Raw genomic sequence first — 40,517 nt, forward strand, 5'->3', positions numbered from 1 at the left:
ATCCTTCCTGCGTCAGGACGACAATGGGGGTGTGAACCGAAGATTTAGGAACTGTTCGCCATTACAAACTATTGCAGATAGAAAAACTTTACGCCAATTCAATTATTCCCCAAATTAGGTTTGCCATTTTCCGAGATCCTTCCTGCGTCAGGACGACAATGGGGGTGTGAACCGAAGATTTAGGAACTGTACGCCAGTACAAACTATTGAATATAGAAGAACTGTACGCAAATGCATTTATTCACAAAATGGGTTTGCAAGACTTCGAGATACTTCCTGCGTCAGGACGACAATGGGGGTGTGAACCGAAGATTTAGGAACTGTACGCCAGTACAAACTATTGAATATAGAAGAACTGTACGCAAATGCATTTATTCACAAAATGGGTTTGCAAGACTTCGAGATACTTCGGATGAACCTCAGTATGACTAAAAAAAATAAATAATGACATTGCCCACTGGGACCCTATCGCTAAAATATTAAGGCAGTTTTTTCATTGCCCTTTCCTGTCATTAGTTTTCGATAAGTGTTATTCAAATTGTCAAAACATAGGTAAACAGCATGCCAGCACGAACAACCGTATAAAAAGAAAGTCCCTCGGCACAACCGAGGGACTTTTATAATTAATTGGAATTAATTTTTTGCTTAGAAGTTGTAAGTCAAACCTGTGTTCCAAGTTGTACCTAAACCGTAGAAATAACCGAAAGCATCTTTTCTAGAGAAGTAGTTCTCGTTGAAAAGGTTTTTCACATTACCTCTGAATTTAATGTTTTTACCGTTTTTCAAGTTGAAAGTATAGCTTAAACCAGCATCTACTACGTTATAAGCTTTTAATTCTTCAGGTTGGTAAACTTCATTGTTCAATGATGATTTGATTACGTCATCTACATTCACATTACCGTATAATCTAGCATAGTGGTTGTAATCAGCATCGATTGAGAATTGAGGAAGGATAAAGTATTTAACACCTAGACCGAAAGTTGTCTGTGCAGCATTACCTACTTTTACACCAGTTAAATCTTGTCCTGCTTTATCTTCGAAAACGATATCAAATGAGTTGTTATCTCTTACACGGTAAGGGGATGTACCATCATATTTCCAGTCACCGATTGATCCGTAACCTCTTAATTTAAGGTTAGAAAGAACATTTACATCAAATTCTAATTCTAAACCTTTGTGAAGCTGACCAACACCAGTGAATAAGTAAGTTACATCAGGGTATGTTGTTCCACCTACAGTATAATCTCTTGCTGTGTAATCAGTGAATCTGTTATCCCATTTTGTGTAGTAAGCGTTGAAGCTAACTGCAACGATTGGGTTTGAATATTTATAACCAGCTTCAACACCGAAGATTTTTTCATTATCCACTGAAGGATCTACAAAATCTACCGTATTAGAAACAAATACGTTATCTAAGAATGGTTGACGAGAGTATTGTCCAATATTAGCGAAGATTGTGTGTGCATCTTCGAAAGTATAGGAAGCACCTCCTTTAATGTTGTAACCGAATTTGTTATCGAATTTAGATTTCTTTTCGCCTTCAGCATAGTTCCAACGATCGATTTTTTGGTAAGATTGGTTAGAAAGGGAACCCTGAACGAAAGCTGTGAATCCATCTAAACTATACTCTACTTGACCAAAAACACCTTGGTAATTGATTTTCTCGGAGTTGTCATATCCTACTCTTTGACCTACACCTGCACTATTGAATAATGAAGACCAAGGGTTGGTAGAGAAAGTTTCAGAAACTACATAACCTTTTTCACGAGTTTTATTATCAGCGATACGACCTTCAGAACCTAATAGGTTAATCAATTGTTGGAAGTGATCACCTTTGTAGAAACGTAAATCAGCACCTAAGTTGAAAGAGAAGTTTTCGTTTGCTTCGAAGTTGTAGTTAGAAACCAAACCATACCAGAAGTGGTTGTTTACAGAAGCTCTTAATGCAGAACCATTGTTTCCGCTAGAGATTTTGTTAGGTTGAGCAGCATTAATCGCAGCTAGTGCATCCCAGTTTGTAGTACCATTTGTTGCGTTAAAACCATTAACGGTATAACCTGGACCATTACCTAAGATACCAGTACCACCACCTTTACCCATTGAAGCGTAAAGTACGGTAGAAAGAGATGATTTATCATCAATTTTCAAGTCCCAGTTTAAGTTCGTAACTGGTTTGTGGTAGAAGTTAGTTCTTTGAGAAAGACCTTCACCATTATACCAACCGTAGTTAGAGTTACCTCTTTCACCAGTGATATCATAACCTGGAGTAGCAATAACTTTAGTTTTATTTCCTGTAGGACCGATTTCTCTGTAGCTAGTCTCTAAAGGTTTAGAGAAGTTTTGGTCGTGCCATTGTGGAGCACCGAAGATCATGAAGTTGAAGGTGTTGTTATCATTTGGCTTGTAACCCACAGAAACAAAATAGTTTTGTCCAGCACCTGCAGTACCTAGAGCATATTTTTTATCAGCTCTCCATCCGTTCAACATAAATGATACCCCCCATTTTCCTTGCATACCAGTACTGTAAGAAATCATAGCTTTTGCTAATCCATCATTACCTGTTGACATACCTACGGAACCTCTTCTTACCATGTCAGTAGCTTTAGTTACAATGTTCACTGTACCACCCACTGAAGAAATAGCTAATTTAGAAGAACCTAGACCTCTTTGAATCTGGATCAGGTTAGCAACATCAGACATAGCTGACCAGTTAGACCAGTACATGTTACCATCTTCCATACCATTGATAGGTTGACCATTTAATAAGAATGCCGTATTCGATTGGTCGAAACCACGAACGAACATTTTAGAATCACCGAAACCACTTGCTTGGTCAGCAACGTAGATTGATGGGGTGTTCTTCATTAATTCTGGGAATTCAACGTTAGCACCACTTTTTTCTTGAATTTCTAAAGGTGTAATGGTTGATACAGCGATAGGTGTTTTTCTATCGGCGATATCAATAATACCTTTACCAATTACCACTACTTCACCAATTGCTTCACCATCTTCTTGAGCTTGTAAAACAATTGTTCCTAAATCAGATTGTCCTTCTGCGAATTTAATTTCGCTAGTGTTGAATCCTAGAACGCGGAAAATTAAAACACCTGATGTTTTTGGAGAGTTCAAGGTAAAAGCTCCATTTGCATCAGTCGATGTACCTGCCGATGTGCCCTGTACTAAGACAGATGCCCCCGCAACCGGATTGGTGCCATCAGTTACAACACCTCTTAGGACTGTCTGTGCCCAAGCGACGTTGCAAAGCAACAACATTGAGAATAATGTTACTAATTGAGTAGAGATTTTTTTCATACTTCTATTTTATTAAAATAAGTAGTGCAAAAGTATAAAGACATATTGATTTTCAATCTCGATTAACATAAACTTAATATACTCACTACCACGTTTTTGCATTTAATTGACTTATTCGAGTAAGCAAAAATTTAAAACTTAATTAGTTTTTTAAACAACTATTCATTTTGGTTGAAATTTTGGCAATGAAACCGATGGGAATTTGATATTTTAACAAATTTTAACATTCTTGAAATTGTTGAAAAGTTTTTTCCTATTTCTAATGATTTAGCAGTTATCGCAACAACTATTTTTATAAACGGACAAAAATCAGGCGATTAACATTGTCGATAAGAAGGAAAATAAAGCAACGTTTTTTTTGAATTTCGATAATCCCAAATTTGGAAAAGGAGTAATTAATGTTTTGGAACAAAAAAAAGGGAACCAAAAATTTAGTTCCCTTTCAAAATAAAGAATTTTCTTAGTCCAGGTAGGCGTAGGTAATGCCATCTCCACCTCTATCGGCATGTTCATCTTCAAACCGGCTGACCTGGTTATATTTCCTTAAATAGTCGCGAATGAATTTGCGCAAAATCCCGTCTCCTTTACCGTGTACAATCTTTAATGATGGGTATCCAATCATAACGGCACGGTCTAAAACCTGCTCTATTTTACCTAAGGCATCTTCAGTTCGCATGCCACGAACATCAACCTCGGGACTAAAGTCAGCAACACTATCCGAAGCAACGGATCTAAATCGCTTAGCGGCCTTAGCCTTCTCCTTTCCTCTCAGTTTTTCTACTTTATTCTTTTTGACAACCGTCCGGAGATCACCAAGGGCTAAGATCAGGATATTCTTCGCAATCTCAATCACTTGGGCTTCATTACCTGTATCAATAATTTTCACCCAGTCCCCTACCTCTACCGCTTCAGCAGTTTCGTTGACAACCTCCGGCTTTTTGATTTCCTTAACTGATTTTTCCTTCAGGCTATCGGAAGCATGTTGCAGTCCAGCTCTCAGTTTTTTGGTTTCTTCCTTATCGGCTTGTTTGGTCTTGATTTCAGCAATGGTATTTTCAACCAGTTTATTGGCACTCTTAATGATCTGCCTAGCTTCTTCCTTAGCATCTTTAAGTAACTGTCGCTTATTCTCTTCCAAATAGCTCTTTAATTCATTCAATTCAGCTTGCTGTCCTACGATCTCTTTTTCGCGCAGGTTGATGGCAACCTTAGTATCGTAGACCTCTTTCTTTTCGCGTTCCAAGTCGACCAATAGGGTATCTACTTTCTTTTGCTGAACACCGATTTTCTGTTTGGCTAGGTGAAGGACCTCTTTAGGCAAACCAATATTCTGTGCGATTTCAAAGGCATAGGAACTACCCGGTTTCCCAGTCTGTAGCACATATAAAGGCTTCATCGCTTCATTATCGAATAGCATGGATGCATTTTCGATACCTTCTGAATTGCTCGCAAAGACTTTCAGGTTTGAATAGTGGGTCGTGATCACTCCCCGGATTTGCTTTTTGTTCAGCACTTCCAGGACAGCTTCAGCAATAGGGCCACCGAACTGTGGATCTGTACCCGTTCCGAATTCATCGATGAGGACCATTGTCCTGGCATTTGAAAACTGGGTAAAGTGCTTCATCTTGGAAAGATGTGCCGAGTATGTACTTAAATCGCTGTCGATGGATTGATCATCCCCGATATCTGCAAAGAATTGCTTGAATACACCAAGTTTAGAATTGGTATCACAAGGAATCAGCAGGCCCGATTGAAACATCAACTGTAAGAGACCAACGGTTTTCATACATACGGATTTACCTCCGGCATTTGGTCCTGACACCAACAAAACACGATCCGTTCCATCGATCCTAAGGTTCAATGGCACGACCGAATGATGGCCTTCTTGTTTGGATGCCAAATAAAGAAGTGGATGTTTGGCATTTACCAAGAACACTTCGGCTTCTTTGGAAAGTTCAGGCATTTGTGCATCTATATCCAATGCGAACAATGCCTTGGCCCTTACAAAATCCAATTTGGTCAACAGCCCATGGTATGCAAACAATAAGGGAACATGAGGCCTGAGTTCAGAAGTCAGGGTGGTCAAGATCCTTACGATTTCCCTCCTTCTTTCAAATTCCAGATCCCTTACCTTATTATTCAGGTGGAATACTTCCTCCGGTTCAATATAAGCTGTTTGGCCGGAAGCCGATTCATCATGGATCAGACCTTTCAGCTTACGCTTATTTTCGGCCAGAATGGGTATACATAACCTACCGTCCCGGATGGTCAAACTACCATCTGCCGTCCAGCCATTCTGTTGCGCTTGCTTATAAACGGCATCAAGGCGTTTCCTTGCTTCCTGTTCAGCTTTGCTGATCTGGGAGGTAATTTCTAATAAGAGTTTGGATGCATTGTCCTTGATCTTTCCCCTATCGTCGATGATCTGTTCGATCTGACGAAGGATATTCTTTTCTATAGGAAGGTGCTCGAAAAGCAATTCCAGATTTGGGTATTGCTGAGCACGGTCATTGAAATAACGGATTACGGCATAGACCGTCCTTAGCGAAAGCAAAACACGGTGGAATTCTTCTTCCAGTAAGAAGGAGCCTTCAACTTTTGCTTTTTCAATAATGGCTTTTATGGGGTAAAAATGGTCTACAGGAAGAGGAGCATCATGAACAAGGAGTTCTTTGAACTCATTGGCCTGACGCAAGAAGCGATCGATTAAATCCAATTTCACTTGAGGTTGGATTTTATCTACCAATTCTTTCCCCGCCTCACTAAGGCATTTTGCCTTGATGAGCTCCTTAATTTCCGTAAATCCTAACTTTTCTACTGCGTTCTGTGGATATATCATTTGCTATTGTACAATAGGTCTTTCGCGTGGCCTAGTGACCGGCTTCAGTCTTTCGTTTCGATGTCTAAATGGAATAGTATCTAAATTATCCTGCGGCTTCAACTCAGTTGGTTTTTGTACTTCAGGTGAAGTTTCCGGAGTTGTATTTTCAGGGATTGGCAAAGTAGAGATATCGGGTGTTTCAGTTCCCATTGGTGCTTTCTTTTCCAAAATATTTTTTTCCCAAAAGCGCATCAATCCTACAGGTTCATAAAATCTTCTGGTCCTATCCGCAATGCTAAGTTCCGCAGAATCAGCTTCGGCATTTAGGATCATATTGTTTAATGTCTGTAATTTAACTTGCATTCTGGTTACTCTACTCATGCTGTCCTGCAAAATGAGGTTCTTCAATGAATCCTGGCTATAATAACCGCGTTCTCTTTTTTCCAGTGTTTTGACGACCTGGTCGTAAGTTTTTACGGTTAAGGATGGATTTCCGAAATAATAATTTACATTCTTGGTAAATTTTGCAGAATCTATTCCGAATTTGGCAAAAAGCTGCTCATACAGCGGGTCAATGACCTTTTTGGCACTGTCCACGGGTATATTAGAAATGTATCCGTCAAGGATATGCACCTCGGTCATGAGCTCCACCATGTCCTCTTGAGGCAAAATACCATCAGGAACCTGCTTTTTGCAGGAGAAAACGATAAAAAACAAAGGAAGTAAACCCAGTATTAAGCGTTGCATTTTGTAAATTTGTACAAAAATACGGAAAAGCTTGCAATAAGCTTTCCAATTTTCATCAATGCGAACCCTTTTTCATCATGAGTATAGCAAAGAATATTACAGAATTACAAAAAGAATTGTCCCCTATCGGTGTTACATTAGTTGCGATTTCGAAGACAAAGCCTAATGAAGATATAATGGAGGCCTATGAGGCTGGTCAACGGATTTTTGGTGAAAACCAAGTTCAGGACCTCGTTGCCAAATATGAAAGCTTGCCCAAAGACATTGAATGGCATTTGGTGGGCCACCTCCAGACCAATAAGGTTAAATACATAGCTCCTTTTGTAAGTTTGATCCATTCTGTTGACTCCTTGAAGGTATTGGCTGAGATCAATAAACATGCACTCAAGAACAACCGCATCATCGACTGCCTATTGCAGGTCTATATTGCTGATGAGGATACAAAATTCGGTTTGGACCATGCTGAGGCGATTGAACTATTACGTTCTGAGGAGTTTGATGGATTTAAAAACATCCGTATCCGTGGATTGATGGGCATTGCCAGCAATACGGAAAACGAAAAGATCATAAAAGAAGAGTTCTATGAGTTAAAAATGCTTTTTGACGGAATAAAGACCACTTATTTCCGCAAAGAAGAAAGTTTTGATATCTTGTCCATGGGTATGAGCTCTGATTATAAGATTGCTATCGAGCAAGGCAGCAATATGGTAAGATTAGGAAGCACCATATTTGGAAAGAGAGTCATCAAACACTATAAAGCACAATAATGAGTTTAACCATTCGCAATGCAGTAAAGGCAGACTGTCCAAGGTTATTGGAATTGATCAAGGAATTGGCCCTGTTTGAAAAAGCACCTGAAGAAGTGACGGTCAGCATGCAGGAATTTGAAGATTCTGGATTTGGAGAAAATCCGGTCTGGTGGGCGTTTGTTGGTGAATACGAGGGTGAAATTATTGGTATGTCCTTATATTATATAAGGTATTCGACATGGAAAGGGAGAAGATTGTATTTAGAGGACATTATCATCACGGAAAGCATGCGAGGCAAAGGTTTTGGAAAAGATCTGCTGGATCATACCATTGCTTATGCCAAAGAGCAGGGATATTCTGGGATGATGTGGCAGGTACTTGATTGGAATACTCCAGCAATAGATTTTTATAAAAAGTATAACAGCAAATTCGATGAAGAGTGGATCAATGTCAATATCAATTTTTAGACCCAGCCTATACCCTATCTTAGCTTCTGTATTCCTTTTGGCTTCAGCCAGTTCTTGTCAGAGCAACAAAACTGATGGATCAAAATCGCACAAAGTTGTAGTTACTGGATCTAAGGACACCCTTGTTTACAGCGACACCAGCATTAAAGAGATCAGTCCTTATTTTGCTGCGGATGGTGATCGGATTGACACGACCTATGTTGGATTGACCTATCCAATTTTTGAGGACAGTACGATGAACCGATATGTCAAGGAAAATATCCTTTTGGACAAGGAACAGACTTTGGAACAATATGTCCATAATTTCCTGGAGGGATATGCCAATTTTGTTGAAGAAAATGAGGTAAGACATCCTCTTGCTTGGCAAAAGGAAACCTTTATCGGTGTGATGATGAACAACCCCTATCTCATCATGATGGACAATATCACCTATGAATTTTCCGGAGGTGCCCATGGCAATAGCTATACCCTATGGAACGTGTATGATGTCCAAACAAAAGAAAAATTAAAGCTGAATACGTTTATTTCTGAGAATAAGATGAAAGAATTTACTAAAATTGCAGAAAGATTCTTTCGAAAAGAGGAAGGACTCTCGGATACCAGCAGCTATAAGGAAGATTATTTCTTCGAAAATGATACTTTTTCCTTGGCGGCAAACTATGGGGTTTCCAAAGAGGGCATCATATTTTTTTATAATCCCTACGAAATCAAACCCTATTCCGGAGGCACCACTTATCTCACCATTCCTTATGAAGAAATTCAGGATTGTATGACCCAGACCGGAAAGAATTACATAAAAAACATTACAGAGTATTACAATTCAATTCAGTAGCGTAAATGCAGGTATTTAAATTTGGCGGAGCCTCCGTTAAAAGTGCAGAAAATATTAAAAATGTAGTTTCGATTGTTGAGCGATATAAGGATTCTTCCCTTTTGATCGTGGTTTCGGCAATCGGTAAAACGACAGATAAGTTGGTGAAAGTGACAGAGAGTTACATCAAACGTGACGGTGCATGTTTTGAACACCTTGAAAGTTTGAAAAAAGAGCATTTTGATATCCTGCATGAATTGTTTCCTGATCATAACCATCCTGTTTATGATGATATCGCCAATACTTTCGTAGAAATTGAGTGGATCTTGGAAGAAGAACCACAAGATGACTATGACTATCTCTATGACCAGATCGTTTCGGTAGGAGAATTGCTTTCCACCAAAATAGTTGCTGCCTATTCTTCTTATCAAGGATTGGCAACCCAATGGGTGGATGCAAGGGGTTTTATCATGACCGATAACACTTACCGTGAGGGCAAAGTGGATTGGGAAAAGACAGAAGAAAAGATCCGCAAGGACCTGCCAAGCATATTAGATGAATATATCGTCGTTACACAAGGATTTATCGGATCAACTTCTGAAAACTTTACGACTACCCTTGGTCGAGAAGGTTCAGATTATTCTGCTGCCATCTTTGCTGCAAGCCTAAATGCAGAAAACATCACGATATGGAAGGATGTACCAGGAGTCCTGAATGCTGACCCTAAGTGGTTTGACCAAACAGAACTTATTCCTGAACTATCCTATACAGACGCTATTGAATTAACATATTATGGAGCAACGGTGATTCACCCTAAAACCATCAAACCGCTTCAAAATAAGAAAATCACGCTGAATGTCCGTTCTTTTATTAACCCAGAAGAACCTGGTACACAGATAAAAACAACGAATCAAACCCTTCCTGTGCCTTCTTTTATCTTTAAGGTCAATCAGGTCTTTATCAATATTCAACCACGCGATTTCTCCTTTATCGTAGAGGACAACTTAAGCCATATCTTTGATGCCTTCCACCAGAATCGGATCAAGATCAATATGATGCATAACTCTGCTATCAGTTTCTCGGTAAGCGTGGATGATACCGGAGAGAATGTGTTGAACCTTTTGGAACAGTTGAAAAAGAGATATAAGGTATCGGTAGCCACTGGATTAGAATTAATTACCATTCGATACTATAATCAACAAACAATAGATCGCGTTTTGGTAAATAAGGAAATTTTTCGCGAACTTAAGGATAGTTACACTTGCCAATTGCTGGTGAAAAACAAAGATGAATAAACACATTTTAGAGAAGGATGTACAACAATTCATTAAGGCTAACCGGGAGAAATCTCCCACAGAGGTAGCCTTGAAGAAAAGTCCTTTTCCCAATGTGAGCTCAGCAGAATTGGCTTCCCAGATCGATGGATGGCAACGTAGCGTTAAGAAATTACCTACCTGGGCTTTCAGCGAAGGCATTTATTATCCTGACAAGATCAATATCGAGCAGTGTTCCTCCGAACATACTGCACTCATTAAGCAAACTTTGATTGCCAAAGGTAGCCGTGTCATTGATTTGACAGGGGGCTTCTCTGTGGACAGTTGTTACTTAGCGCAAGAGGCAGAAGAGGTCATCCACTGTGAACTCAATGAAAAGCTTTCTGAGATCGTTGCCTATAATGCCAGCATCCTCCGGGTCAATAATCTGGTTTGCAAAGCTACTGATGGCATCGAAATACTCAGACAGAGTGAAGACCATGCCTTTGATTATATCTATGTAGACCCCTCAAGAAGGGTGAACCAAGGAAAGGTGTTCCTTTTGGAGGATTGTGAACCGAATATTGTTGCCAACCAGGACCTTTTCTTTAGCAAGAGCAAATACATCATCAGTAAAGTTTCTCCCCTTCTGGATATAAGTACTGCATTGACAAGCCTAAAACATGTCAAATATGTCTATGTCATCAGTTTGGATAATGATTGTAAGGAATTGTTGTTCATACAGGAGCGTGGTTTTGAAGGAGAGACCAAGATTAAGGCTATCCGATTATTTGCCGATCAACTGCAAACATTTGAATTTACTTATGATGCAGAAAGGGCAACAATGAACCGCTACGCTCAACCACAGCATTATCTCTATGATTCGGATGTCGCGCTTAGCAAGGCTGGTGCCTTTAAGAGTGTTGGGAAGTATTTTGGATTAGGAAAACTCCATCAACACTCGCATCTATACACTTCTGAGGTTTTTCAACCTGAGTTTCCAGGCAGGGTGTTTGAAATAAAACAGGTTCTTCCCTATTCAAGTCTAAAAAAGAACAATCCCTTTGTCCAGGCCAATATTGCCACTCGAAATTTTCCGGAGAAAGTCGAGGTGATTCGCAAGAAACATAAGATCAAAGATGGCGGAAAAACCTACCTATTCTTTACTACGGACAGTAACAATCAGTTCATTGTCATCGAATGCTTGAGGATTCGATAAAACAGTTATTAGGCTAAAGTACACAGTCAAGCCAAGTAATTGAAGGTGCTTCTTTCAAGTTTTTGTCCCTTTCTTCCTGGAATTTTAAGAAAATCGGATTGGATAGCAACTCTGTTTGGATCTCTTCATCCTTATATTCGGAAAGATGGATGAATCGCTTGCTTTCTCGGTCCTGAAATACGGAATACCTGAACCTCGAATTATCTAATTCCTCAAAGGCCTTTAAGAAATCCTGGATCCTATCTTTATTTTCTCCTTCATATTCGGGAAAAACTTCATATTCTACTTTTACGGCAAACATAATTTTTAAATTTAATTGTACAATTTATACCCATTCACCAGGTTTGTTCTGATCTATCCACCACGGAAATCCAGTAATTCCCTTCGCTTTCAAACGCTCAATAATCTGAGCGGTATGATGCTGAATATGCCTGATGGTATTTATATGCAATTCCAATCTGCTATATGGATACCACTCAAAACCGGAATCTGCCTCCAAGGGCAATAGCGTTAATGAGCTTTCCAAATTTTGTTCAACTTCTTGGATAAATTCCAATACCTCTTGCTTAGAATTAAGTCCTACCACTTCAACTTCTGAGTTTTCCCAGTCTTTATCTCCACCTAAACTTTCCGCGCCTTCAATTGCTTTAGCAAAAGGCACAAAGGTTTCATAACTGGCTGACAGGTACAGTTTGGAGCTCCATATCGTATGATAAATCAATTGCCAATTTGGATTGTTATACTCATGACTGTTCCATTCCGTATCGGGTACTTTTTCCGTGACATCACGTAACATGCCTAAGGCAGCTCGGTACTGGGATAATAAAATTTTAATAACACTTGAATATTCCATGATATAAACATTGATTTCCTCAAAAGTATAACATTCAATGACAGTAGTTTGTCAACAGAAACTTAATACTTTTTTAACTTTTGTAAAAAATAATAGGATTTATATTGTGGAGATTTGCATGGACAAAAAAATCAATTCTTACTGAATTAAAAAGGAGATGAAAAAATGAACAATATTTTAACAAAAAACACAATTATCAGACTAATACTTATCTGGTTGATGGTTTTAATATTTATGTTTTTTGGAAAAAGTATTGAAGGCCTATACGGCAATAACACACTGGCTATAGGTATTTTCGTACTCGTATTGGCAACTATCATCGGTGCTGCCTTTGGAGTAGTTAAAGAAGCTGATGAATTGGCCCATAAACTCGGTGAACCGTATGGAACGCTGATCCTAACCCTTTCCATTGTCTCCATTGAGGTCATCTTGATTGTTGCCATGATGTTCGGCCCTGAGGACAACCCGACCATTGGAAAAGATTCCATTTTTTCTGTGATGATGATCATTATGAACTTGGTTTTAGGTCTATGTATCCTTCTTGGTGGTCTAAGACATGGAGAGCAGGAGTATAACGCCCAGGGAACAATTACCTATTTATCCATGATCATTATGCTTGGCGGGATCTCGATGATGATTCCCAATTTTATCGAAGGAAAAGGGAATGGTGAATTTACCACTGTACAGGCAGCCAGTATTTCAGGATTGATCATTTTACTATATGGGTTCTTTTTAGCCTATCAAATGAAGGGATATAGGCACCTCTATATTCAACCCAAACCTGGTCAGATGGAAATCCTTTTCAGCCAACGGAATGAAAGCCAAAAAGCAGATGGCCATGAAAATGAAAAAGTAAGTAAAAATGAAGTGTTATTGCGGACTTTGGTGTTATTAGGAATGATATTGCCCATTGTTCTCTTATCCCATAACCTTGCTACTTTGGTAGATTATGGAATCAAGGAAATGAATCTTCCTCCATTATTAGGTGGGGTATTGATTGCCATCATTGTGTTTACACCAGAATCGATGACCGCGGTTAAGGCAGCCATGAACAATGAGTTCCAACGGGCTATCAACCTATGTCATGGTGCTTTTGTATCTACGGTAGGCCTTACGGTACCTGCAGTATTGATTATCGGGCTTATTGCTAGCAAAACAGTCTTATTTGGTATGACCACAACAGAAACCATACTCTTTGTGATCACCTTGATCTTGAGCATGCTTTCCTTTTCTGGTAGAAGGACCGCTCCTATTGTAGGGATTATGCATCTTGTTCTGTTTGCGGTCTTTGTGATATTAATATTCAATCCTTAAAGAGGATATTAAAGATAATTATTAAGTAACATCAAGAATTGAACGGAGAGCGTTGTTTTTTTCCTAGCAACGCATCTCTTTCAATCTACATGCAAAAAGAGCTGTCCAAGGACAGCTCTTTTTTTTGTTTCAATTCTAAATAATTAAATAACCTCGATTCTAAACCTGGCTATTTTGTTAATATTCTATTTCAATCAATGCTTTCAATGGAATAAGAATTCCATGTTTAATCTGGATATATCTATCGGTTAATGACCACACAGTTGTTTCAATGCGTTTCGGACCGTCTTCAGTATTGAAAACGATAGTAGTCTTCGATTTGAATTCATTGCCCAAGCGCACAGCACCTTGTAGTTTGTTTGAAAATTGGGTTGTTTTATCAGTCTCGGCGGGGATAATTCTAAATTTATCTACGTCTTCTTTTTCAATTAATGTTCCAGTCATTCGTCAATCTAATTAAGAGGTTTAAAAGGTTAACGTCAATTTATAAATTAATATATATTTCAGCAAGATTTTAGGGCAGAATATTAAATTAGTTACATTTGCATTAGATTTCAGAACACATATAAATGGGCATATTTGAAAAGGAATGGACATTGAACTTCACCCAATGTTATCCTAACGGGCAGTTGAAATATAGTGAATTAAACAACATTTTACAGATTACGGCAAGTGAACATGCTGAGAACTTAGGCTTTGGCTATAAAGCTATGTTTGATGTGAGGCAGTCATGGGTGTTGAGCAGGATGCTGATTGAAATAGACAGTTTGCCAAAGTATACTCAGACCGTGAAGATCCGGACCTGGATCCAAGATTTTACAGGAAGCCGTTCCATCCGTAATTTTGAATTATGGCTTGGTGATCAAGTATTGATTAGTGCCAGCAGTTTATGGGTAGTATTTAACATCAGAACCCGAAGAGCAGATACCTTTGCCCTGAGCACTGATCACATGGAATTTTTTCGGGATAAAATCCCTACCAAAAATGCTGTTGAGAAAATTGATGGCAACGTGGATTTCCAACTATTGAGTGATTATCGGGTGAAATTGTCCGACCTAGACATTGTAAACCATGCCAATAACGTCAAATATATGGAGTGGTGCTTTGATGCCATGGATCCCAAAGCTATCCTAAAAGGCTCCTTTAGCCGCTTAGAAATGAATTTCCTGAAAGAATTGAATTACGGAGATGAAATAGAAATCAAGGAATTTGAGGACAAAGTATTCAGCATCCAGAAGGATGGCAGGATACATTTCCTGATGCGATTGACCAAATAAATATCATAAAAAATCCCCCGATTTCGATCGGGGGATTTTATATGCTTTAGCTGTGACTATAAAGCCCAAGCTTTATCTCCTTTTTTGTATGGATAATTACCATCAAATTTTCCAGGGATCTTTACAAAGCGCAATGCTTGTTTCATTCCTACTTCGGAAGTAAAGTAACCAGTCAATGTCAACTGTTTCAACATAGTGAAGAAGTGATTTGCATCGCCTTCTTTTTTGTTGCTTTGATATTCATTGGCTTCTTTATCGTAATTATTTACAAATTGTAGTTTCTCTTCAGCTGACAGCTCTGCGAATCCTTTTTTGAATTCTTTCTGAGCACGCTCATCTACTCCGTTCAGACCATCCATAAAGGCTTTCTGATCTTTCTCTTCATAGCAATCGCGGATCATCACTGGGATAAACTGACCAACTCCAGCCTCTTTCGCGCCTGGAGTGGAGGTTTTAGGAAGAATAGCTTCGGCTAATTCACCCAAAAAATCAGGTGTATCACCTTCGAATAAGGATGCAACTTCTTTCGAAGCAGGTCTAGTACAACCTTGTAAGAACAAGTTCGCACCGATTACAGAACCCCCAACGATGAATGCAACGTTTTTTAATGCCTCTCTTCTATTCATTGTTCTTTAATTAAATTGTGTATTTAACATCCCAACCTTGGCGATAGTTACGTTTTACAAACTGATTAACCACGTCAAAGTTAGTAACTTTCATATTTTCGTTATCCCATAATAGCTTCAAGCTACGTCCTGGATATCTTCCATCTACACGTAAATCAGCACCACGGATAGCTAAGTTAGCCATTAATAGCGCCTCAGTCAATGGTCCTGAGATTTCGAATGGAGCACTCACTTCTTTCTTGCCATATCCTGCGATACAAGCTTCTACCCATTGTGCATAGTGACCACCTGCAGCTCCTGGTACACGCTCATATTTCAATGCTACGTTTTCTTTTCTGGAAGTAGGAAGTAATCTTGCGTTCTCACCGTAAGTATCAGCTAAGATTTTTCCTTTATCACCGATCAATAAGATACCATTACCACCATCACCGAAAATTTCGTTAGGTCCTAATTCTTCAGGACGGGCAGGTTGAATACCACCGTCCATCCAGTGCAAGGTTACAGGTCCTGTCGTTCTAGCAGCTTTCGGGAAAGTCATGGTTGCATGAGAAGATGGAGGACAGCTTTCTGGGAAGTATCCACGTTTGAACTCATCCACATAAACTGAACCTACAGACGCTTGAACATCTTGTACATAAGTAAGACCTAGGACGCTAAATGGAACTTCTAATAGGTGACATCCCATATCTCCTAGTGCACCAGTACCGTAATCCCACCAACCTCTCCAGTTGAATGGAACCAATTTATCTACAAAATCCTTTTGAGGAGCAGTTCCTAACCAAAGATCCCAGTTCAGTTCTGCAGGTACATTAGCCTTTTGCGTAGGCCAAGAAATACCTTGAGGCCATACCGGACGGTCGGTCCAACAGTAAACTGTATGAACATTACCGATTAGACCTGCTTCATACCACTCACGTGCCTGTCTAGGACCATCATTCGATGCACCTTGGTTACCCATTTGCGTAACGACTTTGTATTTTTTGGCAGCATCCGTTAGAACCCTTGCTTCCCATACATCGTGTGCCAATGGCTTCTGAACATATACGTGCTTACCTAACTGCATCGCAGCTAAAGCTTGGATAGCGTGGTTATGATCCGGAGTTGAAACAGAAACAGCATCAATGTTCTTGTGCTCTTTGTCCAACATCTCGCGGTAATCTTTATAATATTTAGCTTTTGGAAAACGCTTTCTTGAATTGGCAGCTCTACGGTCATCCACGTCACAAAGGAAAGCAATATCCGCTTTTCCTGAATCGTGGAATGATTTGATGTCACTCTCACCTTTTCCACCTACACCGATACCCGCAACAACTAATTTATCACTAGGAGCAGTAAATCCAGTACCACCTAATACGTGTCTAGGCACGATGCTGATACCAGCAGCTGCTATCGCAGAATTCTTAATAAAATCTCTTCTTGAATTATTCTTACTCATATTATTGGGTTTAGTTTGTTATAAATTACCTTTTTTCAGCTCACTTACAGCAAAATCTACAGCTCTTGCAGTCAAGGCCATATAAGTCAATGAAGGATTCACACATCCTGCAGAAGTCATGGCAGCACCGTCAGTAACAAATACGTTCAATGCATCCCATACTTGGTTATTTCCATTCAATACCGAAGACTTCGGATCTCTACCCATTCTTGCAGTTCCCATTTCGTGGATACCCATACCGAAATTATACCCGCCGTCATAAGTATTTACGTCTTTAACGCCGATTTTCTCCAACATTTCCTTCATCTCTTCGGTCATGTCCTTGCGCATTTTTTGCTCATTGTCCTTGATTTCCATGTCCATCGACAATACAGGTAAGCCCCATTTATCTTTGACAGTCTTATCCAATGAGATTTTATTTTCATGATAAGGAAGGATTTCACCGAATGCTGTAAATCCAACGCTCCAGTTTCCAGGTTCGCATAATGCATCTTTCCATGCACCACCAACTTGCATCTCTGCAATCTCACCAGACCAACGGCCACGGCTTCCTGAACCCTGATAACCAAATCCACGTACATAATCACGTTTCTTGGTGTCACTAGGGATATTTACAAATCGAGGTACATAAAGGCCTGTTGGACGTCTTCCGAAGAAGTATTTGTCTTCATAACCTTCAACCCTACCACCAGCTCCTAAACGGAAATGGTGATCCATTGCATTGTGACCCAATTCACCACTGCTACTTCCCAATCCACCTTCCCAAACATCAGTAGCTGAGTTCATCAACACCCATGTCGAGTTAAATGCAGAAGCACATACGAAGATTACTTTTGCAAAGAATTCATAGGTTTTATTTGTTTCAGCATCAACTATCTCCACACCTTTTGCTTTTTTGGTGTCTTTGTCATAGATGATCTTCGTTACGATAGAGAATGGTCTCAACGTCAGATTACCGGTCTTCATTGCTGGAGGCAATGTAGAAGACTGTGTACTGAAGTAACCTCCAAAGTTACATCCCAACCAACATTGATTTTGGTATTGACAGTTGATACGTCCAGTATGTGGTTTGGTAATATTGGCAGTACGTCCCATAATGAAGTGACGATTACCACCATATTCTTTCTTCAAACGCTCAGCTAGGTCTTTCTCAACGATATTAAAATCCATCGCTGGCAAGAAATCTCCATCAGGCAGTACATCCAGACCATCACGGTTACCGGAAATACCTGCCCATTTCTCAGCATAGCTATACCAAGGAGCGATATCTTTATAACGGATTGGCCAATCTACTCCATGGCCATCTTTCAAGTTTGCTTCAAAATCCAGATCCCCTAAACGGTAGCTCTGGCGACCCCACATCAACGAACGTCCTCCAACATGATATCCCCTAAACCAGTCAAAGCGTTTCACTTCTGTGTATGGACTTTCTTTTTCATTGACCCAGAAATCTAAGTTTTTCTCGTTCAATGGGTAATCACGTTTTAAAACAGGGTAATCCTTCTCCATCTGCACTGTTCTACCGCCACGGTGTGGATATTCCCATGCGTCTTTATTGGCATGATAATCTTTCACGTGCTCCACATTGCGGCCACGCTCTAGCATGATTGTTTTCAGGCCTTTCTCAGTAAGTTCCTTGGCTGCCCAGCCACCACTGATTCCAGATCCGATAACAATAGCATCATATACATTATTTTCCACCATTATCTTTTAAATTTTAATTAGTTTTCTACTTGTGTCTGAATAGTTTCCTTCTTGAAGAATAGCATGAAGATGATCATCACCACAAATGCAATTCCTGCAGGAACTATCCATAATTTATTCCAGAACAAAGCTAAATCCGAAGCTTTGATATTCACATACATGTCACTCACATAACCTGCTACCCAGAATCCGATCAATTGGCCTACTCCATAGGTTGCCAATGTAATCAATCCTTGAGCCGCACTCTTATTATCTTTTCCAGCTTTAGAATCTGTATAGATCTGACCTGATACAAAGAAAAAGTCATAACAGATCCCGTGCAATGCAATACCGATCAATAGCATAAAGGTCATCTCACCTGCATTGCCATATGCGAACAATACATAACGAATTACCCAAGCCAACATACCCAACAAAATGGTATTCTTAAAACCAAATCTTGTGAAGAATACAGGCAATAACAATAAACAAAGTGCTTCTGAAATCTGACCGATTGTCATTTTACCTGTTGCATTCGCTAAACCGATCTCGGTTAAGAATGGATTCGCATATTGGTAATAAAACGCCAATGGAATACAGATCAAGATGGAACAGATAAAGAACACCAAGAAGTTACGATCTTTCAATAACTTGATGGCATCCAATCCTAAGATCTTAGAAATACTTTCTTTCTCACCACTGTTTCCAGCTTTCACTGGTGGAGTTTTCGGTAGAGTAAATGAGAAGACACCCAATACCAAAGAAGCAATTGCTGACATCATAAAGGTGTTTTTCAACAGGCCTTCTTGTAAGCCTTCTGGGCTATCCCATTTAAATAGGTAACTGATAGACAGTCCAGCGATAATCCACCCGATAGTACCCCAAATACGAATAAATGAGAATTCCTTTTCAGGATTCTTCATCTGTCTAAATGATACGGAATTCACTAATGATAGTGTTGGCATATACAGGATCATATAGCCTAGAACATAAGGGAAGAAAGATCCGATGGAATCACTCTGATAAAGTTGGTACATCAGGAATGCCCCAACTAAGTGAAGAATACCAAGGATTCTTTCTGCATTGAAATATCGGTCTGCAATCATTCCGATGATAAATGGAGCTATAATAGCTCCCCATGACTGTGTAGAGAACACATTTGCGATCTCCAAGCCTGACGCTTTTAAATTGTTTCCTAAAAATGTTCCGAGCGTAACGAACCAAGCTCCCCAAATAAAAAATTCGAGGAACATCATGAAAGAGAGTTTAAATTTAATTGATGAAGACATTCTAAAAGGTTTACTAAAATCTTGAATTTAAAGATAGAGATAATATGCTAATAACAAAATATAATCACGAATTTGTTTCAATACTAAATCCCTTTAGCATTAGAAGGAATCAACCTCCCTATAGGCTTTAACCAAGGTTTCTTCACCTTCTTTACCTGACTTGGACATACCGTGCTCCATTCCAACCACACCTTTATACCCCTTCTCGTACAACCATTTAAATAGGTTCTTATAATTGATTTCTCCAGTTGTCGGCTCCCTTCTTCCCGGGTTGTCCCCAACTTGGATATAACCGATTTCACTCCAACATAAATCCATCATCGGAATTAAATTCCCTTCATTTTTTTGTTGGTGGTATACATCATAAAGAATCTTACATGATGGGCTATTAACAGCTTTACAGATTTCATAGGTTTGGTCGGTAAATCTTAAGAACAGGTCTGGTGTATCACTCAATGGTTCCAATACCATGGTAATGCCATGCGGTTCAAATATTTCCGCTCCTTTTCTCAATCCTTCTACAACATTCGCAGTCTGTACACCAATTGGAAGGTTTCTGACGTAATCTCCCGGTACCACAGTCACATGTTTTGCATGACAACGTTTCGCAATTTCTACAGACTCTCTGCATCCCTTTAAAAACACATCCACAAACTCCTGTTTTCCAGCAGCTAATGAATTGGCGCCATTACCACCTTTGGGCACCACAAATACACCCATCGTCATCCCTAACTTAGCTAGCAAATCACCTATTTTCTTTTGTTCATCAACCGAACGACCTGGCATACCATTGTCTTCAATTCCTCTGAAGCCTAAGTCATACATGTATTGAATTTCATCAAGGAAATTCTTTCCTGCCGTTGCACTGAACATCCCTTGGTGCGGCGCATAGTTTAATTTGAATGGTTGATTGGCTGATTTCGATTCCATAGGTTTTTGAGATTGATCATTGGCAGAAAGCCCATTAGAGAATAATGAAGCTCCAACCAAAAGGGAACTGTTTTTTAAAAAATCCGAACGTTTCATTTAGGTATAAGTTTAAATTTTAAGTATTTAATCGGTTAGCAAATACTTCTTGAATCCAGCAGATTGGGCCTCTTTCACTGTCCCTTCCTCCAAATACATTAAATAAATATCAATTATATTTTTGGAATTCGCAAATGAAATCGCGTCCTCTGGTTTCATCGCAATGAACACATTATCATAGGCATCCGCCTCCATTGCGGTATTCGCAACCACTGTTACTGATATAATCTGTGATTTAATCGGAAACCCTGTTTTGGGATCCATATGATGTGAAAACCTGTAATCTTTTACTTTACGAAACTTCTCATAACTCCCTGAAGTCGTGACCGCTTTGTTTCTTAATTCCAGAATATGATCCGAACCTCCAATAGCTTGCTCGGGTCTTTGGACCAACACCTTAAAAGTGCTATTATCAGGTTTTGTCCCATAAGCCCTGATCTCTCCCCCCACTTCTACAATAAAACTTGCTATTTTCTTTTTTAGGAGAAAGTCATGTAAAACATCAACAGTGTAGCCTTGTGCAATTCCATTCAGATCAACCTCCACCTTTGGGACCTTCTTTTTCAAGGTTTTTCCCGATAAGCGGAGTTTATCCATCCCGACATGCTCCATCGTTTCCCGGATGGTCGCTGTATCTGGGATATCAACGACTTCCTTTGGTCCAAATCCCCATAAGGAAACCAATGGCATCACCGTGACATCAAATAAGCCTTTCGAGTCTTTATATACCCTGAAAGATTCCTTCATCACTTTTAACATATGAGGATCCAATTTCATTTTGTCCGTATTGGGATCATTAAACCTTGAAATTTGGGAATCCTTTTTATAAAGGGACATGGATTGATCAATGACCGCAAATATGCTGTCAATGGAAGATTGTGTAATTGAAGCTGTTGGAGCGTAATAACTGATGGTATAGGTTGTGCCTTGCGCCCGTCCGTAAAGTTCGTGTTTCTGTAAAGCAGAAATTGGTTGCTGCCCATAGGCACAGCAACCAATTAATATCATAATGATAAAATTACAGAGTTTTATCACTATTAAATGTATTTCTCTACATCATGTCCTGGAACTGCAACAGGATAGAATCCATCTGCATTAGGCAATACCTTTGGTTTTGCATCCCAAGTGAACTGATCAGGCATCAAGCTGATATTGGATTGAATAGCCTCATCCCACTTGATCACTTTTCCAGTATAACATGCGATCCTTCCGATAATACCGGTCAACGAGCTATATGCACCGTATTCGGCATCTTCAAATTTATATTCTCCTTTAGCAATGGCTTCAAACAATTCTTTATGCTCTTGCTGGTAAGGATTAGGATTACCTTTTGGATCGTGACGATAGATTTCTTTACCATCTGGACCATATAAAACAGCTTGGTTTCCAGCCGATAAATAAACTCTACCTTTAGTAGCTTGGAAGGTCTCATCTACTCTATTCGAGATCCCTTCAAAGTGACGACATTGGCTGTATACCACTGATCCGTCATCATAGGTCAACTCAATAGCGAAGTTGTCATAGATCTCCCCATACTCTTTTCCAGTTCTATGGGCTCTACTTCCGGTTCCTTGGATAGAAACAGGATATTTTTGTTTTACCCAGTTTGCAATATCGATATTATGCACGTGTTGCTCAACAATATGGTCACCACATAACCAGTTAAAATAATACCAGTTACGCATTTGGTACTCCATCTCAGTTTGATTCGGTTTACGAGGTCTTACCCAAACACCACCACTGTTCCAATATACCTGACCTGAAACCACATCTCCGATAGCACCATCGTGAATACGCTTGATTGCTTCTCTATAGTTTGTTTGGTAGCGTCTTTGCAAACCTACCACAACGTTTAATTTCTTTTGTTTCGCAATTTTTGCTACTTCCAAGACCTTGCGAACTCCTGGAATATCAGCAGCCACTGCTTTTTCCATGAAAACGTGTTTTCCTTGCTTTACAGCCTCTTCAAAATGAATTGGCCTGAATCCTGGAGGAGTCGTTAATAAAACGACATCAGCATCTTTGATTGCAGCTTTATAGCCATCAAAACCTACATATTTACGGCTATCTGGCACATCAACCTTATCCCCAAACTTCTCCTTAAGTGTATCATAAGTAGAATCTAGGTTGTCTTTAAATGCGTCGGCCATTGCCACTAATTTGATATTTTGACCTGAAGCAAAAGCATCAAATGTTGCTCCAGTTCCACGACCACCACATCCAATTAATGCAATTTTAATAACGTCAGAACCTGCAGCGAATACACTGCTCACTGAACTACCCGTTAAGGCAGCAGCACCCACTAGGGCAGAAGAAGATTTTATGAAATCCCTACGTTTTAAACTTTCCATGAAATTAGATTTAAATTGAGTATTATACGGTTTAAGTTAATTAAAAATCCTTCAATGGCGCCTTATCATAATACGCCATAATCTCCTCATGACTAGGTTGTTTAACCGGACGTACTAAACGCATCCCTACGAAAGGAGCTTCCGGAAACCACCAGTTTGATTTTGGAATCTGTGGGTCTAATTGTTTCCAAATCGGGTCTGACGCCCCTCTTGCCGCAGAACGCATATCGGTAGCTTCACTTTCAAATGAACCGCCACGTACTGAATGAGGATATAACTTGGTCGGAACATTGACCGGATTTTCCGACACCTTACCTTCCAAAGTTTTATAAAAATCAGCATCATACTGATCATAGGTCCACTCCGAAACGTTTCCTAAAATATCATATAAACCCCAAGGGTTCGCTTTTTTCGTTCCAACTTTTGCCGTTTTACCAGATGAATTATCCTTGAATACTGCATAGTCAGCTAGCTGCGCTGCATCATCTGCAAAGAAGTATTCAGTTTCAGAACCTGCCCTTGCAGCATATTCCCATTCCGCTTCCGTCGGTAATCTATAAAAAACACCCGTCCTTACATATAACCATTTACAGAACTGTATAGCATTATAATGGGTCATTGCCAAGGCCGGTTGACCGTCCTTGCCAAAACCAAAAGTCATATCCAGATATGGCTTTGTAGGCCTAGTCACCGCATCAACAGCTGTTGGTACTTTTCCATCCGTAGACTTGGTGATCTCGTAATCTTTATATAAAAATGGCTCGAAAATATTCCAAGTTACTTCATAGGTTCCCATCCAAAATGGATCTAACTTCACTTTATGAACAGGTTTCTCATCCGCATTAGACGACTTCGCACTTCCCATGTTAAATTCTCCTCCAGGAATCGCTTCCATCGTGAATTCTAAACTTGTCCCTTCTATCTTTTGTGTGTAACGCTCGTGTTTTTCTTGCGCATTAGACATTTGTATCCCTGCCAACAAGGCAAAGAATAAAACTCTCCTCATAAATAGTTATAGTATGTAAAAACTTAAAATCAATTCGAATTTCAATGAAATTATTTCAATAAAGATAAGCAATTCTAGAAATATTTCAATAACATTTAGGTTACATTAGGAATGTAATAAGGACTTGATACCAGAAGTAAGTACTCAAAAGTCCCAAGGGAATACTCATCCCAATGACACTGTTTCCCACCTTCGAATTCAACTTAAACTGACTTAATATAATACTGGTAGCCACCAAACTAGGCATTGCCATCTCAAATATAGAAACCTGGACAATCTCCCCTTTTAGTCCCATCATGAAGGCTACAAGGATTACGATTGCCGGCGCGAAAATCAGTTTATAAACCAAAGCATAGGTAATATTGGGAATTTCACTCTTTACAATTCCAAAGTTCAGTTGAAGGCCGATTGAAAACAGGGCAATTGGAGAAACCGTAGATCCTAAAATCCTAAAGAAATCATCTAAACTGCTTAGGTCTACCATCCTTCCCAAGGTTAAAGCCAATAAACATCCTATCAATGGAGGGAATGTAAATACCCTTTTCAAAATAAAACTGAAATCAACGGTATTTTTCTTCTTTAAACTCCCTTTCATGGCGACCACCACCCCAACGGTAGACAGCAAGAAAAAGGTCATCTGATCACTTACGATCCCTATTGGCAGGGCATTCGCACCGAAATAAGCTGTTATCAGAGGAAAGCCAACAAAAGAAGTATTGCTCAATCCAGCGATCAACATCAAGGTATGGGAAGTTCTTTTGGAAATACGGGTCACTTTTTCCAGGATATAAAAGAAAATCAAGGACCCCGTCAACACCAAAACTGGTCCCAACATCGTGAACAGCAAATTATTGTCCCAGCTCAACTTTGGCAGATAATTAAAGGAAATTGCAGGCAATCCGAAATACAAAACCCATGCATTCAAGGCTTTATATCCATCCTTTGCAACCCAATTAAATCTTCTACTTATTATCCCAGCGGCTAGGCAAAATATAATGAGGATAAAGTTTGACACGTTAGCTAATTTTTTTCAGCAAGATCATTTGAAACAAAAATGACACTGAACTCGTTTTAAGGCACAAAGTTATTACTATTTTTGTCGACTTATGTATAATCCATAATTATTATTCTGTGATTAAGCACACTATACTTATCTTATTTACGCTTCTACCCTTTTTGGCCAACAGCCAAATAACGCAAATCAAAGAGGAAATCAAAAAGAGTCCGTTGATCCTGGAACTAGAAACTGAAAACGGAGGTATCCTCGCTCAAAAAGGCCTTAAATCTTCAACCTATGAAGGTGCTTACTACAATGGATTAAACTTTAAGATCGGTTGGAAACAGCGCGCTAAAAAAGATCAATATTATCAAATATACAACTACCCAACTTATGGTATCGGTCTATATTCCAGCACCTTCAATACCGATATCTTAGGTAGCCCTTTCGCTATTTATGGCTTTGTCCAAACCCCGATTGCCCCAAAAGAAGATAGCCGCTGGAGCTATGATTACCGCATTGGCCTTGGTCTTTCCGGAAATTTCAAGCCTTACAACGAAAATGAAAACCCATTGAATCTAGTCATAGGATCAAAAAACAACGTGTTTATTGACTTAGGGATCAGAACCCAATATAAAATCAATCCACATTGGAAAGCTGGTGTTGGATTGGCATTCCATCATTTCTCCAATGGAGCACTCCGATTGCCAAACAAAGGTGTAAACTTGGTGCCTTTAACTGTTTCGGTAAACTATCAATTTAATCCTGACATCAAGATCAATCGAGATTCTGTACTTAAACCCTATTCCAAAAAGATCCTTTACCATGTTAATTATGGTGTAGGATTCAAACAATTAAAGAATGAATCTGATGAAAGATTCTTTAAATCTACTTTGAGCCTTTATGCCAGTAGACATGTTTCTTATAAATGGAGGCTGGGTGGAGGATTTGACCTCTTCTATTCCTCATCAGGAAATGATTCCGAAATAGCGGGGGACAAATCTGGAAAGTTAAGTTCTAAATTATCAGGTGGCCCCTCCTTCTATGTGGCCCATATCCTGAATGAAAAACTGGTTCTCAATGGCAATGTGGGCTATTACTTGCACAACCAACGCTTCAACGGCGAAATCAGACGCGTGTTCTTAAGAGCGGGTGCACGCTATTATGTCTATAAAAACATCAATGCAGGGGTTTCCATCAAAGCGCATATGGGCAAGGCCGATTTCATCGAATGGACGGTTGGATACACTTTCAATAGAGATAAAGGAAATTAAACCCAGCTTTTTCGTACCTTTAATGAAGCAATAGGAAACCAAATCCATTTGTCAAATGAATTTTGCAGATAAAGTAATTGACTTCAACCAAAGGCTTCAATATACAGGCAAATTACCCGAGGGATTTTTTGTAATGAACCCCTTTATGGACAATCCGGAGACCTTGGAAGTCATGCGGAAATTCTACAATCAATATTATGGCGACAACAATCCGCGAAAATTCCTGATCGGAATCAATCCCAGTAGACATGGCGCCGGCGTTACAGGTGTCCCCTTCACGGACACTAAAAGACTGGAATCGGCATGCGGTATAAAAATGACTTCTGCACGCACGCATGAAATATCCTCCGTCTTTATGTACGATATGATCGAAGAATTTGGCGGAGCAGCCGAGTTTTACAGAGAATTCTATATCAACTCCCCTTTCCCATTGGCCATAATCCGTGAAGTTAAACCTGGCCAATTCCTAAATGCCAATTACTATGATGACCCCAAACTCTTCCTTGCGGTTAAAGATTTCATGATCGAATCCCTAAAAAAACATATTGAATTAGGTCTTTACCAAGATGAGGTCTTTATTTTAGGAAAAAAGAATGCCCAATTCATTCATAAACTCAATCAGGAAGCCAACCTATTTGATAAACTGACAGTCCTTGAACACCCTCGCTTTATTCAGCAATACAAATCAAAAGAAAAACCACTCTATATAGATAAATACTTAGTTGCTTTCAATCAAAACAATGGAACGGTCTAAGATCATATACAGCATTGGGCATTCGACCCACCCCATCCAAGAGTTTTTGGATATGCTGGATTCCTTTGATATTGATCTGCTTGTCGATATAAGAAAATTGCCTGGCTCTCGTAAATACCCGCAATTCAATCAGGATGCACTCAAGGTCTCCTTAGAAAACCATGGAATCAAATACATCCACATGCGCTCTTTGACCGGTCGTAGACCCGCTCACAAGGACAGTCATAATAACGCTTGGAGAAACCCTTCCTTTCGCGGCTATGCCGATTATATGGAATCAGATGAGTTTAAACAGGGAATTATTGAATTAGAAGTTATGGCAACGGAACAAAAAACAGTCTTTATGTGCTCAGAGGCAGTTTGGTGGAGATGCCATCGATCTTTAGTTTCCGATTATCTGAAGATACGAGGATGGCAAGTCTATCATATCATGGCTATTGGCAAAGCTCAGGAACATCCATATACCACCGCAGCCAGCATTGTAGACGGGAAATTAAATTATTCATCATAAACAAGAACCTATTATCATGGACACAAAGTTCAAAATTGGTGACCTCGTCAGTTGGAATTCTGAAGCAGGTCGGGTTTCAGGTACCATCATCAAAATCCATACTAGCGATTTCGATTATAAAGGCTATACCCATCGAGCAAGCCCGCAGGACCCACAATATGAAATCAAGAGCAGTAAGACCGACCATATCGCTGCACATAAAGGCAAAGCACTTACGCTCGAAAAATGATTAATAAACTGTAACATTACGCGTTACAGCAACACATTTTTTCTTCAAATAACTTAAATTTGTCGCATTCTCCCACTTGACCCTCGATTTAGGTTCAATTGCGCATATTCCCGGCGTCAAGTTTAAATTCACTATCCAAAATGAATAGAAAAAAAGTCATTCATCAAAATTATTTCAAGCTCTTTGCCATTTCTTTAATTGTAGGATTATTGAGTTCCATACTAGCAGTTTCCTTACGCTTTATTACAGAAAAGACCGAACATCATATGTTCAATTTTGTCTCTGAAACCAACCCTTATCTATTCATCATCCTTCCTTCAATCGGTATCACCATCATCTACTTCCTCAGAAAATATGCTTTTCAAGGAAGAAAAAACAAGGGAATGACTGAAATCTATAAAACCTTGGACCTTAGGAAAGACCACTTGCCCTTATTTAAGATTCCATCCCACTTCATCAATGGATTCCTGACCGTAATCTTTGGCGGTTCAACCGGAATTGAAGTTTCTACAGTGGTTTCTACGGCTACCATTGGAAATGAAGTGTACAAGAAAAATTTTTCGGCTAAACTCTATAAAAGAGAACTCATCTGCGCAGCCTCGGCTGCAGGGGTTGCCATATTGTTTTCCAGTCCTTTGGCGGGATTGCTCTTCGGAATTGAGGCCATCAGCAGAAAATTCAAACCTACCATTTTGATCAGCTGCCTAGCTTCAACCTTGGTTGCAGCATTATTTATTTATGGTTTAGGAAATGAACGGATCATCCCTACGCAGATCGTGGAATGGAAATGGCAAGCTACTCCATTCTTTTTACTCTTAAGCCTTCTTGGTGCCTTGTTCGCTGTAGGATTCACCTTATTGATGATCAGGATCAAGACTTTCTTCGGAAATATAAACAACAACTTTATACGTGTCAACTTAGGCGCTATTACGGTCGGAATTCTAATCTTCTTCTTTCCAGTTCTATTCGGAGATAGCTACCATGGTTTAAATGAAGTCCTTCATGCAGAATCTAATTCCATAGGTTATTTGTTCCTGCTTGTATTATTGAAACCATTGGCTTCCTCCCTTACCTTAGGTGCTGGAGGAGACGGAGGGGTATTCGCACCAAGCATTATTGTTGGTGCCTTCTTAGGCCTGCTAGTCGCAATTTTCTGCCAAACTTTCCTTCACATGGAGGTTAGTCCAATCAATTTCGCACTTATAGGAGCCGGATCAGCTCTTTCAGCAGCTATTTATGCGCCCTTTACGTCCATTTTCTTGATTTGCAATATCGTGCCTAATGGATACAGCTTAATCATTCCATTGATCGTTTGCTGCTTGGTTTCAAAATATTTGGCTTACAAACTCCTACCATACAATGTATACACCTACGATATGTACAAGGAGAATTTAAAGAATTCCTTGGCGTAGTTTAGCTATCCATACAATTGAAAGTTAAGTGTTGCTGTTATGTTGAGAAGTAAAAATTTGAGGTAAATTTATTGGAAGGTAATGACAGCAAGTTGTCAATGAAAATTAATTAGCTCTTTAATTTTTTAAATATAGAACCCCTTTCGGGGTTCCATTATTTTAGCTGGCATGGCACGTTAGCCTGGAAGTTGCGCAAAAACGATGTTCGATTAATCGAACATCGTTTTTGCATTAGCCCTAAATTGTTTACCATCCATACTAAAATAATTCATCCCCTCTGGGGAGGTATGGCGGATAAAAAAAATTCTTCTGAATAATAATTATAGGCCTAAATTCCTAGAAACACAGTTCGATCAAACTTATCATTGGCAGGAACGAAACATCTCGGAACATTAGAATCATTATGGTGTTGGCGAACAGGTCATCCATCTTCGATGGATGATGACAAGCACGTTGTGGGATATTTACGGACTGATTCTTCACTCACCGTTCAGAATTGGATATTCCTGAGAGGGATTCAGAATGAAACGAAGAATCTATTTATTTATTTTTTTTAAAGATTGTTGTCATTCCGCTATCGTAAGATGAGGAAACTATTTTTCATTGCTTTATGCCCACATTAAGAGGATTTACTGAAAAATATTTCACCCACGCTGTGGGTTATCCCTTAATCGCCATGCCTTTCTACAAAGATTTCACCCCCGCTAGTGGTTCCCAATTTCCACATACATTTCTCCTTCCGCAGGAAGTCCTTTAGCCTCCGGCTCATTTCCAGTGGTGGAAAAATGGAAAGAATGCCGATGACCTGTGCGATGGGATTGACCTTGGAATGCTTTCAAAAAATTCTCCATCGACAAGGAGAATTTTGAAGGAAGATATTCCCGACAACAAGGCATTCTTTTCATGTGGGGGGAGCTCGAGCGAAAAGCCACCTTAAATGAGCCGAAGCCTTTTGGTTACTTTTGGGCTTCAAAAGTAAGGAAGAATCTATTTTTTTATTTAAGAATCGTTGTCATTCCGCTATCGTAAGATGAGGAAACTATTTTTTATTGCTTTATTCCCATATTAAGAGGATTTACTGAAAAATATTTCACCCACGCTGTGGGTTATCCCTTAATCGCTATTCCTTTTCACAAAGATCCCACCCCTGCTGGCGAATTTATACATCTCAATACTCATATCTCACATCTCAAATCCAAATAACAAAAAAGGGGCAAATTTCATTTGCCCCTTTTTTGTTATTTAAACAACTTAAATATCTTACTGCCAAAATTCTTATCGACGGTGATATAGGATGGATAATAAATATTCTGTCCGGCGATACGGATGGAAGGTTTGATCTTCAGGACCATAAAGCCTTCAGATTTCTTGTTCAGGAGTTCATCGAAGAACTTCTCAAAGCCATTTTCTTTGGCTTTATTAAAGATATTGGCTTTGAATGTCATTGGAACAATGGTGCTTTGCCCTTGGGTCAAACTTACATTCTGATCTACCGTACCCTCAAACAGAGGAGAATTCTGGATTTCGATGACATATTTGAAAGAGTTAAAAGCAGCTTTTTGAGCTTCCGGATTGGTAACTTTTAGATTCACCTTACCTTCCAAGGGAAGTTCCTTGCTGAACAGAGCTACCGCCAGTCCTGCAATCGAGGACATATTATAGTTCCCATCTGCTCCTTTGAAAGACTCCAAATTCTTGCCATTGAACTTCACCTGATCAACCGACTCTACATCATATTCGCAATCCGCCAAAGCCTTTATTTGGGCTTTTTTGTTTACTTGGCATCCAGACAACATCAGGATTGCCAGAACGGACACTATTCCTATTAATTTTCTCATATTCTATTACTTTCTTCCAAAATTATAAATCAAACCAAGTGTAAAAACAGCATTTCCAGGTTTTAAATACTGATTGTCCATCAGACCAATATTCCAACCATTGGTATATTGGATTTGAAACCCTTTATTCAATTCCAACCTCGTAAAGAAAACAGGCTCTATATACACATTCTCTTCCAACTGTGAAGCAACCCCATTGAGCTCAAATCGATCCATCTTAATACGGCTCAAGCGAATGGCTGTTCCATAGTTTAGAGTTCTCTTCTTGCCAAAAAGATTAATCTTGTTTTTTCTTGTGGACGAAAAATTTGCCTGAACGAAGATTTTGTTGAAGTCGAGGTCTCGGGTTTCCACTGGATCGGCCCCTGTGGTACTCGCCCTTTTATCAATATCGGTTGTCGCTCCTACGCCATAACCCCCATAGAATTCCAGTACACTTCGCTTAGCTTTTCCAACTACCGTGTAATAGCCTAATCCACCTTCATAAAGATATTGTTTGAAATCATTATTGTCCGAATGGTAATTGATATAGGAGCCATTTCCGATAACGGCAAGGTGGTCTGTAAATGCAACACCGAGGTTACCGCTTAAGTTCCCTTTTGGGTTAACATGTGCCGCAATATAACCTTCTCCTTTGTTATTAAACATCGGTGTGGCTGGAACATTGGGCAAATATACTGAACTACAACTGCTCAAACAGGCGACCCCTGCAAGCAAACCCAACAAATGGGATGACTTTACTTTATTCATAAAACTCATTATCCCTGCATCTCCACAAATTATTATGCCAAAGATTCAGAATTTAAAAAAACTTTCATGTTTTCGTCGAAATTCCAACGATCATGAAAGTTTTTATAGCCTTTTGAGAAAAGACTACTATATTAATTTTATTTAATAATTCAGATAAACCTAGATAACTCCATGGATTTCAAGTTGCTCTTGCATTTCTTTCTGCAATAGCACGGCCTCCTCACGAGCTTTCTCAGCAAAGTCTCTACCTTTCGAAGCGTAGATGATTCCACGAGTACTATTGACCAAAAGACCACAGTCTTTATTCATTCCATACTGGCACACATCAGCTAAAGATCCTCCTTGCGCTCCAACACCTGGAACCAACAGGAAATGATCAGGAGCATGCTCCCTAATTTTAGTGAAGGCTTCCCCACGTGTAGCTCCAACAACATACATCAGATTCTCCGAACTCCCCCAAGTATTTACCTTGTCGATGACTTCCTCAAATAATTGCTTTCCCGCCTCATTCTGGAAATTCTGAAAGTCCAAACTACCTTGATTGGAAGTCAATGCCAGCACAATCGCCCACTTACCCTCAAAATCAAGAAATGGAGTAACCGAATCCTCTCCCATATAAGGAGCAATGGTAATGGAATCAAAATCCAACCCCGAAGATTCCGGATTGAAAAAGGCCTGTGCATACATCTTGGAGGTATTGCCTATATCGCCTCTCTTGGCATCCGCAATACTGAAACAATCCTTTGGCAAGATCTCACAGGTCTTACGCAGGGATTCCCAACCTCTCACGCCATAACTCTCATAAAAAGCAATATTCGGCTTATATGCTACACAAAGGTCTGCAGTGGCTTCAACGATAGCTTTATTGAATGTAAAAATTGGATCCTCCTCATCTAAGAGATGTTCTGGAATTTTCGTGATATCGGTATCCAATCCTACACATAAAAAGCTTTTCTTTCTTTTAATATTGTCTATTAGCTCTTGCTTGGTCATTATATATTACTGATTTATTAATGAGATCATGAAATCCTCAAACTCTTTTGTCGAATAGTCTGCCATGCCCTTATGGTCAAAAGCAAGGGCTCCTTGTTTATTCAGAACAACCGTGGAAGGAATAGCCCCACTTAACCAAGTTGTTGGTATCTCACTTTCAGGATAATATATGGGCATATTCAACTTCTCCTTTTCCATAAACGCCTTCGCGCCATCTGCATTATGCTCAATCTCTACTAGCATAAACACAACCTTATCGTTATCCTTATACTTATCATATAGTTTTTGGATAGATGGCATTTCCGCACGACAAGGACCACACCAAGTAGCCCAAAAATTGATAAAGACTACTTTCCCCTGAAGTTCATGGGTTTGAATCCTTTTTCCGGCATCATCAGATAGGGTTACTGTTTCCGTCATCACCATTGGGGTTGCGGAAGGTTCAGCAGCCGTTTGTTTTGGAACTGAGGGATTAAAAAGACCTATTTTCATTAATCCTCTTTGTATGGCTGTTCTGGTCGTTGGTGTCAACACCAAAATTGCCAAAACAATAATAAGGACCCAGGATAAAATATTTTTTGTGTTGTTTTTCTTTTCGGCCATGATTATGAATCAAATTTCTCCAACTGTTTCAACAAAGTAGCAAAATCTTTCGGATATTCTGCCTCAAAAGCATATTCTTTACCATCCAAAGTAAACTTAACTGCCTTGGAATGCAGAGCAAAACGCTTCATGATCGGCAATTCCTCTTGATCCTTGGAAAGGGTAAATCCTCTCTTCTTGATTTGGGAAAGATATACAGGCTTCCCGCGGTACATCGCATCGCCTACGATGGCAGCATGCTGGGTAGCAAGATGGATACGGATTTGGTGCATCCTACCTGTAATTGGTTTACATTCCACCAAGGTGAAATGCTTGAAATATTGGATACTATTGAAAATCGTCTCGGCTGGTTTACCATTATAGCGATCAATGGTCACATTCTTATTTCCTTGGTTCAGGATCGGTAAGTCCACGACCAGATCTTCAAAAACATGGGTCCCTCCAATAATGGCATGATAGGTTTTATCGACCCTACGTTTTTCGAACTCTATCGACATGAGCCTATAGGTTTCTGGATTTTTTGCGATCAGGAGAACACCAGACGTGTCCTTGTCGAGTCGATGACAGACCTGCGCATCTGGAAAATAGTTTTTCGCCAAGCGAAGGATATTCACCTCATCTCCCCCCCTTGCATCCAATGAGGCCACAAAGGGTGGTTTATTGATAACAATGAGGTTGTCATCCTCGTGTATAATCAGTTCGTTGAATTTCGGGTATTTAAATAGATTTTTCTCTTGTTGAGCCATAACCGCAAAAATAAGAATTATTGCTAATTTTCTATAATTCAGCGTAGTTTAAGCAATAGGTTAACATTCAGGTTGATACTCCTACAAAAATGCCTACTTTTGCATTAAAAGCAATCTAACATGTCAGTAAATAAAGTAATCAAGCGAATTACAACATCTATTATTCGCGATATGAAAAACAGAGGTGAGAAAATCAGTATGCTTACTTCTTATGATTATTCAACCGCAAGAATCTTAGATGATGCCGGTGTTGATATTCTGTTGGTTGGCGATTCAGCGGCCAATGTTTTCGCAGGTTTTGAAACCACACTGCCTATTACGCTTGACAATATGATCTATCATGCTTCAGCGGTAGCTAGAGCAGCTAAACGCTCCATGGTCATTGCCGATCTCCCTTTCGGTGAATATCAAGGTGCTACTGAAGATGCTTACAAAGCAGCGGTCAGGATGATGAAAGAATCCGGTGTACATGCCATCAAATTAGAAGGCGGAACCGAAATCATTGATAACATCAAGAAAATCGTACAATCTGGAATTCCGGTTTGTGGACACTTAGGCTTGACCCCTCAATCCATCTATAAATTTGGTGATTTTGGTGTCCGTGCAAAAGAAGATGCTGAAGCCGCAAAATTAAAGGAAGATGCCTTAGCCCTTCAAGAAGCAGGATGTTTTGCCGTCGTTCTGGAAAAGATCCCTGCAGCTTTAGCAGGCGAAGTTTCTAAAATGTTGGACATCCCGACTATCGGGATTGGAGCAGGTAATCTTTGCGATGGCCAAGTATTGGTTGTTAATGATATGCTGGGTATTACGCAAGAGTTTAAACCTAAATTCTTGAGACAGTACCTAAATTTAAATGAAGAGATCAACAAAGCCGTGAAGCAATACGTGGCTGACGTAAAAGCACAAGAATACCCTAACGAATCTGAACAATATTAATCATGAACAAAATCCTTCTTATTGTAATCCTTGTCGGTATATTGATTTACTTTCTGTCGCGAAGAGTGATGATGAAGGGCAAATCTACTGCTGTTCAAAAAAGCAATAAGCAAGGCTTTTTCCTAGTGGAAAGTGGTGCCCCCATTATCCAAAGGACCATCAAGAACACCCTGTTCAGTGTAGGTATTGGGGTTGTTCTCTTTATTATCACGATCGTACTGGCCATGAAGGTCAAGATTATCCTTTTCATGCTTCCGATCAGTCTCTATCTCATGAGCCAACTATTTCTCTTGAACAATCAATTGAAATATGCCAAGGATCAAAGGATCTGGTTCAATCCAAACACCAATGATGTGATGATTGAATGGCTAAGTGGAAATAGGGTTTCTTTTAATCTGCTAAAGGATGTTCAACAAGTCCGTGCGGTTAAATCTGTTCAGAAGAACAATCAGATATTATTTGGTTATTATGAACTCAGCGTTCATAATAACCAAGTTTTTGTGCCCTTTATTTTGGAAGATAATCAGATGAATACTCGTTTCTTCAAAACCATGAAAGAAAATTATTCCATCAATCCTAAATCTTCCCTATACCCCATCATTTAAACCTGAGGTATCTTAAAGCCGTTATGGTAGCCCGCTGCCAACAATTTATTGGCTTCAGCTTCTTTAAATCGTTGTTTATCTTTTTCCCAATAGATCTTTTTCCCTGTTCTATAGGCAATGTTTCCCATTTGGGAGAATTTAGCGATATGACTTCCTACCTCTAAGGGAGCATTTAAAATATTTCCATTTTTGGTCCGGATTGCTTCCACAAAATTCTGCATGTGCAGATCCAGTCCATTGTCTACTTTCTTCTGATATGGAACAGCCTCCATCCTATCCATCTCTGGAATCACTTCCCAGCCATTTCTATCCAACACCAAAGTACCATTGTTCCCTATAAAGGCAATACCGTGTTCACGACTGTAGGGTCCTCCTGAAATACTGGTTGCATGTTCCCATTGGATATTGAATCCATCAAATTCATAGACTGTAGTCAAGGTGTCGGGGGTATCACCTGCATCATCAGGATAAGCAAATTTTCCTCCTGCTGCCATGATGGAATTCGGATCTGAAACCTTCATCCCCAATAGCGCATAATCCAATAGATGGACTCCCCAGTCGGTCATCAGACCTCCTGCATAATCCCAGTACCACCTAAAATTATAATGGAAACGGTTCGGATTGAATGGTCTTGTCTTAGCAGGACCTAACCAAGATTTATAATCTACACCTGCTGGAACTGGTCCATCAGGCTCAACCGGCACCCGCTTTTTCCAACCTAAGTAAGCCCAAGCTTTCACTAAACGTACCTTCCCTAATTTCCCTGAATGCACAAATTCAATGGCATCCTTAAAGTGTTTCTGCGATCGTTGCCATTGTCCTACCTGTACAATGTTGTTATACTTTTCTTTGGCGGCTAGCATGGCATTACACTCCACAATGGAATTCCCAATGGGCTTCTCCACATAAACTGCCTTTCCAGCTTTACAGGCATCCACCAACATCAGGCAATGCCAATGATCAGGCGTACCGATTATGACTGCATCGACCTCAGGATCTTTCAATAAAGCTTTATAATCTTTATAAACCTTAGGTTTTTGACCTAAAGCTTCCAATTGTTTCTGCCTTTCCTGAATTACAGCATCATCCACATCACAGATTGCCGTGCAACTTACATTGGATACCTTTAGGATCGAACTTAAATCTGACCAACCCATCCCCTTGATACCAATAGCGCCAACACGCAGGGTAGATTGTTTATTCGTCCTACCATATAATGATGATAAGTGCAAGGCAGGAAATAGCAAAGCTGACTTATAAATAAATTCTCTTCTTGAAATGCTCATTCGTTTTAGGTTTCTATGAATTTACGGATCTTCCTGCAAATTCTACATAATTTTATAACTATTAATGGAAATTATGTAACAATTCTAAACCCAATTCTCCTGAAATTTGTATTCATTAACAACGATCAATAGCATAATGAAGAATCACACATATAAAGTAACGGGTATGACCTGCAATGGCTGTAGGACCAACGTCGAGAAAAAGCTGAATGAGATTCCTGGGATCAAAGCTGAAGTAAGTCTTGAAAGAGCGGATGCTCAGATACAAGCCGACGAACCTATCCATATTACCGACCTTCAAGATAAGCTCAATGAACTGGGCGGACATTATCAGATCCATCAAGGGGAAAATCCAGATAGTCATGCCCTAACCGAAAAAACATTTTCAGTGACCGGAATGACCTGCAATGGCTGCAGGACTAATGTGGAGAAAAAACTGAATGAAATTCCGGAGCTACAAGCTACCGTCAATCTTGAAAAGGGAGAAGCCCAGATCAAATCAAAATCTGCCATTTCAACGGATGAGCTACAAAATAAATTGGATGAATTAGGTGGACATTACCATATCCAGGAAAAAGGAAAAGGCCCGCATATGCATCATCAACATTCGCATGAGCCTGAGCTATCTGAAAGTGGAGAATATATCTGTCCTATGTTTTGCGAGGGTAAGGACAAGATTTATCATGAACCCGGCAGATGTCCGGTTTGTAATATGCATTTACGCCCTGTGGAAAAGGTGGACTTCAATGCTCCCTCCCACCAACATCAGCCACAACCGACCGTAAATGCCAACAATGCTGGAAAATATTATTGTCCAATGATGTGTGAAGGGGATAAAGTCTATGATAAATTTGGATCTTGTCCAGTTTGTGGAATGAACTTGGAAAAAATCCCTAACACCAGCTTGAAGGTCGAATATACCTGTCCCATGCATCCAGAAATCGTACAGGACCATCCAGGAGACTGTCCCATTTGTGGAATGGAACTGGTCCCTAATCAGGTTACTGAAGAAGACGACCAACATTATCGGGATCTCCTAAAGAAATTCTGGATTTCTGTCGCATGTACTGTTCCCGTTTTCATCCTTTCCATGGGTGATATGCTGCCAGGTCAACCGATCAGTCAGGTTATCCCCTATCATGTCAATGCCTGGATCCAGCTAATCCTAACTTTACCGGTGGTTTTCTATACCTGTTGGATGTTTTTCCAACGAGCATGGACCTCCTTCAGGACCTGGAACTTAAATATGTTCAGCCTGATTGGCCTAGGTGCTGCAGCAGCCTTTATTTTTAGTTTATTGGCCTTTTTCTTCCCGCAGATCTTCCCGGAAGAACTAAAGGGACATCATGGAGAAGTCCACCTGTATTTCGAATCCGTTGTGGTCATCCTTACCTTGGTCTTATTAGGTCAGGTGATGGAAGCGAAAGCCCATTCCAAAACTAACTCTGCCATTAAGGAATTGATCAAATTAAGTCCTGCTGAAGCTATCCTGGTTGAAAATGGAAAAGAAAGGAAAATATCGATCCACGACGTTAAAGTAGGGAATATCTTAAGGGTAAGAGCGGGAGATAAAGTCCCAGTAGATGGAATTGTAACTGAAGGTAATACCTCCATTGACGAAGCCATGATTACTGGAGAGCCTATTCCCGTTGAAAAATCAAAAGACGATCGGGTAATCGGTGGAACTATCAACGGAAACCATGAGATTTTGATCAAAGCTGAAAAGGTGGGTTCTGAAACTCTCCTTTCTCAAATCATTCAACTGGTAAATAACGCCAGTCGGAGTCAACCCCCAATTCAAAAACTGACCGATAAGGTTTCCAAAATATTTGTCCCTGCCGTTATTGCCATTGCAATCTTGACCTTTATCCTTTGGAACATATCTTCCGTTCCCAATAGTACGGCCATGGCTTTTTCCAATATGTTGGCGGTATTGATAGTTGCCTGTCCTTGTGCATTAGGTCTTGCAACCCCTATGTCTGTTATGGTGGGGATTGGAAAAGGTGCAAAAAATGGTATCCTGATCAAAAACTCAGAAGCACTGGAAAAACTTGAAAAAGCCAATGTGTTGGTTGTGGACAAAACAGGCACCATTACAGAAGGAAAACCTTCCGTATCTGAGGTCATTTCAGAAAACGACAAATTCTCAGAAAATGACATCCTTCAGATTGCAGCATCTGTCAATAAGAACAGTACCCATCCGCTGGCACAGGCCATGACGGATAAAGCCAAAGAAAATGACTTACAGTTGTTAGATGTTGCTCAATTTGAAAACATTTCAGGCAAGGGTGTCAAAGGCCATATATTCCATATGACCGCCTTACTTGGTACGCCAAGGTTAATGGAAGAACAGCATATCGAGGTCAGCAAGGAACAACTCCAAAAGATTGAGGAATTGCAGAAAAAGGGAAATTCTGTTTCCGTACTTGCCATCGATGGAAAAGTAGCTGGCTTGGTTGCCGCGTTTGATGCTTTGAAAAAAAGCAGCATAGAGGTAATCAAGAGATTTATGGAAGAGGGTGTTGAAGTCTATATGTTTACCGGTGACAACCAAAATACCGCTGATATCGTTGCGAAAGAGGCAGGTATCGAACATGCGAAAGGCAGTTTATTGCCTGAAGACAAACTAAAAGGCATCAAAGAACTGCAAAAGGCTGGTAAAAAGGTGATCATGGTTGGCGATGGAATCAACGATGCTCCAGCTTTAACCCAAGCTGATGTGGGTATTGCCATGGGCACTGGAACGGATGTTGCCATCCAGAGTGCAGAAATCACCTTGATTAAAGGAGATCTCATCGGCGTGCATAAAGCATTCAAGCTAAGTAAATCCATGCTGAGGAACATCAAGCAAAACCTATTGTTTGCCTTTTTATACAATGTCATCGGTATTCCCATTGCAGCCGGTATATTATATCCGTCCTTTGGGATTTTGATGTCCCCGATGATCGCAGCAGCAGCCATGAGTTTGAGTTCTGTTTCTGTAATTGTCAATTCATTGCGATTAAATGCAGTGAAATTGGATTAAGAGGAAAGGATTTAGGATCTATGAAAATAGATTCCATAGTACATTGACATTTCATTTTTTTTCATGCTGAGGCACGAAAACAATTTGGTATAATACAGACCAAATCGATAAACTAGTTGAGGATTACATTGGCGTACTTTCCTGAACTTTCTTTCCCCTTTTTTTGTCATGTTGAGGCACGAAACATCTCGGAATAAAACAGACCAAATCGATAAACTAGTTGATGATTACATTGGTGTACTTTCCTGAACCTTCTTTCCTTTATTTTTGTCATGTTGAGGCACGAAACATCTCGGAATAATAAGGGGTTGCACTGGCG

At 39.7% G+C, this 40,517-nt stretch carries 37 protein-coding genes; 15 read left to right on the forward strand and 22 right to left on the reverse strand.

Annotated elements, in window-relative coordinates; genetic code table 11:
* Window positions 1-645 precede the first annotated feature (645 nt).
* The 3 genes from RT138_RS17730 to RT138_RS17740 all read right to left on the reverse strand — a co-directional run bounded on the left by RT138_RS17730 (window position 646) and on the right by RT138_RS17740 (window position 6,880).
* Window positions 646-3,312, reverse strand: coding sequence for a TonB-dependent receptor (locus RT138_RS17730; protein ID WP_313191725.1), 2,667 nt, complete (start codon window positions 3,310-3,312; stop codon window positions 646-648).
* Window positions 3,313-3,772: 460 nt separating this feature from the next.
* On the reverse strand, window positions 3,773-6,151 hold the full coding sequence (locus RT138_RS17735) for an endonuclease MutS2 (RefSeq protein ID WP_313191726.1): 2,379 nt from the start codon (window positions 6,149-6,151) through the stop codon (window positions 3,773-3,775).
* A gap of 3 nt (window positions 6,152-6,154) precedes the next feature.
* Window positions 6,155-6,880 carry a DUF4296 domain-containing protein gene (locus RT138_RS17740; protein ID WP_313191727.1) on the reverse strand — a complete coding sequence of 242 codons (726 nt, stop codon included), beginning with the start codon at window positions 6,878-6,880 and terminating at the stop codon, window positions 6,155-6,157.
* Between the two features lie 77 nt (window positions 6,881-6,957).
* Between RT138_RS17740 and RT138_RS17745 the strand changes: the two genes are divergently transcribed.
* The 5 genes from RT138_RS17745 to RT138_RS17765 are packed head-to-tail and all read left to right on the forward strand — an operon-like array spanning window position 6,958 to window position 11,379.
* Window positions 6,958-7,647 (forward strand): YggS family pyridoxal phosphate-dependent enzyme, encoded by a 690-nt coding sequence (locus RT138_RS17745; protein WP_313191728.1) that lies wholly within the window; start codon window positions 6,958-6,960, stop codon window positions 7,645-7,647.
* On the forward strand, window positions 7,647-8,096 hold the full coding sequence (locus RT138_RS17750) for a GNAT family N-acetyltransferase (protein WP_313191729.1): 450 nt from the start codon (window positions 7,647-7,649) through the stop codon (window positions 8,094-8,096). Before RT138_RS17745 ends, RT138_RS17750 begins: the two co-directional genes overlap by 1 nt.
* Window positions 8,077-8,928, forward strand: a complete 852-nt coding sequence (locus tag RT138_RS17755; protein ID WP_313191730.1) for a DUF3298 domain-containing protein — start codon at window positions 8,077-8,079, stop codon at window positions 8,926-8,928. The genes RT138_RS17750 and RT138_RS17755 overlap by 20 nt, the downstream gene beginning before the upstream one ends.
* Window positions 8,929-8,933: 5 nt before the next feature.
* Entirely contained in the window at window positions 8,934-10,202 is a 1,269-nt protein-coding gene (locus tag RT138_RS17760) for an aspartate kinase (protein ID WP_313191731.1), read from the forward strand.
* Entirely contained in the window at window positions 10,195-11,379 is a 1,185-nt protein-coding gene (locus RT138_RS17765) for a class I SAM-dependent methyltransferase (RefSeq protein ID WP_313191732.1), read from the forward strand. Before RT138_RS17760 ends, RT138_RS17765 begins: the two co-directional genes overlap by 8 nt.
* A 13-nt stretch (window positions 11,380-11,392) precedes the next feature.
* Here the strand turns inward: RT138_RS17765 and RT138_RS17770 are convergent, their stop codons facing one another.
* Both RT138_RS17770 and RT138_RS17775 read right to left on the reverse strand, forming a co-directional pair.
* Window positions 11,393-11,680 (reverse strand): hypothetical protein, encoded by a 288-nt coding sequence (locus RT138_RS17770; protein WP_313191733.1) that lies wholly within the window; start codon window positions 11,678-11,680, stop codon window positions 11,393-11,395.
* A gap of 24 nt (window positions 11,681-11,704) precedes the next feature.
* Window positions 11,705-12,232: a DinB family protein gene (locus RT138_RS17775; RefSeq protein WP_313191734.1), complete on the reverse strand. Its 528-nt coding sequence runs from the start codon at window positions 12,230-12,232 to the stop codon at window positions 11,705-11,707.
* Between the two features lie 234 nt (window positions 12,233-12,466).
* On the opposite strand from RT138_RS17775, the gene RT138_RS17780 reads away from it, so the two are divergent.
* Entirely contained in the window at window positions 12,467-13,546 is a 1,080-nt protein-coding gene (locus RT138_RS17780; RefSeq protein ID WP_313191735.1) for a hypothetical protein, read from the forward strand.
* Window positions 13,547-13,723: 177 nt separating this feature from the next.
* Here the strand turns inward: RT138_RS17780 and RT138_RS17785 are convergent, their stop codons facing one another.
* Window positions 13,724-13,990, reverse strand: coding sequence for a hypothetical protein (locus RT138_RS17785; RefSeq protein ID WP_093097978.1), 267 nt, complete (start codon window positions 13,988-13,990; stop codon window positions 13,724-13,726).
* A gap of 125 nt (window positions 13,991-14,115) precedes the next feature.
* Here RT138_RS17785 and RT138_RS17790 point away from each other — a divergent pair, with 125 nt between their 5' ends.
* Window positions 14,116-14,823, forward strand: coding sequence for an acyl-ACP thioesterase domain-containing protein (locus tag RT138_RS17790; protein ID WP_313191736.1), 708 nt, complete (start codon window positions 14,116-14,118; stop codon window positions 14,821-14,823).
* Between the two features lie 56 nt (window positions 14,824-14,879).
* On the opposite strand, the gene RT138_RS17795 is transcribed toward RT138_RS17790, so the two are convergent.
* From RT138_RS17795 to RT138_RS17835, 9 genes are all read right to left on the reverse strand, one after another.
* Complete coding sequence (locus RT138_RS17795) at window positions 14,880-15,449, reverse strand: gluconate 2-dehydrogenase subunit 3 family protein (protein WP_313191737.1); 570 nt, start codon at window positions 15,447-15,449, stop codon at window positions 14,880-14,882.
* 10 nt (window positions 15,450-15,459) lie between these two features.
* Window positions 15,460-16,884 (reverse strand): Gfo/Idh/MocA family oxidoreductase, encoded by a 1,425-nt coding sequence (locus RT138_RS17800; protein ID WP_313191738.1) that lies wholly within the window; start codon window positions 16,882-16,884, stop codon window positions 15,460-15,462.
* A gap of 18 nt (window positions 16,885-16,902) precedes the next feature.
* A complete protein-coding gene (locus RT138_RS17805) occupies window positions 16,903-18,585 on the reverse strand; it encodes a GMC family oxidoreductase (protein ID WP_313191756.1) in 1,683 nt (560 codons plus the stop codon).
* A 20-nt stretch (window positions 18,586-18,605) separates the two neighbouring features.
* Window positions 18,606-19,856, reverse strand: coding sequence for a nucleoside permease (locus RT138_RS17810; RefSeq protein ID WP_313191739.1), 1,251 nt, complete (start codon window positions 19,854-19,856; stop codon window positions 18,606-18,608).
* 99 nt (window positions 19,857-19,955) lie between these two features.
* A complete protein-coding gene (locus RT138_RS17815; RefSeq protein WP_185213669.1) occupies window positions 19,956-20,882 on the reverse strand; it encodes a hydroxypyruvate isomerase family protein in 927 nt (308 codons plus the stop codon).
* Window positions 20,883-20,909: 27 nt separating this feature from the next.
* The gene (locus tag RT138_RS17820) at window positions 20,910-21,890 is read right to left on the reverse strand and encodes an FAD:protein FMN transferase (RefSeq protein WP_313191740.1); all 981 of its coding nucleotides are present in this window, start codon (window positions 21,888-21,890) and stop codon (window positions 20,910-20,912) included.
* A gap of 29 nt (window positions 21,891-21,919) precedes the next feature.
* Window positions 21,920-23,233, reverse strand: a complete 1,314-nt coding sequence (locus tag RT138_RS17825) for a Gfo/Idh/MocA family oxidoreductase (protein WP_313191741.1) — start codon at window positions 23,231-23,233, stop codon at window positions 21,920-21,922.
* 40 nt (window positions 23,234-23,273) lie between these two features.
* The gene (locus RT138_RS17830) at window positions 23,274-24,239 is read right to left on the reverse strand and encodes an SUMF1/EgtB/PvdO family nonheme iron enzyme (RefSeq protein WP_313191742.1); all 966 of its coding nucleotides are present in this window, start codon (window positions 24,237-24,239) and stop codon (window positions 23,274-23,276) included.
* A gap of 100 nt (window positions 24,240-24,339) precedes the next feature.
* Window positions 24,340-25,254 (reverse strand): AEC family transporter, encoded by a 915-nt coding sequence (locus RT138_RS17835; protein WP_313191743.1) that lies wholly within the window; start codon window positions 25,252-25,254, stop codon window positions 24,340-24,342.
* A 116-nt stretch (window positions 25,255-25,370) separates the two neighbouring features.
* On the opposite strand from RT138_RS17835, the gene RT138_RS17840 reads away from it, so the two are divergent.
* The 5 genes from RT138_RS17840 to RT138_RS17860 all read left to right on the forward strand — a co-directional run bounded on the left by RT138_RS17840 (window position 25,371) and on the right by RT138_RS17860 (window position 29,416).
* Window positions 25,371-26,510 carry an acyloxyacyl hydrolase gene (locus RT138_RS17840; protein ID WP_313191744.1) on the forward strand — a complete coding sequence of 380 codons (1,140 nt, stop codon included), beginning with the start codon at window positions 25,371-25,373 and terminating at the stop codon, window positions 26,508-26,510.
* A 55-nt stretch (window positions 26,511-26,565) separates the two neighbouring features.
* Window positions 26,566-27,264, forward strand: coding sequence for an SMUG2 DNA glycosylase family protein (locus RT138_RS17845; RefSeq protein WP_313191745.1), 699 nt, complete (start codon window positions 26,566-26,568; stop codon window positions 27,262-27,264).
* On the forward strand, window positions 27,251-27,775 hold the full coding sequence (locus tag RT138_RS17850; RefSeq protein WP_313191746.1) for a DUF488 domain-containing protein: 525 nt from the start codon (window positions 27,251-27,253) through the stop codon (window positions 27,773-27,775). Before RT138_RS17845 ends, RT138_RS17850 begins: the two co-directional genes overlap by 14 nt.
* A 16-nt stretch (window positions 27,776-27,791) precedes the next feature.
* On the forward strand, window positions 27,792-28,004 hold the full coding sequence (locus RT138_RS17855; protein ID WP_093097998.1) for a DUF2945 domain-containing protein: 213 nt from the start codon (window positions 27,792-27,794) through the stop codon (window positions 28,002-28,004).
* Between the two features lie 140 nt (window positions 28,005-28,144).
* Window positions 28,145-29,416 carry a chloride channel protein gene (locus RT138_RS17860; protein WP_313191747.1) on the forward strand — a complete coding sequence of 424 codons (1,272 nt, stop codon included), beginning with the start codon at window positions 28,145-28,147 and terminating at the stop codon, window positions 29,414-29,416.
* Window positions 29,417-30,120: 704 nt separating this feature from the next.
* On the opposite strand, the gene RT138_RS17865 is transcribed toward RT138_RS17860, so the two are convergent.
* The 6 genes from RT138_RS17865 to RT138_RS17890 form a co-directional block, all read right to left on the reverse strand.
* Window positions 30,121-30,267 (reverse strand): hypothetical protein, encoded by a 147-nt coding sequence (locus RT138_RS17865; RefSeq protein WP_313191748.1) that lies wholly within the window; start codon window positions 30,265-30,267, stop codon window positions 30,121-30,123.
* Window positions 30,268-30,654: 387 nt separating this feature from the next.
* Window positions 30,655-31,254 carry a hypothetical protein gene (locus RT138_RS17870; protein WP_254527878.1) on the reverse strand — a complete coding sequence of 200 codons (600 nt, stop codon included), beginning with the start codon at window positions 31,252-31,254 and terminating at the stop codon, window positions 30,655-30,657.
* Window positions 31,255-31,260: 6 nt separating this feature from the next.
* Window positions 31,261-32,004 (reverse strand): hypothetical protein, encoded by a 744-nt coding sequence (locus RT138_RS17875; RefSeq protein WP_313191749.1) that lies wholly within the window; start codon window positions 32,002-32,004, stop codon window positions 31,261-31,263.
* 159 nt (window positions 32,005-32,163) lie between these two features.
* Entirely contained in the window at window positions 32,164-32,997 is an 834-nt protein-coding gene (gene pyrF / locus RT138_RS17880; RefSeq protein ID WP_313191750.1) for an orotidine-5'-phosphate decarboxylase, read from the reverse strand.
* Window positions 32,998-33,003: 6 nt separating this feature from the next.
* Window positions 33,004-33,600 (reverse strand): TlpA disulfide reductase family protein, encoded by a 597-nt coding sequence (locus RT138_RS17885; protein ID WP_313191751.1) that lies wholly within the window; start codon window positions 33,598-33,600, stop codon window positions 33,004-33,006.
* A 2-nt stretch (window positions 33,601-33,602) separates the two neighbouring features.
* Window positions 33,603-34,346 (reverse strand): RluA family pseudouridine synthase, encoded by a 744-nt coding sequence (locus RT138_RS17890; RefSeq protein ID WP_313191752.1) that lies wholly within the window; start codon window positions 34,344-34,346, stop codon window positions 33,603-33,605.
* 120 nt (window positions 34,347-34,466) lie between these two features.
* Between RT138_RS17890 and panB the strand changes: the two genes are divergently transcribed.
* On the forward strand, window positions 34,467-35,282 hold the full coding sequence (panB, locus tag RT138_RS17895) for a 3-methyl-2-oxobutanoate hydroxymethyltransferase (RefSeq protein ID WP_185213655.1): 816 nt from the start codon (window positions 34,467-34,469) through the stop codon (window positions 35,280-35,282).
* Window positions 35,283-35,284: 2 nt separating this feature from the next.
* On the forward strand, window positions 35,285-35,887 hold the full coding sequence (locus RT138_RS17900; RefSeq protein WP_313191753.1) for a hypothetical protein: 603 nt from the start codon (window positions 35,285-35,287) through the stop codon (window positions 35,885-35,887).
* Here the strand turns inward: RT138_RS17900 and RT138_RS17905 are convergent.
* The gene (locus tag RT138_RS17905; protein ID WP_313191754.1) at window positions 35,884-37,173 is read right to left on the reverse strand and encodes a Gfo/Idh/MocA family oxidoreductase; all 1,290 of its coding nucleotides are present in this window, start codon (window positions 37,171-37,173) and stop codon (window positions 35,884-35,886) included. The two genes, RT138_RS17900 and RT138_RS17905, sit on opposite strands and share 4 nt — an antisense overlap.
* Before the next feature lie 136 nt (window positions 37,174-37,309).
* Here RT138_RS17905 and RT138_RS17910 point away from each other — a divergent pair, with 136 nt between their 5' ends.
* Window positions 37,310-40,198 carry a heavy metal translocating P-type ATPase gene (locus RT138_RS17910; protein ID WP_313191755.1) on the forward strand — a complete coding sequence of 963 codons (2,889 nt, stop codon included), beginning with the start codon at window positions 37,310-37,312 and terminating at the stop codon, window positions 40,196-40,198.
* The last annotated feature ends 319 nt before the right edge of the window (window positions 40,199-40,517 follow it).

Origin of the sequence: Sphingobacterium sp. (assembly GCF_032065005.1) — a bacterium.
Taxonomy (GTDB): domain Bacteria; phylum Bacteroidota; class Bacteroidia; order Sphingobacteriales; family Sphingobacteriaceae; genus Sphingobacterium.

What these genes read in the sequence shown, in the direction of transcription:
- RT138_RS17730 (WP_313191725.1), bottom strand. Translation starts at nt 3,312, where the DNA reads ATGAAAAAAATCTCTACTCAATTAGTAACATTATTCTCAATGTTGTTG.
- RT138_RS17735 (WP_313191726.1), bottom strand. Translation starts at nt 6,151, where the DNA reads ATGATATATCCACAGAACGCAGTAGAAAAGTTAGGATTTACGGAAATT.
- RT138_RS17740 (WP_313191727.1), bottom strand. Translation starts at nt 6,880, where the DNA reads ATGCAACGCTTAATACTGGGTTTACTTCCTTTGTTTTTTATCGTTTTC.
- RT138_RS17745 (WP_313191728.1), top strand. Translation starts at nt 6,958, where the DNA reads ATGAGTATAGCAAAGAATATTACAGAATTACAAAAAGAATTGTCCCCT.
- RT138_RS17750 (WP_313191729.1), top strand. Translation starts at nt 7,647, where the DNA reads ATGAGTTTAACCATTCGCAATGCAGTAAAGGCAGACTGTCCAAGGTTA.
- RT138_RS17755 (WP_313191730.1), top strand. Translation starts at nt 8,077, where the DNA reads ATGTCAATATCAATTTTTAGACCCAGCCTATACCCTATCTTAGCTTCT.
- RT138_RS17760 (WP_313191731.1), top strand. Translation starts at nt 8,934, where the DNA reads ATGCAGGTATTTAAATTTGGCGGAGCCTCCGTTAAAAGTGCAGAAAAT.
- RT138_RS17765 (WP_313191732.1), top strand. Translation starts at nt 10,195, where the DNA reads ATGAATAAACACATTTTAGAGAAGGATGTACAACAATTCATTAAGGCT.
- RT138_RS17770 (WP_313191733.1), bottom strand. Translation starts at nt 11,680, where the DNA reads ATGTTTGCCGTAAAAGTAGAATATGAAGTTTTTCCCGAATATGAAGGA.
- RT138_RS17775 (WP_313191734.1), bottom strand. Translation starts at nt 12,232, where the DNA reads ATGGAATATTCAAGTGTTATTAAAATTTTATTATCCCAGTACCGAGCT.
- RT138_RS17780 (WP_313191735.1), top strand. Translation starts at nt 12,467, where the DNA reads ATGTTTTTTGGAAAAAGTATTGAAGGCCTATACGGCAATAACACACTG.
- RT138_RS17785 (WP_093097978.1), bottom strand. Translation starts at nt 13,990, where the DNA reads ATGACTGGAACATTAATTGAAAAAGAAGACGTAGATAAATTTAGAATT.
- RT138_RS17790 (WP_313191736.1), top strand. Translation starts at nt 14,116, where the DNA reads ATGGGCATATTTGAAAAGGAATGGACATTGAACTTCACCCAATGTTAT.
- RT138_RS17795 (WP_313191737.1), bottom strand. Translation starts at nt 15,449, where the DNA reads ATGAATAGAAGAGAGGCATTAAAAAACGTTGCATTCATCGTTGGGGGT.
- RT138_RS17800 (WP_313191738.1), bottom strand. Translation starts at nt 16,884, where the DNA reads ATGAGTAAGAATAATTCAAGAAGAGATTTTATTAAGAATTCTGCGATA.
- RT138_RS17810 (WP_313191739.1), bottom strand. Translation starts at nt 19,856, where the DNA reads ATGTCTTCATCAATTAAATTTAAACTCTCTTTCATGATGTTCCTCGAA.
- RT138_RS17815 (WP_185213669.1), bottom strand. Translation starts at nt 20,882, where the DNA reads ATGAAACGTTCGGATTTTTTAAAAAACAGTTCCCTTTTGGTTGGAGCT.
- RT138_RS17820 (WP_313191740.1), bottom strand. Translation starts at nt 21,890, where the DNA reads ATGATATTAATTGGTTGCTGTGCCTATGGGCAGCAACCAATTTCTGCT.
- RT138_RS17825 (WP_313191741.1), bottom strand. Translation starts at nt 23,233, where the DNA reads ATGGAAAGTTTAAAACGTAGGGATTTCATAAAATCTTCTTCTGCCCTA.
- RT138_RS17830 (WP_313191742.1), bottom strand. Translation starts at nt 24,239, where the DNA reads ATGAGGAGAGTTTTATTCTTTGCCTTGTTGGCAGGGATACAAATGTCT.
- RT138_RS17845 (WP_313191745.1), top strand. Translation starts at nt 26,566, where the DNA reads ATGAATTTTGCAGATAAAGTAATTGACTTCAACCAAAGGCTTCAATAT.
- RT138_RS17850 (WP_313191746.1), top strand. Translation starts at nt 27,251, where the DNA reads ATGGAACGGTCTAAGATCATATACAGCATTGGGCATTCGACCCACCCC.
- RT138_RS17855 (WP_093097998.1), top strand. Translation starts at nt 27,792, where the DNA reads ATGGACACAAAGTTCAAAATTGGTGACCTCGTCAGTTGGAATTCTGAA.
- RT138_RS17860 (WP_313191747.1), top strand. Translation starts at nt 28,145, where the DNA reads ATGAATAGAAAAAAAGTCATTCATCAAAATTATTTCAAGCTCTTTGCC.
- RT138_RS17865 (WP_313191748.1), bottom strand. Translation starts at nt 30,267, where the DNA reads ATGGAGAATTTTTTGAAAGCATTCCAAGGTCAATCCCATCGCACAGGT.
- RT138_RS17870 (WP_254527878.1), bottom strand. Translation starts at nt 31,254, where the DNA reads ATGAGAAAATTAATAGGAATAGTGTCCGTTCTGGCAATCCTGATGTTG.
- RT138_RS17875 (WP_313191749.1), bottom strand. Translation starts at nt 32,004, where the DNA reads ATGAATAAAGTAAAGTCATCCCATTTGTTGGGTTTGCTTGCAGGGGTC.
- pyrF (WP_313191750.1), bottom strand. Translation starts at nt 32,997, where the DNA reads ATGACCAAGCAAGAGCTAATAGACAATATTAAAAGAAAGAAAAGCTTT.
- RT138_RS17885 (WP_313191751.1), bottom strand. Translation starts at nt 33,600, where the DNA reads ATGGCCGAAAAGAAAAACAACACAAAAAATATTTTATCCTGGGTCCTT.
- RT138_RS17890 (WP_313191752.1), bottom strand. Translation starts at nt 34,346, where the DNA reads ATGGCTCAACAAGAGAAAAATCTATTTAAATACCCGAAATTCAACGAA.
- panB (WP_185213655.1), top strand. Translation starts at nt 34,467, where the DNA reads ATGTCAGTAAATAAAGTAATCAAGCGAATTACAACATCTATTATTCGC.
- RT138_RS17900 (WP_313191753.1), top strand. Translation starts at nt 35,285, where the DNA reads ATGAACAAAATCCTTCTTATTGTAATCCTTGTCGGTATATTGATTTAC.
- RT138_RS17905 (WP_313191754.1), bottom strand. Translation starts at nt 37,173, where the DNA reads ATGAGCATTTCAAGAAGAGAATTTATTTATAAGTCAGCTTTGCTATTT.
- RT138_RS17910 (WP_313191755.1), top strand. Translation starts at nt 37,310, where the DNA reads ATGAAGAATCACACATATAAAGTAACGGGTATGACCTGCAATGGCTGT.